The organism is Mycobacterium sp. (assembly GCF_035314665.1).
Classification (GTDB): domain Bacteria; phylum Actinomycetota; class Actinomycetes; order Mycobacteriales; family Mycobacteriaceae; genus Mycobacterium.
Window position 1 is genome coordinate 1 of record NZ_DATFZD010000272.1, and the last position, 43,936, is coordinate 43,936.

The following is a 43,936-nucleotide window of genomic DNA, read 5'->3' on the forward strand; positions in this document are numbered from 1 at the left end:
CCTCGTTCTATCGAAGAGCTCAAGGCTCGGGAACAACCATCGGGAAGTCAACCCCGCGGCGGGCTCGGGCAACGGCATCCCACCACCCACACAGGTGATCTGCCGCCAGGCGCGCCGCTCTCTCAAAAGGCGTCGAACGCCGGGAGACACCAGGCATCACCCTGGCGGCAGACCGCCAGGAACAGACCCGGTCAACACGACCAGTAACCCATTCCTACTAACCGATTAGGAGACCCGCATGGCGATCGACCCGAAGGCCGTCGGCGCAACGACCGACCCGATGTTGTTCGAATGGACCGACCGGGACACCCTGCTGTACGCGCTCGGTGTCGGCGCCGGAATCGAGGACTTGTCGTTCACCACGGAGAACAGCCACGGCATCGACCAGCAGGTGCTGCCCACCTACGCGGTGATCTGCTGCCCGGCGTTTGGCGCGGCCGGACAGGTCGGATCCTTCAACTGGGCCATGCTTTTACACGGTTCGCAGGGCATCCGGTTACACGCGCCGCTGCCGGCCGCGGGCAAGCTGTCAGTGGTCACCGAGGTGGCCGACATCCAGGACAAGGGCGAGGGCAAGAACGCGATCATCATGTTGCGTGGGCGCGGTAGTGACCCGGACACGGGGACGCTGATCGCCGAGACCTTCACGACGTTGGTGATCCGCGGCGAGGGCGGTTTCGGGGGAGAGCCCGGCCAGCGGCCGGCGGCGCCGGAAATCCCCGACCGCGAGCCCGACGCCCGTGTCGCGCTGACCACCCGGGAGGATCAGCCGCTGATCTACCGGCTCTCCGGCGACCGCAATCCACTGCACAGCGACCCGTGGTTCGCCAAGGAACTCGCGGGCTTCCCGAGGCCGATCATGCACGGGCTGTGCACCTACGGCTTCTCCGGCCGAGCGTTGATCGCCGAACTCGGCAACGGCAACGCCAGCGCCATCACGTCAATCGATGCGCGGTTCACCAAGCCGGTCTTTCCGGGCGAGACGCTGACCACCTTGATCTGGCGCACCGAACCCGGCAAGGCGGTATTTCGGACCGAAGCCTCTGCGCCCGACGGCAGCGAGGCACGGCTGGTCCTCGAGGACGGCGCGGTGGAATACACCGAGGTTTAACGGGGCCGCCATGGTGGCAGCCTGCGTCATGGCATTCAAACTCACGTACAACGACGGGCAAGAGACGGATTACGACGACAGCACCAAGTGGGAAGTCGAAAACGGTGTCGTCAAGATGGGCCGCGAGGCCGGGAAGTGGACGGTCTTCATCTCTCCAAGCCACTGGGCGACCCTCGAGCTGACGGCCGGCAAAGATCGAGACAAAGAAGACAAGGACCGCGACAAGGGCAAGCACGAAGCGGACAAGGAAGACGACCAAGGCGACAAAGACGATAAAGGCGAAGAAAAGGACGACTGACCGCGCGCTGTCGATTACCCAGCAGGTAATCGTGAGTACGCCCCCACCGACACTGTTTACGCTGGTAGGGGCATTTTTTGGGGTGAACAGGCGTGCGATTAACCCCGCTCTGCCCACATTTTGCCCACAGATGCCGCGACCGTATCTAAGTCGCTGTCGAACAGATCGGCGTACACGTCGAGCGTCATGGCCGCGCTGGCGTGCCCGAGCATCCGCTGCACCACCTTGGGGTGTGCCCCCGCGTGGATCGCCAGGGACGCCGCCGTGTGGCGCAAGTCGTGGGCCGTGATCCGCGGGAAGGTTGGATCGCTGGCCTGGGAGCGCGCTACTGCGCCGGCCAGCCATGACCCCCCTCCCGGCGGCGCGAGGTAGCCGCCCGCTGCGGTTGACCAGATCAGTTCGTCGCGACCCTTGCCCTTGCCGTGGCAGCTCTCGGCAATCGCGTCGATCACAAACGCCGGTAGCACCACCGTGCGATCCTTACCGCCCTTGAGCGTGCCAACTACGGTCGTCCCGTTGACCTTGACCGCATTGCGGGCCCTGGTCGACCCCTACAGCCTGTCTGGCAACCTGGCGCTGCGCGTGACGCTGGACGAGCGAATTGCGATGATCTGCCGTTATCCGTCTGGTGTCGCTTCGATTACCGGCTTCACGCTGGCGTCTGGTTACGGCAGCTAATGCCGTGGCAGGGAACCAACGTCGTCGACCCGTACCGTCCCCCGGTGCGTTGGTGGGAAGACCTCGGCCTCGGCCTCGACGAGTTCGACGCCGACGACGCGGATAACTAAATAGACCCGGCGGCGCCGGTCGAGGGACGGGAAGTGCCCCGCGGATGCGGATCTCGATTCTCTCCCGCGCCGTCGCTAGGTGGGCCGGCCCCAGTCCTCCATCGGGAGCTGCGGGCCGGTCCACCACCCCAAACACGTTGAAAGGTAAAGCAATTGCCACGGATGAATAGGCGTCGCCGGGTGTCGCGCGGACAGGCCGATATGCAGTCGTTGAGGCAGCGGGTCCAGCAGGTAACCACCGACGATCTGCGGATTGCACCGGACGCCGTTACCGGAGAGAACCCACCCGATGACAGGCGAGCCGAATAGCTTTGGCCTTAAAGGCCCTGGGTGACTTTCAGCCACGCGCCCTCGGCGCTCATCGCTGCACCTCGCCGAGAAGATCTCGGATCTCCTCCAACACCTCACGGATCGCGCCGAGTTCCTGACTGACTTTCCACATGTCCGCCCTCGTTGCGGGTTGCTCCTCTGGTGGTTTGGGGGCGAGCGGTGGCGTCACCGGGGGGATGCTGGGCGGTTCGTAAAATGGAAATTCGCTCACCCGCCCATTAAACGCCGGATCGGCCCGCCACATGGAGAGGTTGTGGCGGGCCGATAACTGTTCAGACGCGGGTTGGGTCTAGCCGGTTCCCGGCGGCGCGTCCCAAGCCCCAGTGTTCGGGTTCCAGTTGAGATTGCAGGCCCTCGGCTGCGCCGCGCAGATCGGCGGAAGGGTGTCCGCAAACCCCCGACCGTCGGCCCTCCGGGCGTGACGATCACATACGGCGGCGCTGGGGCAGGTGTCGGGTCGGCGCCGGCCGTACCGGCCGCAGCGAGCATGGCAGCGATGACCCCGGTATCAATCTGGTAGACGTGATCCCCGGCCTCTGACGATGGTCGACCGTCCCGACGGGGGCCGAACAAATGCGCGACTCCGCTGACAGCAGCTGCTTCTGCAGTATCGTCCGAGGGCATAAAGGAGGACACACCATGCAGATCTCAAAATTCCGTCTCGCGGTCGCGGGCGTTGTTACCGCGGCCAGCTTCAGCCTCGCGGGCGCCGGCGCGGCCTATGCCTTTCAGCCCCACATGATCAATGCTCGAGACCACCTGAACCAGGCCATGTTCGAGTTGCAGACGGCCGACCCGGACAAAGGTGGTCACCGTGACCAGGCGATGATGCTGGTCCGACAGGCGATCGATCAAGTCAACGCGGGCATCGAATTCGCCGATCTCCATCCCTGAGGCGCGCTACCCCCTCTTCAGCACTTCAACCGTGGTGATGTACTGCAACAGCCTCATCGCTCGATACTCCCATCGGGGTCCGACAAATCGTTGGTCAACTGGTCATTGCGCCATGGTCCTTGTTTGCCGGCCGACTGGACCGCTTGGCAGTTCGCTGCACCCCGCTTTCGGGTGTTCGTAACCGGGTCGTGCCCACGCCGTGGCCACAATCTGCCCACAATCGAGTGATCGCTTGTCATCTCTGTAACGCTGTTTCCACAGCTCGCACGCGGTTTAGGCCCCTGACCAGCATCGCTGAAATTACCCAGCAGGTAATCGTGGTCGTGAGCCCACGTGGCTAGCATCGTGACGGTGACGACTCTGGCCCCGCGGGCCCCGGCGAAACCCCCGGTCGGTCAGCTGCTGCGCGAATGGCGCGAGCGGCGTCGAATAAGCCAGCTCGACTTGTCAATTCAGGCCGACATCTCGGCTCGGCATCTGAGCTTCGTGGAGACCGGCCGGTCCCGCCCGACCCCGGGAATGATCCTGCGCCTCAGCGAGCAACTCGACGTGCCGCTGCGTGAACGCAACGCGCTGCTACTGGCCGGCGGGTACGCGCCCGCTTATCCCGAACACTCGCTCGACGAGCCGGAACTGACCCGGCTGCGGGTGGCATTGCGTCAGATCCTCGCCGGCCACGAGCCGTATCCCGCGCTGGTCGTCAACCGGTGGTGGGAAATGCTCGACGGCAACGCTGCCGTCGCGGTGCTCACCGAAGGATGCGATCCGGCACTGCTGACGCCGCCGGTGAACGCATTGCGGGTGTCGCTGCACCCGGACGGCATGGCGCCACGGATCGCCAACCTCGCCGAGTGGCGCGCGCATATCCTCGAACGGCTGCACCGCCAGGTCCGGGCCACGCGTGACCCGCGGCTGGACGAGCTGCACGCCGAGTTGTCGGCCTATCCGGGTGGCGTGGCCGAGCGTCCCGGGCTCACCGACGTCGCGGTGCCGCTGCGCCTCCGCTACGGCGACCAGGAGTTGGCATTCTTCAGCATGACCGCCGTCGTGGGTGCGCCGCTGGATGTCACGGTCGCCGAAGTGGCGATCGAGTCGTTCTATCCCGCTGACGCGGAAACCGCCGAGACGCTGCAGGCTGTTCGGGCACAGGAGGGGTCATGATCGACAGCGCCGCCACCGAATTCATCCAGACGCAACTCTCGCTGTGCGCAACGCTGGGCATCACCGCCGACGCCGCCCGTCCCGACGAGGTGGTGCTGAGTCTGGATTGGGCACCGAACTTATGCACCGGTAACGACGTGCTGCACGGCGGGATGGTCATGACCCTGGCCGACTCGGCGGGCGGGGTATGTGCGTTCCTGAATCTGCCCGACGGGGCGGGAGGAACCGCAACCGTCGAATCCAAAACCAATTTTCTGGCTGCCACCCGCTCAGGAACGATCAAGGCGCACTGTCGCCCGCTGCACATCGGAAAGCGCGTCATCGTGCTCGAGACGGAGGTTCGCGGCGACGACGGCAAGCTGGTCGCCAAAGTGCTGCAAAGCCAAGCGATCTTGTGATCAGCGAGCGAGCTGACGGGCCAGCTGCTCAGTGAACTCGCGTGCTCGTTCGGGACTGTCCAGCGCGTAGCTGGCTGCGGTGGCGCGATCGCCATCGTCGTAATGCCGTACCACGATCGCGATACCGTCGTCGCGCACTGCATCGAACGCGTCCTCGTCGGTGATGTCGTCGCCGAGGTAGATCGGTGACAGCGGGCCGGCCCGTTCGTCGTCGCGGACATAGTCGAGCACCCAGCGCAGGGTCTTGCCCTTGTCCCAGTCGACATCTGGACGTAGCTCGATGACTTCGCGACCCGTGGTGACGCGAAGCGCAGCGCGTTGACCGGCGCGTCGTACCGCCGCGGCCACCTCGCCGATTCGGTCCCGCTCGGCGTTGCGGTAGTGCACGGCGACACCAAACCGCTTGTGCTCCACGACGACACCCGCGATGTCACCGAGCTGATCGGCCAGTTCGGCGGCGGCACGCTCGAGCACCGGGATACTCGCCGCCGCCTCGGCGTTTTCGTGGTGTGCGCCGTCGGGTCCGGTCAGCTCGAAACCATGACTGCCCGCGTACCAGATGCCGGGCAAGCCGATCCGCTGCCGCACGTCGGCGAGGTCGCGGCCGCTCAGGATCGCGACGGAGCATTGCGCGGTCAGCGATTTCAGCGCCTCGGCCGCCCCCTCGACCAGCTGCGCGGCATCGGGGTTCTCGACGATCTCGGAGAGCGTCCCGTCGAAGTCGAAGAACACCGCGGGGCGCCGGCCGGTGATGACGTCGAGGGCGTGGCGCCCGTCGGGCAGTTCGGACATCCGGCGGTCCCCGGTGCGCACGTTGATGTCGTGCAGGTCGGTGATCACCGCGTCGGCGCCGCGGCCGAGCAGCTCGTCGCCGTCTCCCGCCGCGTCGATCGCGATCACCAGCGCGAACCCGCCGGCCCGGGCGGCGGCGACACCGTTGCCGGTCGCGGTGACGACGGCGCATCGGTCCGGCCGCACCGACAACCGGTTTGCCGTCTCGAGAAAGGGTTGGCGATGGTCGTCGGTGACCACGCCGGCGTCGCGCAAGTGCCTTACCAGCGATTCGTCGGTGGCCAGGTCACCGAGGTCGAAGAGCACCGCGTCATGGCGGCGCGGGTCGATAGTGACCGACATCCGCCTGCCCTGCCTTCCCGGCATGCCATTGCGATGCCGGTAGCCAGGTTAGTCAGTCAGACCGATTTGTTAGCGAACAGCAAGATCGAGTCCTGGCTGAGCATTTCCAGGCGCGCCACGGCGATCTTGATGCCGTCGGCCAGTTCGTCGACGTCGGCTCCGGCGTCGTAATCGGCGGTGATGCCGAATACCAGGTCATCGGCATAGCTCAGCACCGCGACACCCGTGCGCAACCGTAATGCGATCGGCGGAATCGGCAGCAGGCGCGCAACCTTGCGGCCCATCATCTCCAACTGGCGACGGGGTCCGGGGACATTGGTCGCCAGCGTCACGATGCCGCGTTGCGGCAGACGCGTCAGGAACCGAATTGCCCACGAGGAGAACATGAACGGGACGTAGTTGGACAGCGACACCGCCATGTTCCCGACCTGCCGCTGACCGCCTTGTTTGGCCCGGTTGAGCCGGCTGTGAACGATGCGCAGCTGCTGGATCGGGTCGTCCTGCTCGACGGGAAGATACGGCAGCATGACCGAGAAGCGATTGCCCGGCTTGTCGACCGCGTCGGCGGAGCGCAACGATACCGGCACCAGGGTGCGCAACGAGTCCGCACGAGGCTCCTCGCCGCGATGCAGCAAAAGCGAGCGAAACCCCTCGGTGATCGCCGTGAGTGCGACATCGTTGACGGTCACGTCGAACTTTCGGCATACCTGCTCGACTTCGGCGAGCGGGACCCGAATTGCGCGATAGCACCGCATCGCGGTGACGGGTCCTACCAGCGACGAGCCGGCCGACGGGCGGAGCAGGCCGGCGGCAATTTCTGCGGCGCCGCTGACTGTCCGGGTGGCCGCATTGGTGATGCTGGTGGCCGCGCGCCAGAGGTTGTCCAGCGGGTTGCTCAGCGGTTTGGGGTCCGGCACCGGCTGCAGATGTGGGTGGGCGGCGGCGGCCCGTTTGGCGGGCGCGGGGCGCGCGAAAGCATCCCCGTCGATGTGATCGCACAGGCGGGTGAGAATACGAGTGGCCGAGATTCCATCGGCCACGCAGTGGTGGATCTTCATCAACATCGCCCAGCGATTGCCTTTCAGGCCCTCGATAACCCAGCACTCCCATAGCGGACGGTCCCGGTCGAGGCGGCGTTCCAGCACATCGGCGACAACCCGGAACAGTTCGGCGTCATCGCCCGGCCGCGGAACCGCTATCCGGCGCACGTGGCGGCTCAAGTCGAATCCCGGATCCTCGACCCACTGCGGGGCGCCGACGTCGAAGGGTTGGGTGCGCAGCATCTGCGTGCACCGCGGTATTGCGCGGATCCGTTCTGCCAGAGTGTCTTTGAACTCGTCGTGGTCGGGAACGGAACCGTCGACGATCGCAATCCCGCCGATCGCCAGACTGACGTTTCGGTCCGAATCCTCCGCCATCAGAAAACCCGCATCGAGCGCGTTCAGTTGCTCCACGATTCGGCACCGCCGTTCACCCCTGGGACTTTGTACGAGTATTCGCGGGCGTCCTCGACGGGAGGTGGCCTTCACATTAAATCGTGTAAACAAATGGAGTCGATTGTGTGGCAACGTGGTTCACAAAAGTTCACGAGTGACCATGGGTCACAACATAGTCATGGGGAGTGGGCTGGCTATGAGACGCGTTCTGCGCCTTGCATTCTGAGAATTCTGTCGGGCGTCTGAGAATTCCGTCCCAGCCGTCTGAGAATTTTTAAGAGTCAACGCGGACTGACAACCGCGGGAACGAACGGCCTACCTAGTCGAACATATATTCGATAGACTGGCGGCGTGGGTTGGAGCAATGGCCCGCCGGGCTGGGCGGAGATGGAGCGGGTGCTCGCCGGTAAGCCGCGCCGTCCCGGCACGCCATCTGTGTGGGGACCGGCCGATGACGTCCCACTGTCGCGCAAGCGGGTGAGCTACCAGCCGCCGGACGATAACCGGACGGTTCGCTCGTCCGTCCCGTACGCCGAGTTGCACACGCATTCGGCGTTCAGCTTCCTGGACGGGGCAAGCACGCCGGAGGAGCTGGTCGAGGAGGCGGTGCAGCTGGATCTGCGCGCCATCGCGCTGACCGACCACAACGGCCTGTATGGGGCGGTGCGGTTCGCGGAAGCGGCCGCGGAATTGGACATGCGTACCGTATTCGGGGCCGAACTCTCGTTAGGGCCCGGCGCCCGGACCGACGACCCGGATCCGGCGGGTCCGCATTTACTGGTGCTGGCTCGCGGCCCGGAGGGTTATCGACGATTATCGCGGCAGCTGGCCGCGGCCCATCTGGCCGGCGGCGAGAAGGGCAAGCTGCGCTTCGATTTCGATGCGCTCGGCGACGTGGCGGGTGGGCACTGGCACATCTTGACTGGCTGTCGTAAGGGCCATGTCCGCGCCGCGCTGGCCACCGGCGGGCAGGACGCGGCTTCGGCGGCGTTGGGCGACCTGGTGGACCGGTTCGGCGCAGACCGGGTCAGCGTTGAGCTGACCCAGCACGGCCATCCGCTCGACGACGAAATCAATGCCGAATTGGCCGAACTGGCAATCCGATTCGGCCTTAGATGTGTCGCCACCACCGGCGCGCATTGCGCCGCGCCGTCGCGTCGTCGGCTGGCGATGGCCATGGGCGCGATACGGGCCAGGCAGTCGCTGGACGAGGCGGCCGGCTGGCTGGCCGCACTGGGCGGTTCGCATCTGCGGTCGGGTGAGGAGATGACGCGGCTGTTCGCGCAGCGGCCCGACGCGGTGACCGCCGCGGCCGAACTCGGCGAGCAGTGCGCCTTCGGCCTGGCGCTCATTGCCCCGCAGCTGCCACCGTTCGACGTCCCGCCCGGCCATACCGAAGACAGCTGGTTGCGGGAACTGGCGATGGCGGGTGCGGAGCGCCGCTACGGGCCGCGATCGCGGGCACGGCAGGCGTATGCCCAGATCGAGCACGAGTTGGAAATCATTGCGCGGCTGACATTTCCGGGCTACTTCCTGGTGGTCTACGACATCACCCGATTCTGCCGGGAGAACAACATTCTGTGCCAGGGCAGGGGATCGGCGGCCAACTCGGCGGTCTGTTATGCCCTCGGTGTCACCGCGGTCGATCCGATTGCCAACGAGTTGCTGTTCGAGCGTTTCCTGTCGCCGGCCCGTGACGGTCCGCCCGATATCGACATCGACATCGAGTCGGATCAGCGCGAAAAGGTCATCCAGTACGTCTATGACAAGTACGGCCGCGACTATGCCGCTCAGGTCGCCAATGTGATCACCTACCGCAGCCGAATCGCGGTGCGCGACATGGCCCGCGCCCTGGGCTTCTCGCAGGGGCAGCAAGACGCGTGGAGCAAGCAGATCAGCCACTGGAGTGGACAGCCGTCGGACATCGAAGACATCCCCGAGCAGGTAATCGACCTGGCCACCCAGATCCAGAATCTGCCGCGGCACATGGGCATCCACTCCGGCGGTATGGTGATCTGCGACCGCCCGATCGCCGACGTCTGCCCGGTGGAATGGGCACGAATGGAAAATCGCAGCGTATTGCAGTGGGACAAAGACGACTGCGCAGCAATCGGTTTGGTGAAATTCGACCTGCTCGGGCTGGGCATGCTCTCGGCGTTGCACTACGCCATCGACCTGCTGGCCGAACACAAAGGCATCGAGGTCGACCTGGCCAAGTTGGACCTGTCCGAATCGGCGGTGTACGAAATGCTGTGCCGCGCCGATTCCGTCGGCGTGTTCCAGGTGGAGTCCCGCGCGCAGATGGCCACCCTGCCGCGACTGCGGCCAAGGGTGTTCTACGACCTGGTAGTCGAGGTCGCGTTGATCCGTCCCGGGCCCATCCAGGGCGGCTCGGTGCACCCGTACATCCGGCGGCGCAACGGCCTCGACCCGGTGGTTTACGACCATCCGTCGATGGAGTCGGCGTTACGGAAAACGCTGGGGGTGCCGTTGTTTCAGGAACAGCTGATGCAGCTCGCGGTGGACTGTGCAGGCTTTTCCGCCGCCGAGGCCGATCAGCTGCGGCGCGCCATGGGGTCCAAGCGGTCGGCGGAACGTATGCAACGGCTGCGCGGCCGATTCTACGACGGCATGCGCGCGCTACACGGTGCCACCGACGAGGTGATCGACCGCACTTACGAAAAGCTAGAAGCTTTCGCTAATTTCGGCTTTCCGGAAAGCCACGCGCTGAGCTTCGCATCGCTGGTGTTCTACTCGTCGTGGTTCAAGCTGCATCATCCGGCGGCGTTCTGCGCGGCGCTGCTGCGCGCGCAGCCGATGGGCTTCTACTCGCCACAGTCGCTGGTGGCCGACGCGCGGCGGCACGGGGTGACGGTGCACGGCCCGGATGTCAATGCCAGCCTGGCGCACGCCACTCTGGAGAACGCCGGTATAGAAGTCCGGCTGGGGCTGGGCGGCGTCCGCCATATCGGCGATGACCTGGCAGAAAAGATGGTTGAGGAACGAAAAGCCCACGGGTCCTTCGCTTCTCTGCTGGATTTGACGTCCCGGGTGCAGCTTTCGGTGCCGCAGACCGAAGCACTGGCCACCGCAGGAGCGCTGAGCTGCTTCGGGATATCGCGGCGCGAGGCGCTATGGGCGGCCGGGGCGGCTGCCACGGGGCGGCCGGACCGCTTGCCGGGGGTGGGCTCGTCGTCGCACATCCCGGCGTTACCGGGGATGAGCGAACTAGAATTGGCCGCCGCCGACGTGTGGGCCACCGGTATCTCCCCGGACAGCTATCCGACCCAGTTCCTGCGGTCGGATCTCGATGAGATGGGGGTGCTGCCCGCCGACGCCCTGCTGTCGGTGCCCGACGGCGACCGCGTGCTGATCGCCGGGGCTGTCACCCATCGGCAGCGACCGGCCACGGCCCAGGGAGTGACGTTTATCAACCTCGAAGACGAAACCGGGATGGTCAACGTGCTGTGCACACCGGGGGTATGGGCGCGACACCGCAAGCTGGCGCAGACAGCGTCGGCGCTGCTGATCCGGGGTCAGGTCCAAAATGCCAGTGGCGCAGTCACAGTCGTGGCCGAGCGGTTAGCCAAGCTCACGCTGAAGGTCGGATCGAAATCGCGCGATTTTCGCTGACACCAGCAGCCCCTTGCGTCGCTCGCTCAGGGGTTAGTGGCTTATTCAATACGAGGTCATATGCAATATCACTGGGCGCTGCCACGGCGGTGATATCGCATGCGCATGCGGCTGGCGTGACTCCTCGCGGTGGGAAGGATCGCGGCGAAGCCACTGTTAGGTTCAGGCATGACCTTGAACTTGTCCGTCGACGAAGTCCTCACCACCACCCGATCGGTGCGCAAGCGCCTCGATTTCGACAAGCCGGTATCCCGCGAAGTGCTGATGGAATGCCTCGAATTGGCGCTGCAGGCGCCCACCGGTTCCAACTCGCAGGGCTGGCAGTGGGTGTTCGTCGAGGACCCCGACAAGAAGAAGGCGATCGGCGAGATCTACCTGGCCAATGCCCGGGACTACCTCAGCTCGCCGGGAGCGGAGTACGCGGAGGGCGACACCCGCGGTGAGCGCATGGGCGCGGTCCGGGACTCCGCGACCTATCTTGCCGAGCACATGCACGAGGCGCCGGTGCTGATGATCCCGTGCATCGAAGGGCGCGAGGACTCCTCCCCGCTGGGCGGCGTCTCGTTCTGGTCGTCGCTGTTCCCGGCGGTCTGGAGCTACTGTCTTGCGCTGCGCTCCCGTGGGTTGGGATCGTGCTGGACGACGCTGCACCTGCTTCGCGACGGTGAGCAGAAAGTCGCCGAGGTGCTGGGCATTCCCTACGAGAAATACAGCCAGGGCGGGCTGTTTCCGATCGCCTACACCAAGGGCACGGATTTCCGGCCGGCCAAGCGTTTGCCCGCCGAGAGCCTCACGCATTGGAACGCCTGGTAACGGTTACACGGCACCGCTGAACCCCTGCTGTCGCCATGCCTCGTAGACGGCGACCGCGGCAGCGTTCGACAAATTGAGGGAGCGTCGTCCAGTCAGCATCGGGATGCGGACTCGCTCGGTGATGTGACCGTCGGCCAGCGTCGTCGAGTCCAGTCCGGTGGGTTCCGGGCCGAACATCAATACGTCGCCGGCCTGATAGCTGACGTCGGTGAACAACGATGTCGCGTGCGCGGTAAAGGCGAACACCCGCTGCGGCGAGAGCGCCTTCCAGGCGGCCGCCAGTGACGCGTGCACGGTGACCGAGGCCAGGTCGTGATAGTCCAGCCCCGCTCGGCGCAGCTTGGGTTCGGACAGGTCGAAGCCGAGCGGCTCGACGAGATGCAGTTCGGTGCCGGTGGCCGCCGCAGTCCGGATTGCATTGCCGGTATTGGGCGCGATACGCGGCGAGTAAAACAGCAGCCGGAACATCCGTCGATCATGACAGTTGTCGTCGCAGAATTTGCTCGGCTATGCTTCGCGGTGTCTGGCACAAGTCGGCGAACTCTGTCTGTTCAGTAAGAATTGTGGTTTCCATAGCCGCAGGCTGGCATACTCGCAGAATTGCCAGGCGTATATCGCCTGCCCGTCACTAGGGGCGGGTGTCATCAGCAGGAAGTCTCATGAATCACGCGCCAACACTGCATATCAGCGGAGCGGTGGCCCGCATGGACGTAGTCCGGTGACTATGTTTGCCCGCGCTACGCGGGCGATTCTGCCGGCCAAAAATCACCCCGCAGACAGCAACGGCGCCGAGTCCTCATCGGTTAAACGGCCGGCGTCATGGTCGCTGCGAAATTGGCCGGTTCGGTGGAAAGTCGTGGCCATTGTCGTTGTGCCTTTGGTGCTGGCGATGGTTTTCGGGGGATTCCGTATCGCGAGCGCGCTGACCGACGCGCGCAACCTCCGGTTGGCGGCTGATCGCGCCGAGATGGTTCCGGCCATTACCAAATACATGTCGGCGCTCGATGTCGCATTGTTGGCGAGCTCGACCGGTGGCGACGTCGAGGGCGTGAAGAAGAATTTCGACGCCCGCAAACACGAGCTGCAGGCCAGGCTGGCGGAAACAAACGTCGCCGCCGATGTCCGGGCAGGGGTCACCGCCATGCTGAACGGCGGACAGTCGTTGCTGGACGCGGTCGCGTCGAATGCCATCGGATTGCGAGAGCGAGTGACCACCTACGCCCCGATCTTGTTGACGGCCGAGAACGCGGTCGACGGATCGGTGCGCGTCGACAACGTGAAAATCCGGGCTGCGGCTCAGGGGCTGAGCCGCGCGATCGGGGCCCGCGGGCAGATGATGATGCAGCAGCTGCTAATCACCCGCGGCGCCGACCTGCCCGAGCCTGAGCTGCGCACGTCGATGATCACCCTAGCCGGCACCGAGCCATCGACGCTGTTCGCGTTGGCTCAAGTGGTTGGTGTCGGCTCTGGGGAGGCCAAGACGCTGCAGCAGCAGATGGTCACCCGGATGGCAATCATGTCCGATCCGACCAGCCTGCTGGTCAACAATCCAGCGCTGCTTCGCTCGGTACAGACCACCGACGGGATCGCCGCACAGGTGATCAAAGACTCCACCGCGTTGGTCACGAAATCCGTGGAGGACGAGGCGCGCCAACGGCGCGATGCCGCGATCCGGGACACCGTTGTCGTGCTGGCAGCCATCGTCGCCGCACTCGGCATCGTGCTGCTGGTGGCGCGTTCGCTGGTCCAGCCGCTGCGCGTGCTGCGGGACAGCGCTTTGAAGGTCGCTCACGAAGATCTTGAGCGTGAGATCACTCGCGCTCGGGCCGGCGACGAGCAGCCTCCCGAGCCACTGCCGCTGCACACCACCGAAGAAATCGGCCAGGTCGCGCACGCGGTCGACGAATTGCACACCCAGGCGCTGCTACTGGCCGGTGACGAGGCCCGGCTGCGGCGGTTGGTCAACGACATGTTCGAGACCATGTCACGGCGAAACCGTTCACTGGTCGACCAGCAGCTCTCACTCATCGATCGGCTGGAGCGCAACGAGGAGGATCCCGATCGCCTCGACAGCCTGTTCCGTCTCGACCACCTGGCCGCGCGGATGCGGCGCAACGGTGCCAACCTGCTGGTCCTGGCCGGAGCACCGGGCTCGCGGGGCGACCAGCGCGCCCCGGTGCCGCTGTCGTCGGTCATCAACGCCGCCACCTCCGAGGTCGAGGACTACCGCCGCGTGGAAACGTCGATGGTGCCCGACTGCACGATCAACGGCGCCGCCGCCGGCGATCTCGTCCATCTGCTCGCGGAGTTGATCGACAACGCGTTGCGCTACTCACCGCCCGCGTCGCCGGTGCGGGTCTCGGCCTCACAGCGCAGCGATGCCGCGGTGCTGCTCGAGGTCCTCGACGTCGGGCTGGGTATGACCGACGGCGACCGGCGCATCGCCAACATGCGGTTGCGCGCCGGTGGTGAGGTCACCCCTGACAGCGCCCGCCACATGGGTCTTTTCGTGGTCGGCCGGCTGGCCGATCAACACGGTATCCGGGTGCGGCTGCGCGGTTTGTCGACCGAGCAAGCACGGTCGGGTACGACGGCCGAGGTCTATCTGCCGGCGACCTTGTTGGTCGGTGCGGACGTCGGCGGTGCCGCGCCGCGCGAAACGGCGGCGGTGCGCCCAGAGGCCCCGGTCGATCGCTCGCCCGCGCCGGACGATGGCGATACCGCTGGCCTCGCTGCGCTGGTAGATACTCCCGAGCGCAACGGCTCACATTCGACAGAATCACCGATCACCTTGTTGCCACGGCGGCGGCCCGGATCCAGCGGCATCACCGCTGCCCCGGCCGACCAACCGGATCGGCCGTCACGGCGCGTTCCGCAGCTGCGCCGGTGGGAGAAGGTCGTCGAGCCGACTACAGAAATCCCGGAAACCCCTGCGGCTCAACCGGTGTCGAAGACGTCGTCGTTCTTCGGCTCACGGGTGCGCTTCACCCGCCAGCAGCCTGCTGAAGCCGAGCCGGTCGCGCCGGAGCCGGTGGCGCCCGAGCCGGCGGCGCAGTCGGAACCGCAGGAGATCGACGACGCCTGGCCCGCCGAAGCCCCCGCGCCGACGACCGAGCCGCCGGATTCGGACGATCTGATCTACCAGCGGATGCTTTCGGAGTTTCTGGTTGACCCAACCGATTTGGGACGTAGCACCGACCTGGATTGGAAGTCGGTTTGGGACCACGGTTGGTCGGCGGCCGCCGAGGTCGAAAACGTGCCCGTGCAAGCTCACACCGACCATGGCCTACCGGTGCGTGACCCCGGCGCCCGGCTGGTGCCGGGCGGCGCCGGCCCCGAGCACAACGGCATCGCACATCACCGCGCCGACGAGGAGAACGGGTCGGCATCGAACGGCGGACTCCGGTCCGGCCGCAAACCCGCCCATGCGCGAGACCCGGAGGCGATCCGCGCCTCGATGAGTAGCCATTTCGGCGGCGTTCGCGCAGGACGATCGCACGCCCGCGACACAGATCAAGGATCCGATCACGAATGACTTCTGCTTCCGATGCCGACGATTCAGCCCGCTCGGACAATTCCCTGGACTGGCTGGTGTCGAATTTCGCCCGCGAGGTTCCCGGGGTGTCGCACGCGGTGCTGGTATCCGTGGACGGGCTGCTGATCGCGGCCAGCGAGCACCTGCCGCAGGAGCGGGCGGATCAGCTCGCCGCGGTGTCGTCGGGTCTGGCGAGCTTGGCCAACGGCGCGGCCCAGCTGTTTGACGGCGGCCAGGTGCTGCAGTCGGTGGTGGAGATGGAAAACGGCTACTTGTTGTTGATGCGGGTCGGCGACGGCTCGCATCTGGCAACGCTGGCCACGACATCGTGTGATATCGGTCAGATCGGTTACGAGATGGCCGTCCTTGTCGAGCGGGTGGGCAACGTCGTGCAGTCGACACGACGTGCTCCGACACACTCGTGAGCCGCGATGGACAGTCGCGAGTCATTAGGGCCACTGGGAGCTCAGCCACCCGCAGCTGAGGCGAGCCTGGTCCGTCCTTACACTCTGACCGCCGGGCGGACCAAGGCGAGCGTCGAGCTTCCCCTCGAAGCGCCGGTGCAGACGTTGCAGTCGGCGCTCTATCACCGATGGCCACCCAACGACATACGAGGCAGGATCGTCCACCTGTGTGTCAAGAGCCCATCGGTTGCCGAGATCTCGGCCCGGCTAGATTTACCGCTCGGCGTCACGCGCGTGTTGGTCGGCGATCTTGTGACTTCGGGCTACCTTCGAGTTAACCGGACGTTGACCGATCACTCGACCCGTGATGAACGCCGCGAATTGATAGGAAGGACGCTCCGTGGCCTACGAGCGCTCTGAGCGAAAGGCCCGACCCCATCCGAAGGCGCGAGATACCGCGTCGACGAAGATCGTCATCGCGGGCGGGTTCGGTGTCGGCAAGACGACTTTCGTCGGCGCGGTGTCGGAGATCATGCCACTGCGAACCGAGGCGATGGTCACCGACGCCTCCGCGGGTGTCGACATGGTGGAGGCCACCCCGAACAAGCGGACCACCACGGTAGCGATGGACTTCGGCCGGATCACGTTGGAAGAAGATCTGGTCCTTTACCTGTTCGGCACTCCGGGGCAGCGCCGATTCTGGTTCATGTGGGACGACCTGGTGCGCGGCGCAATCGGCGCGGTCGTCCTGGTTGACTGTCGGCGCCTGCAGGACAGCTTCGCCGCGGTCGACTTCTTCGAACACCGCAACATGCCATTTCTCATCGCGGTCAACGAGTTCGACGGCGCCCCAACGTATCCGGTTGCCGAGGTGCGCAAGGCGCTGACGCTGGCCGACCACGTTCCAGTCATCAACATCGATGCGCGCGACCGTAGGTCGGCGACCGATGCACTGATCGCGGTCAGCGAGTACGCCTTGTCGAGCTTGACAGCTAGCGCTTGAGCCGGATGTTCCAGCGCACGTAGCTCGCGTAAAACAGCGACAGCAGCGCCAACATCGCCATATCGAAGAGGTAGATGTGCTTCGAGTGCTGCCATATCGGGTCGTTCGTCGGAATCTGCTTGACTTTGACCAGGTTCGGGAAGTCGATCGACGACGCTCCCGCGGCATAACCCCATCGTCCGGGCGTCACCCAGGACAGCTGATTGAGACCGGCCCGGCCGGTCACCGGGATCATCCCGCCGGCGAGCACCAGCTGCGACATGATCGACACCACCAGCAGCGGCATGATCTGTTCATTGGACTGCGCCACCGCCGACAGCATCAGGCCCAGAATGGCCGACGCGACGCAGGTGCCCGCGACGGTGACGAATAGCGAGAACGTGGAGTTGTCGAAGAACGGCGGATGTGCGGTGGGCGCACCTTTGCCGAGCCGGACGATGACGGTCGCGATGGCCGCCTGGGTGGTCGCGAAAACAAAGAAGACGAAGACCTTGGCCAGCAGATAGGCGGTGGTGGACAGACCGACCGCCTGTTCCCTGCGGAAGATGGGACGTTCGCCGATCAGGTCGCGAATCGTCAACGCGGTGCCCATGAAGACGGCGCCGATGTTGAGCAGGACCATGATGTACTGCGGCTGGGTCGGTGCGAGGCCCAGTGGGTCGGCGGGACCGAGCCCCGGTTTGGGCCCTTTCACGGTCAGCGACAGTGCACCGATCAGGAACGGCAATATCGCCAGGAACACCGAGTAGCCGCGATCGGAGATGACGAGCCGGACCTGACGGCGCGCAATCGTGGAGAACTGGCGCAGCAGGTCGGTGTGGACTGGTTCGCCCAAGTCCGCCGGGCTCTCGAGCGCCGGGGCTGCCGATTGTCTTCTGCCGTCGCGTTCCACGAAGCGGCGATTGGCTTCGTCGGGATCGGCGCCCACATTGGCGAAGATGTCCGCCCAGTTGGTGGTCCCCAACGCCGCGCCGACCTGGCTGGGCGGCCCGTTGAAGGCGGTCTTACCACCTGGGGCCACCAGCAGAATCTGGTCGCAGACGTCGAGGTAGGACACCGAGTGCGTGACCACCAGCACCACGCGACCGGCGTCGGCGAGCTGCCGCAACATCAGCATGACCTGGCGGTCCAGCGCCGGGTCCAGACCAGACGTCGGCTCGTCGAGGAGCAGCAGCGACGGCTGGGTGAGCAGCTCGAGAGCCACCGAGGCGCGTTTGCGCTGGCCGCCGGAGAGCTTGTCCACCCGGGTGTCGGCGTGCTTGGTCAGGTCGAGTTCCTCGAGCACCTGCGCGACCACCTGGGCGCGCTCTTGTTTGCTGGTGTCGGGCGGTAGTCGCAGCTCCGCGGCGTAGCCGAGTGCCTGGTTCACCGTCAGCTGGCGGTGAACCACATCGTCCTGCGGGACCATCCCGATCCTGCTGCGCATGGTCGCGTACTCGGCGTGGATGTTGTGACCCTCGAAGGTGACCGAGCCGGCGCTGGGGCGGGTGTATCCGGCGATCAGCCGCGACAGTGTGGTCTTGCCCGCACCGGACCCCCCGATGATCGCGGTCAGTGTGCCCGGCCGGGCGGTCAGGGAGATGTTGTCCAGCAGTTCCTTGCCGTCGATCTTGAAGTGGACGCCGTTGACCTCGAGGCCACCGCTGCGGGTGGCGGCTTCGGTGCGGCGGATCAGGTTGCCGTCGGTGAAGACCAGGTCGATGTTGCCGATCGTGACCACGTCGCCGTCGTTGAGCACCGCCGAACCGACGCGCACGCCGTTGACGAACGTGCCGTTGACGCTATGGGCGTCGCGGATCTCGGTGCCGAGCGGCGACTGCACGAGGAACGCGTGATGGCGCGACGCGAGCACATCCTGGATGACGATGTCGTTGTCGTTGGCACGACCGATCGTGGCCGATCCCGGCGGCCTCTCCGGGGCGCCGACCCCGGGGAGAAACGCCTGGATCATCTTGGTGGCGAGGTTGCCCGTCTCGGGCTTGCCGGTCGGCCGGACCATCTGAGGTTTCGGCGGGAGGTTCGGCGGCGGCGCCGGCGGAGCTTGCCGGTTCGGCGGTGGTTGGTAGCCCGGCGGCCGTTGGCCTCCGGCGCCCTGATACATCGGCTGTGGAGGGGCGCCCGGATGCGGTCGCGATGCTGCTGCCGGTGGCCGGTGTGCGCCCGGCCGCAGCCCGGCCGCGGGGCGTGCGGGCTGCGGCCGCGCTGCCGCTGACTGTTGGACGGCGCGCATCGACGCGGTTTGCGGCGGCCGGCCGGCCGCGCCGGCGTGGTGGCCGACCTCGAAAGCGAGCTTCGGCCCGTCGGGATTGCCGATGTTGATGCTCTGGCCGTCGTGGATGTCGACGACCGGCACCCGACGGCCGTTGACGTAGGTCCCGTTCAACGAGCCGTTGTCGATGGCGAGCCAACGCCCCTGGTCGAAACGCAGTAGGAGATGTGCACGCGAGATGAGCGGATGCGTGATGCGCATGTCGGCGCGCAGATCGCGCCCGACGACTACGTCATGGCCTGCGGCGAATGTGCGTTGAGAACCGTCGTACCGGACGGTCAGCACGGGCGGTGCTGCTTGACTCATCGCCCCAACCTTAGCTGCTTGGCTGACTGCGCCGACCGCGACACGGGCGGCGGAGCCCATCGTTAGCCGAGGGCGTCGGGAGCGCCGGTGACCACGCAACGGGTGCGGGTGTAGATGGTCGGCATGCACCGGTTGCAGTGCGTACACGCCGAATGGACGGTGCCGTCGGCGGCGATCCGGTTGATCAGATCGGGCTCGGCCAGCAGAGCCCGGCCCATCGCCACGAAGTCGAATCCCTCCGCCATGGCCAGGTCCATCGTCTCTCGGTTGGTGATGCCGCCAAGCAGGATCAGCGGCATCGTCAGCTCGGCGCGGAACATCTTGGCATCGCGCAGCAGATAGGCCTCCCGGTAGGGGTATTCGCGCAGAAACTTCTTGCCCGTCATGCGCATGCCCCAGCGCAGCGGCGGTTTGAAGGCCCCGGCGAACTCCTTGAGCGGTGCGTCGCCGCGGAACAGATACATCGGATTGACCAGTGAGCTGCCCGCGGTCAGCTCGATCGCGTCCAGCCCGCCGTCGTCTTCCAACCACTTGGCCGTGGTCAGCGCCTCCTCGACGCTGATTCCGCCGCGCACCCCATCGGCCATGTTGAGCTTGGCGGTGACCGCGATCGGCGTTCCCTCGTTTTCCACCGCGCGCCGAACGGCCAGCACCATCCCGCGGGCGACCTTGGCCCGGTTCTCCAGCGATCCGCCGAACTCGTCGTCGCGCCGATTGATCAACGGAGAGAGAAAGGCGCTCGCCAAATAGTTGTGGCCCAAATGGATTTCGACGGCGTCGAAGCCTGCTTGAATGGCGAATCGGGCGGCGTTGGCGTGGGCGGCGATAACGTCATCGATGTCGTCGCGAGTCGCCTTCTTGGCGAATCGCATGCCAATGGGATTGAAGAACCGCACCGGCGCCAGGGCCTTGGCCTTGTTGGATTTGGCATTGGCCACCGGGCCGGCGTGGCCGATCTGCGCGCTGACCGCCGCGCCCTCGGCGTGAATCGCATCGGTGAGCCGGCGGAACCCGGGCACGGCCTCCGGGCGCATCCAGATCCCGTTGCCTTCGGTGCGGCCACCCCGGGAGACCGCGCAGTAGGCGACCGTGGTCATCCCGACGCCGCCGGCGGCCGGCAATCGGTGGTACTCGATCAGGTCGTCGCTCACCAGTGCGTTGGGCGTTCGGGCTTCGAAGGTCGCCGACTTGATGGTGCGATTGCGCAGCGTGATCGGACCCAGCTTAGCGGGGCTCAACACGTCCGGAGGGCTAGACATACGGGGAGCGTACGCGGGCATGGAAGACTGTTAGGCGTGGGTGCGATCACGTTGGACGGCAAAGTCACGCGCGACGAAATCTTCGTCGATCTGAAGCAACGGGTGGCGGCGTTGACCGCTTCGGGGCGGACGCCCGGCCTGGGCACGATCCTGGTCGGCGACGACCCGGGCTCGCAAGCCTACGTCCGCGGAAAGCATTCCGACTGCGCCAAGGTCGGAATCACCTCGCTGCGCCGCGACCTGCCCGCCGATATCAGCCAGGCGAAGCTCAACGAAACCATCGACGAACTCAACGCCAACCCCGAGTGCACCGGTTACATCGTGCAGTTGCCGCTGCCGAAACACCTGGACGAGAACGCCGCGCTGGAGCGCGTCGATCCGGACAAGGATGCCGACGGACTGCACCCGACGAACCTGGGTCGGCTGGTGCTGGGTACTCCGGCGCCGCTGCCGTGCACCGCGCGCGGCATCGTGCACCTGTTGCGGCGCTTCGGCGTCGAGATCGCCGGCGCGCACGCCGTGGTCCTCGGCCGCGGTGTCACGGTCGGTCGTCCGCTGGGGCTGATACTGACCCGCCGCTCAGAAAACGCCACTGTGACGTTGTGTCACACCGGAACTCGTGATCTGCCTGCGCTGACCAGGAAGGCCGACATCATCGTGGCGGCGGCGGGCGTCCCGCATCTACTCACCGCGGACATGGTGCGTCCCGGCGCCGCCGTCGTCGACGTCGGCCTCAGCCATACCGAGAACGGGCTGGTCGGCGACGTGCACCCGGACGTGTGGGAGGTCGCCGGTCACGTGTCGCCGACTCCCGGCGGCGTCGGCCCGCTGACCCGCGCATTCCTGTTGACGAACGTCGTCGAATTGGCCGAACAGCAATGACTTTGCGTTCGCTGGTTCGCGCGCAGTGGCCGATCGTGACGGTCGTGCTGATCTTTGCGGTGGCGTTCGCACTGGCGGCGGCGAACTTCTGGCGCCGCGGCTCGCTGTTGATCGGCATCGGGGTAGGAGTGGCCGCCGTGCTGCGGCTAGCACTCACCGAAGAACGGGCGGGGCTGCTGGTGGTGCGTAGCAAGGGAATTGACTTCACCATGATGTCGCTGGTCGCGGCGAGCATGGTCTATATCGCCTGGACAATCGACCCGCTGGGTACTCGCTAGATCCCGGGGATCATCCCCGGCATACCTGGCACGCCTGGCATGCCGGGTGTACCCGCCATGCCTGGCAGCTGTTGCAAACCAGATACGTTGCCGCCCATTATGTTTGCCATCTCTTCCGGGCAGTAGGTCTGGATCGCGATCGTGGTGAACATCTGGGCCAACTGCGGTGACATGCCCCGGTGTGCGACGCCCGATGCGGCGGCAGCAAAACTACCGCCCGGTTGGGCGATCATCGGGCAGATGGACTGACCCACGGCCATCGCGTTTCCTGGTTCGCCGTACTCGATGCCGGCATGGCTCAGCGCGTCGATGAAGTCGTCGTCGTGCGGATCTGCCTCCACCGGAGCCGAAAACAGTGCGGACGCGGTGATCAGGCAACCGGCGCCCCACAGCAAACGAACGGCCAGTGGTTGGTTGTTCAAGCGCCAAATCCAGTTGCGGGTGACCTCAAGCGTCGCCATGTCCTGCTCCTCACGTGGTGGGAGTGCAACCGCGGCACTCAAGAGTCCCGGTTAGAAACCCTCGTTTATCGCGGTCACGTTCACAACACGGCGCGGTTAAGGTTCGCGCACGTTTTGGTTTTCCCGCGACACGTCATGCGGCACCGCGGTTCTGGTGGTTGACAATGCGGGACGTGACGCAATCGCGGGAGGCGTGAGTTGACGCGTGAGATCTCGCGCCAGACGTTTCTGCGGGGTGCCGTCGGAGCGTTGGCCGCCGGCGCGATCCTCGGACCGGGGCGAGCCGGATCGGGCCGGGCTGTTGCCGATCCGATTGCCTCCGGCTGGGGCCCGCTTTCCTCTGCCATCGGCGGGCAGGTCATACAACCGGGCGGTCCGCAATTCGCCACTGCCAAGCAGGTTTTCAACACCAACTACAATGGCTTGACGCCGGCGGTGGTCGTTGTCCCGACATCTCCGGCGGACGTGCAAAAGGCGATGGCGTTCGCCGCCGCCAAAAACCTCAAGGTTGCTCCACGCAGCGGTGGACACTCCTATATCGGGGCATCCACCGCGAACGGAACCATGGTGCTCGACCTGCGCCAGTTGCCCGGCGGGATCAATTACGACGCCTCCACCGGCCTGGTCACCGTCACGCCAGCGACCAGTTTGTATGCGATGCACCAAATGCTGGCCGCGGCAGGCCGGGGAATCCCGACGGGTACCTGCCCATCGGTCGGTGCCTCCGGCCACGCCCTCGGCGGCGGTCTGGGCGCCCATTCCCGGCACGCCGGCCTGATGTGTGACGCGTTGAGATCGGCAACGGTGGTGCTGCCCAGCGGTCAGACGGTGACCGCATCTGCCAACAGCAACCCGGACCTGTTCTGGGCGTTGCGCGGTGGCGGTGGCGGCAACTTCGGGGTGACCACCTCGCTGACCTTCGCCACGTTCCCAACCGGTGACGTCGACGCGGTGAACCTCAACTTCCCGCCGCAGTCATTCGCGCAGGTCCTCGTCGGTTGGCAGAACTGGCTGCGGACCGCCGACCGAAGCAGCTGGGCGCTGGCCGACGCCACGGTCGACGCGATGGGCACGCACTGTCGTATCCTCGCGACCTGCCCGGCCGGGTCGGGTGGCAGCGTGTCGAACGCCATCGTTTCGGCCGTCGGTATGCAACCGACCGGCACCGAGAACCACACGTTCAACTACTTGGACCTGGTGAACTATCTGGCCGTCGGCAACCTCAACCCGTCGCCGCTCGGATATGTCGGCGGATCCGACGTCTTTACGACGATCAGCCCCGCCGCCGCACAGGGGATCGCCGCGGCGGTCGACGCTTTTCCCCGCAACGCCGGCCGCATGTTGGCGATCATGCACGCCCTCGACGGCGCCCTCGCCAGCATCCCGCCGGGCGGCACGGCGTTCCCGTGGCGCCAGCAGTCCGCGCTGGTGCAGTGGTACGTCGAAACCGGTGATCCTTCGGCAGCGACCGGCTGGCTCAACACGGCCCACCAAGCGGTGCGACCGTATTCGGTCGGGGGCTACGTGAACTATGTCGAGGCAAACCAGCCGCCGTCGCGCTACTTTGGTCCGAACACGTCGCAGCTGAGTGCCGTACGGCAGAAATACGATCCCGGCCGAGTCATGTTCTCCGGTCTCAACTTCTGACGCCGAGTGTGGGCTTCTGTTCGCGGTGCGGGCGGAAAACCTTGTAACAACCACACATTCGACGCGAGTGCTAAAGCGAATCTCTAGCGCTCTGTTCAAGCGCCCGCGCTACTCGCTTCCCCTTGTCGGTCAGCTCCATCCAGGCGAACCAAACCCACGCAGGCTTATCGTCGTAATGGGTGACATAGACATCGGAAATCTTCTGTATCGACTCATCGAAGACTGGCAGTAAGCAGCGCCTCACGGACTTTTTCGCGTGCGGTGGTCATCGCTTAATCCTGCCTCTAAGTGTGCTGCTACCCGCTTGCCCTCGTCGGTCAGCTTCATCCACGCGAAAAATACCCAGGCTGGTGGATCGTCATAGTGAGTGACGTACACATCGCAGATTTTTTGGATGGAGTTGTCTAGCGGCCCGTCCCAAGTCTCCCAACGTCCTTCATCACCGGACATGGCTCCCAATACAATCAGTCCGTCGTCGGCCAAGGAGCGAATCGTCGCTAAGGTCTCGTTTTGTACGTCCAGCACCGATGCCGACGGATACTGCTGCTTCACGTAGTAGTCAACCTGGGTAATCGGCAATTCGCCGCCCGCCGCTATATCGAGAATTAGCTCTGTGCGCACTTTTTCGCGTGCGGTAGTCATCGCTTAATCCTGCCTCTGAAGTGCTCGCGCTAACCGCTTGCCCGCGTCGGTGAGCTCCATCCAAACGAACCAGACCCATTCGGGACGGTCGTCATACTTGGCCACATAGACGTCCGAAATTTTCTCAATTGACTCATCGAGCGGCTCGCTCCATGGAACTAAACGCCCAGTCTCGCCAGACAGGTCGCCTAGTACGAACAGGCCGTCGCCGACCAGGGAACGAATCGTAGCTAGGGTTTCACGCTGTACCTCGGTCATGGACGCTGTCCGGTTTTGTTGGGTCACGCATGAAACAACAGCAGCAAGCGGCAAAGCGCCCTCTAAAGCGCCGAGGAGTAGCTCTGCATGTACTTTTTCACGTGCGGTGGTCATTCGATCAGTCCTTGGTCTCGTCACTATGGTTCGTATTCGGGCAGGTCGGCCAAGTCGTCTTTGCCGAGTATCGGCGGGGCGTGGTGACTGTGGGGTGGAGGAACGAAGTGCGGGAATGAGTTCGGATCGATCGGCCCCATGGGAACAAACGGTTCCGGCTCGGCTGGTGCGGGTCGTGGCGCTGGCGCCTCCACGGGCGCACGCTCGACCGGCGAAGACTCAACCGGCGCACGCGGCCCGGGCTCAGAACCTTCAGGTGCACTCGGTTCCGCGCGCGGGATATTCGGAACGCCGCCTGTAGCAGCGTTGACATGAACCTTCTCGTACGGGCCGTTTGGGGGGTTGAAGTCCAGTGTCAGGCCATTGTCGCCGGATCGCAGACCGATGATCGTCCCATCACGCAAGACTTTCTCGGTGCCTTTGTATGTAGTTGGTGGTGTGCGGTCCGGTGCGCCTTCGGTCGCCCAGTCCCAGAGCCTTCGGAGGTCCTCTTCACTGCGGATCTCGTCAAAGGTCGGACGAGTGCCCTTCGGAAGCCCCTTGATCGCATCGCGGACATCTTGGCCCGTATGCCCGGGGCTAGGTGTTGGGGTTGGTGCTTGTTTCCAGTCGACAAGCTGAATCGTCCCGTTCCGCGGATCGGCACCGACGCGAGTGGGTTTGCCGTTGTAGTTGATCGGCTTCTCGTCGAAGGTGAGGCTGCCGACATCGCCAGCGGCGGCGGTGAGCCTCGTGCCGACTTCACTATCGGTAGCGACGAGCTGGGCGGCGCGGCTACTAATCTCAGCGGAAAATGCCTGTGCCTGTGCCTGTGCCCGGCGCGGGGCCAGCTCTGCAGCGTTGCTTGATGTTTGGGTGTCGAGGACCGAAAGATCCTCGCCCACAACAAAACCGGCCTGCCGAGCGTCATCTACTTTGTAGAGCACCGAGCGCTGGACCCTGCTGATATCACCCGCACCTTCGCGGGCTATCCGCGCTGCCTCACGTAACCGGTCAGATTTCCGGGCGACCATCGCCTTATCGGCGGTGCTCCGCTCGACCAGCGCATCGCGTGCTCGACCTTCCCAATCCATCCCGAGCGACTGCTGCCAAACCTGTCCATACACGTCATCCCAACGGTTCGCGGTGGAATCCCAATGGTCAGCCGCTTCGCTCAGATGATCGACATCCCAGCCATAGATCTGTCGGAGCGTCGGCAATCCGATCGTCAACATCTCTGCCTCATAGGGATTCGGTCAGCGCGTTGAGCAAATCCGCCGAGCTTGCCTCGCTTTCGGTGTACGCGGTGGCCGCTGCGGTGGTCTTGACTGCGGTGACCTGGGTGCGCGCGGTGAGAGCCTCGCTCGCTGCGGCTACCCCGGCGTGAATCGCGGTGACCGCTGCGGCACTGGGTTGAAATGACAGGCGGGGCGCCGTGGGCCCAGCCGCGCTAAGCTCGCCGGCCAGGGTATGCCACCCGCTGGCCGTGGAGTGCAGCTCGTCGGTAGCTGCCCGGAAAATTCCCATTCTGCGAAGCTTAACCAGCGCACCGGTGGTATCAAGTCAGTCGCTACCAGAGGCAACTACGCCGACAGCGTCGCCCGCACACACACCGTGACGTAGGGCAGCGCAAGGCCTCCCGCGTTCGCCAATGCCGGATGGGTTGCCAGCAATTCGCGTACCTGGTCCAGCGTCTTGGTGCGCACTTCGGTAGGCGAGGTGATGCAGTAGCTGCGAGAAGCGACTAAGTCGATCAATGCTTGTGGCGTAAGGTAATTCGTCCACTCGACCTGATGGCGCTCTACGCCGGTGAACGGCTGCGGCAGCGTCACCTTGTCGCGGACGGGGTCCCCATCGTGGCCGATGATGCGACCCAGCTCCCGCACCCAGCCGAGCCGCGCGTCGCGGGTGTTCCAAACCAGACCCAGTCGTCCGCCCGGCCGCAGCACCCGTGCCACTTCGGGAATCGCCCGCGCCGGGTTGACCCAATGCCAGGCCTGCGCGACGAGCACCGCATCAACACTGTTGTCCCCCAACGGAATTTCTTCCGCCGTGCCGAGCAGTGCCGGCGTGTCCGGCAGCGACTTGCCCAGCATCTCCAGCATCTCGGCGATCGGATCGACGGCGACCACGTCCAGTCCCCGCTCCACTAGCCGGGTGGTCAGCTTTCCGGTCCCGGCGCCGAGGTCCAGCACGTCTTTAGCCCCAGCCGGTAACAGCCAATCGATCGCCTCCGGCGGGTACGACGGACGGCCGCGCTCATACGCGGCCGCTTCAGCGCCAAACGACAATGAGCGGGCCGGCGATGATTGGGTCACCGTGGACACGCGCCTTCACCGCTGGCCAAGTCGAGGGTCTGCCGCACCAGCTCACCGACCGCCTCGGATTCCACCAGGAATCCGTCGTGGCCGTAAATCGAGTCGACAATCTGCAGCCCGTGACATCCGGGCAACAGTTCGGCGAGTTCGGATTGCAGGCGCAGCGGGTAGAGCCGGTCGGAGGTGATCCCGCCGACCACCACCGGCACTGGGCAGTTGCGCAACGCGGCGGCGACACCGCCGCGGCCATGGCCGACATCGTGACGGGACAGTGCCTCGGTGAGCACCACATAGCTGCCGGCGTCGAATCGGGACACCAGCTTGCTGCCCTGGTGCTCCAGATAGCTCTGCACCGCGTAGCGGCCGTCTTCGCCCTGCGCGTCGTTGGCGAACCGGGTGTCCAGCTCGACCTCGCCGCGGTACGTCAGATGCGCGAAGCGGCGGGCAATATCCAGGCCGGCGTCGGGGCTGCGCCCGGTGCGGTAGTAGTCACCGCCCTGCCAGTCGGGGTCGGCTTTGATCGCCGCGATCTGGGTGCACTGGGTGCCGATCTGGTCGGCCGTCGCGCGCGCACCCACCGCCAGCAGCAGACCCGCGCGCACCCGGTCGGGGTGGCCGACGATCCATTCCAGCGCCCGGGCTCCACCCATCGACCCGCCGACCACCGCGGCGACCTCGCTGATGCCCAGCGCCGCCAGCGCGGCGACGTCGGCCTCGACCTGATCTCGCACAGAGATCAACGGAAACCTTGAACCCCAAGGCTTTCCATCGGGGGCGGTCGAACTCGGCCCGGTCGAGCCGCGGCAGCCGCCCAGCACATTGGTGGCCACCGCGCACCAGCGGTCGGTATCGATCGGCGCGCCCGGGCCCGCTATGCCGTCCCACCAGCCCGGCGTCGGATGTCCCGGCCCAGCAGGTCCCGTGATGTGCGAATCGCCGGTGAGCGCATGCAGCACCACCACGACGTTGTCGCGGGTAGGTGACAGTTCGCCCCAGCGCTGCACGGCGATGTCGACGTCGTCGATCACCGCACCGCTTTCCAGCATCAGCGAACCGATGTGAACGACGCCCACCTCGCCTTCGGCGGGCAGCGTCTGGGTGGGCACGTCAGAGATCGTCATCTCGGGCTCCTCAGAACGCCGCCACGGCGTGCGGGTCACCGCTGCCGGACTTCGCGCCGCCGTACTTTCGGGCGGCGGCGAAGCCCAGCTCGAGGTCGGCCAGGATGTCGTCGATGCCCTCGATGCCCACGGCCAGCCGCACCAACCCCGGGCTCACGCCGGTGGACAGCTGCTCGGCGGCGCTGAGCTGGGAATGCGTTGTCGACGCCGGGTGAATCACCAGCGATCGCACATCGCCGATATTGGCGACGTGGCTGTGCAACTTGAGCGCGTTGACGAACGCCTTGCCCGCCTCGACTCCGCCGGCCAACTCGAAGGACAACACCGCTCCGGTGCCCTTGGGCGCCAGCTTCTTGGCCCGCTCGTACCACGGCGAGCTCGGCAGGCCTGCGTAGTTGACCGAAAGCACGTCGTCGTGGCCGGCGAGGAATTCGGCGACTCGCTGGGCATTGGCGACATGACGCTCGACACGCAAGCTCAGAGTTTCCAGCCCCAGCGCGACCAGGAACGCATTGAACGGCGACGCAGCCGACCCGTAATCGCGCAGCAACTGCACGCGCGCTTTCAACGCGAACGCGGGCGGGCCCAGCTCCGCGTACACCACGCCGTGGTAGCTGGGGTCGGGGGTGGTGAAGCCCGGGAAGCGGTCCTGGGCCCAGTCGAAGGTACCGCCGTCGACGATCACACCGGCGATCGCTGCGCCGTGACCGCCCAGATACTTGGTGGCCGAGTGCACCACGATGTCGGCGCCCTGGCTGATCGGCTGAATCAGGTACGGGGTGGCGACGGTGTTGTCGACGATCAGCGGCACGCCATGCTCGTGGGCCACTCCGGAAACGCCGGGGGTGTCCAACACGTCGATCTGCGGGTTGGAAATGGTCTCGGCGAAGAAGGCCTTGGTGTTCGGGCGCGCCGCGGCCCGCCACGAGTCCAGGTCGTCGGGATCGTCGACGAAGCTGACGTCGACGCCCAGCTTGGGCAGCGAGTAGTGGAACAGGTTGTAGGTGCCGCCGTACAGACGCGGGCTGGACACGATGTGGTCGCCGGAGGCGGCCAGGTTCAAAATCGCGAACGTCTCGGCGGCTTGCCCGGAGGACAGGAACAGCGCCGCCACGCCGCCTTCCAGCGCGGCGATGCGCTGTTCGACGACGTCGGTGGTCGGGTTGCCGATCCGGGTGTAGATGTTGCCCGGGACTTCCAGACCGAACAGCGCCGCCGCGTGTGCGGTGTCGTCGAACACGTAGGACGTGGTCTGGTAGATCGGCAGCGCGCGGGCGTTGGTGGTCGGATCCGGCTGCTGGCCGGCGTGGATCTGCTTGGTCTCGAACGACCAGTGCGCGGTCGGATCGGTGTCGCTTTCAGGGTTGGTTTCGGAACTCACGTGGGTTGCTTTCTGGGAAGGAAGTCGGGTGGTCGAGTGCTCGTGGCTGCGCGGGACGCCATCTGGAGGCCCTAGATGACGACCGTCAGCCAGCGGTCAGCAACTGCGACGCACGATGGGCCAGCCCCAATAGGTGCGCATCAGGTTTCCCTGTCTACTCGGGGGGCCCGTCACCGCGGACCCGCGCTTGCCGACGTAGCCGGTTTGGCTACTCAACCTGGTCATCACCCGGGGCACCCCACCGCGGTTGGAGGGTTGCCGGCCAGCAAGCCGGGGCTTGACGCTGGCGCTCATGACCTGCCGGCAGCGTATCGCACGTTGCCGACTTTGTGCCACTGAGTCATTTGGAGGCGACCCGCTGCGCCCGGCTTCGCCGCGCTTGCGATCGCCACCGCCTGCCTGCCGAGCAGGGATTTGGCGGCGTACCCCTTGATGGCCGCCGATTCCCTGGTACGGGATACTGGCGGTCAGGGTACAACGCGAGGCACCTGAAGAAATCCGACCGAACAGCGACGCCGGGAGAAGAACTGTGTGCGCCGAACAGCCGACCATCATCTATACGCTGACCGACGAGGCGCCGTTGCTGGCGACTTATGCCTTCCTGCCGATCGTGCGCGCCTTCGCCGAGCCCGCGGGCATCCAGATCAAGACCAGCGACATCTCGGTGGCCGCACGGATCCTGGCCGAGTTCCCTGACTACCTGACCGACGAGCAGAAAGTCCCGGACAACCTCGGCGAGCTGGGCCGCCTGACGAAGCTGGCCGACACCAACATCATCAAGCTGCCGAACATCAGCGCCTCGGTGCCCCAGCTGGTCGCGGCCGTCAAGGAACTGCAGGGCAAGGGATTCAAAATTCCGGACTATCCGCAGAGTCCGAAAACCGACGAGGACAAGGAAATTCGCGACCGTTATGCCAAATGTCTTGGCAGTGCGGTGAATCCAGTTCTACGGCAGGGTAATTCGGACCGCCGTGCGCCCCATGCGGTCAAAGAGTATGCGCGCAAGCACCCGCACAGCATGGGGAAGTGGTCGCAGGCGTCGCGCACCCATGTCGCAACCATGCGGCACGGCGACTTCTACCACGGTGAGAAGTCGATGACGCTGGACCGGGCGCGCAACGTGAAGATGGAGTTGGAGACCAACAGCGGCAAGACGATCGTGCTCAAACCCATGGTGTCGCTGCGGAATGGCGACGTCATCGACAGCATGTTCATGAGCAGGAAGGCTCTGTGCGAGTTCTACGAGGCGCAGATGGAGGACGCCTACAAGACCGGCGTGATGTTCTCCCTGCATGTCAAGGCCACCATGATGAAGGTATCCCACCCGATCGTGTTCGGCCACGCCGTGAAGATCTTCTACAAGGAGGCATTCGCCAAGCACCAGGAGCTGTTCGACGAACTCGGCGTCAACGTCAACAACGGATTGGTCGACCTCTACAACAAGATTGAGTCGCTGCCCGCGTCGCAACACGACGAGATCATCCGCGACCTGCACGCCTGCCACGAGCACCGGCCCGAGCTGGCCATGGTCGACTCGGCCAAGGGAATTACCAATTTTCATTCGCCCAGCGACGTGATCGTGGATGCGTCGATGCCGGCGATGATCCGCGCGGGCGGCAAGATGTACGGCGCCGACGGGCGGCAGAAGGACACCAAGGCCGTCAACCCCGAGTCCACGTTTTCCCGTATCTACCAGGAGATCATCAACTTCTGTAAGACGCACGGCCAGTTTGATCCGGCGACGATGGGCACGGTCCCCAACGTCGGGCTGATGGCGCAGCAGGCCGAGGAGTATGGCTCGCACGACAAGACGTTCGAGATACCGGAGGACGGCGTCGCCAACATCGTCGACCTCGACACCGGGGAAGTCCTGCTGACGCAACACGTGGAAGACGGCGACATCTGGCGGATGCCGATCGTCCGGGACGAGCCGATCCGCGACTGGGTCAAGCTGGCGGTCGACCGGGCGAGAAACTCGGGCATGCCGGTGGTGTTCTGGCTGGACCAGGAGCGTCCGCACGAGAGCGAACTGCGCAAGAAGGTCAACACCTATCTGGCCGACTACGACACCGAGGGCCTCGACATCGCGACCATGTCGCAGGAACGAGCGATGCGGCACACGATCGAGCGCGCGATGCGCGGGCAGGACACCATCGCCGCGACCGGAAACATCCTGCGCGACTACCTCACCGACCTGTTCCCAATCCTGGAGTTGGGCACCAGCGCCAAGATGCTATCCATCGTGCCGCTGATGGCCGGTGGCGGAATGTACGAGACGGGAGCGGGCGGTTCAGCGCCTAAGCACGTGCACCAACTCGTCGAGGAGAACCACCTACGGTGGGATTCACTTGGTGAATTCCTCGCGCTGGGAGCGTGTTTCGAGGACATCGGGATCAAGACCGGTAACGAACGGGCCAAGATTCTGGGCAAGACGCTCGACGACGCGATCGGCAAACTGCTGGACAACAACAAGAGCCCGTCACGCAAGACCGGTGAACTCGACAACCGCGGCAGCCAGTTCTACCTGGCCATGTACTGGGCGCAGGAACTCGCCGCGCAGACCGATGATGACGAGTTGCGCAAACACTTTGCCGCACTGGCCGATACGTTGGCCAAGAACGAAGAAGCTATCGTCGCCGAACTCGCCGCGGTCCAGGGCGAGGCGGTGGACATCGGCGGCTACTACGCGCCTGATACCGCCATGACGACCGCGGTGATGCGGCCGAGCAAAACCCTCAACGCTGCTCTGGAGGATGCGCAGCGGTCCTAGTCGATCAGATTGCGGAGCGTCTCGATGAGCTTGACCCGGTCGGCGGGCGTTGCGGCGATCGGTGCCACGACCAAAGTAGTTACCCCAGCCTCGCGGAACGCCGCCACTCGCTCCTTGACGAACCCGGGTGCGCCGATGAGCGAGACATCTCGCACGAGTTCATCGGGCACAGCCTTTGCGGCGCCGTCCTTGTCGCCGGCCAGATAAAGCTCTTGGATGCGATCGGCCTGCGGGCCGTAGCCGTACTTGGTGGCCAACGTGTGGTAGAAGTTCTTGCCCTTGGCGCCCATGCCGCCGATGTAGAGAGCCAGGTGCGGTTTGACGAAGTCCCTTAGCGGCTCGACGTTTTCGCCGATGGCCAATGCCGGTCCGGCGAACACATCGAGGTTCCCCAAAGCGGGATCGCGCTTGGCCTGGCCGGCGGCCAGCGCGTCGCCCCACACGTCTTGCGCCTTCTCCGGCAGATAGAAGATCGGTTGCCAGCCCTCGGCGATCTCGGCGGCCAGCTCGACGTTCTTGGGCCCGAGCGCGGCGATGAGTATCGGAATACGTTCCCGGACAGGCTTATTGATTAGCTTGAGCGGCTTGCCCAGCCCGGTGCCCTGGTCAGCGGGCAGCGGGATCGTGTAGTGCTTGCCCTGGTGTTGCAGGGTCTCGCGACGCCAGACCTGGCGGCAGATGTCGACGACTTCGCGGGTGCGGCCTATCGGGGCGTCGTAGGGCACCCCGTGGAAGCCCTCGATGACCTGCGGGCCGGAGGCGCCGAGCCCGAGGGTGAACCGGCCGTCGGAGACATAGTCCAGGCCCGCCGCGGTCATCGCAGTCAATGTGGGCGTCCGGGTGTAGAGCTGCAGAATGCCCGAGGCCAGCTCCACCCGTTCTGTGCTGGCCGCGAGGTAGCCCAACCCGCTGACCGCGTCGAACGAATACGCCTCGGGGACAAAGACAATGTCGCACCCCGCGCGTTCGAGGTCGGCGACCTCGGCGGCCACCTCCTTGAAGCCGCCCGCGTAGTTGATGCCCAATCCGATCCGCATGTTCGACACCCCCTACACGCTAGTGAACTGCTCGGCCAGTTCCAGCGCCCCCTGCTGGATCCGACCGAATTGGGCGCCCATCGCCTCGGACAGGGCCGTCGCAGCCGACAGCGGCCGCACCATCACCATGAAGTCGTCGATCAGACCCTGGTCGTTGAAGTGCAAGAAATCGCAGCCGGTGAGGTTGACGCCCGGCACCCCGGAAATCTTGGTCTCGAACACAAACGCATGGTCGCGGCCGTTGCTGTCATGGATTTCGCGGACGTAATGGAAGTCCTCGAAGACTCGCAAGACGCCGCGCAGGATGGCCGCGGTGAGCGGCTTGCCGACATAGGGCTTGAACGCCACCGGGCTGGTGAACACCACGTCGTCGGCCAGCAGCGCTGCGATGCCCGCCTCGTCGCGCTGCTCGACCGCTTTGCGGAACGGATGCTTAGAACTCACCAGACACCTCGCATAGTCAATTTGTTGAGTAGGTGTGTCTGACGCTAAAGCGTGCAGCCGCGGAAGTCTAGAGTGCGATTAATCACTTTGTTGATTAGTCTGATGCTTTAGTATCGTCGTATGTCGGTGCGCGATGCGGTGTTGGCGGCCCTCCTGGAGGGCGAATCTTCGGGCTATGACCTGGCCAAGAGCTTCGACGCATCGGTCGCGAACTTCTGGATGGCCACCCCGCAGCAGTTGTACCGCGAACTCGACCGTCTGGCCGAGCAAGGTCTGATCCAGGCCCGCGTCGTCCACCAAGAACGCCGGCCCAACAAGCGGATGTACTCGCTGACCGAGGCGGGTTACGACGCTATCCAGCAGTTCACTTCCCGCGCGCCGAAGCCGTCGGCGATCCGCGACGAACTCGCCGTCAAGGTGATGGCCGTTGATGTCGGTAACGGGCAGGCCGTGCGCGACTTCACGATCGAACGACTGCAATGGGCGACGGCCAAACTGCAACGCTATGAACGGATGCGGGCTCGCATGCTCGACGGCCTCGACGAAGACGAATACCTGGCCCAGGCGAAGCGGGTGGGCCCGTACCTGACCCTGATGCGGGGAATCTCGTTCGAGCAAGAGAACATTCGATGGGCAGAACGCGTGCTGACGATCATCGAGCAGCGTCAGGGCGCCGGGTCTGCCAGGTAATGGGCCAGCACCGGCCGCAACCATTCGATGAGTAGCGCGTCGTCCATGCCGGCGAGTGGCGGGACGCCGAGCATGTAGCGAGCGACGGCCAGGCCCAGCAGCTGCGACCCCACCAGAGCGGCACGTTCGGCGGCGTGATCGGGAACGACCGCGGATAGCGCCGGCGCTACCTGGTCGACGAAAACCTCGAGCAGGGCATCCGCGGCGACGCGATTCGTCGCGGCCGCCCGCAGCAGCGGGACAAACGGTCCCTGCGGTCCCCAGACGGCGATAAACATCGGCAGTAACACGTCGGCAACACGGTCGGGCGCGACATCTGAGAGATCGGGAAACGTGATGTCGAACCGGGAGGCCGCGGCGAAAAGCTCTGCCTTGCTGCCGAAGTAGTGCATGACGAGCGCGGGATCGACGCCGGCCTCCGACGCGACCGATCGGATCGTCGTGCGTTCGAACCCGTGGTTGCCGAACTGCGATCGCGCGATCTCCAGGATCGCCGCCCGGGTGGTCTGTCCGTCGCGTCCGTCACGCGCCTTCGATGGCATGCCAACAGTGTATTCAACAACTGTTGACACGGGTGGTGTAAAAGCCTACCGTCGAGTTCAACAGTTGTTGAACTCCTGACGAGAGGTCGCCACCATGACCGTCACGGCCATCCAGATCGGACTCGACCCGGAGGTGATCGACTACTCCTCGCCCGACTTCGCCCAATTCCCGGGCCTGTCGAAGGAGAAGCTGCGCGCCGCCAACGCCGACAACGTGGCCGCCTTGCGCGCCGCCGGCTATCGCGTCGACAACTGCCTCATCGACTTCGGCGATGCGGGCGCCGACAAAGCCCTTCGGTGGCTGGAGGCCAAGCGCTACGACGCGGTGCTCATCGGCGCCGGCGTGCGATTGGTCGCCGCCAACACGCTGCTCTTCGAGTGCATCGTCAACGCCGCCCACGTCACCCAACCCGGATGCCGGTTCGTTTTCAATCGCGCAGCCGTGGCCACCCCCGACGACATTCGTCGCTGGTATCCCGACCCGGAGGCGGTGGCGTGATGGCCGTTCATGAGGTTGACGTCCTGGTCATCGGCGCCGGCCCGACGGGGCTGACCGCGGCCGGCGACCTCGCGCGAGCGGGTCGGTCGGTCGCCGTGCTCGAGCGCTGGCCCGCGATCAACCCGTCCAGCCGCGCGTTCGCCACCATGGCGCGCACGCTGGAGGTTCTCGACGCCCGGGGGCTCGCCGACGACCTGCTCGCGCACGCGCACAAGGCGCCGGGCGTCACGATTTTCGGCGGAGGCCGCATCGACCTCACCCACCTCGACTCGCCCTACCAGTTCGCGATGATCACTCCCCAGACCAATGTCGACCAGGCGCTGGCGGCCTACGCGGCCGCGCAAGGGGCCGAGATCGTGCGTGGCTTCGAGGTGGTCGGACTCGACCAGGACGCCGACGGCGTGACCGTCGACGCGCGGCCGCGCGGCGATCACGCCGGCAGCCGAACCTTGTGGCGGGCAAGGTATTTGATCGGTGCCGACGGGGCGCACAGTACGGTCCGCACGCTGGTCGGTGCGGACTTCCCGGGTAACACGATCTTGTCGTCGATCGTGCTTGCCGACGTCAAGCTGGCGCATGGCCCTGCCGACGGTGGCCTGACGCTCGGCAGCACCCGCGACGAGTTCGCGTTCCTGGCTCCCTACGGCGGTTCGTGGTACCGGGCGATGGTGTGGGACCGCAACCATCAGGTTCCCGACACTGAGTCGGTGGTTGCCGAAGAGATCGTCGGGGTGCTGAGCCGGGCGATGACCTCCGACCTCGGGGTGCTCGAGGTTGGGTGGAAGTCCCGATTCCATTGCGATGAAAGACAAGTCGCGCAATATCGGTATGGCAGGGTGTTCTTGGCCGGAGACGCGGCGCACGTCCACTCGCCGATGGGCGGTCAGGGCATGAACACCGGGATCCAGGACGCGGCGAACCTCGCGTGGAAGATCGACGCGGTGCTCGATGGTGCGGACGACACCGTGCTGGACAGCTATCAGGACGAGCGCCACCCGATCGGCAAACGAGTGCTGTTGCAATCGGGCATGATGGCGCGCGGCGTCACCCTGCACCCGCGGGTCGCTCGCGGATTACGAAACCTACTGGTGCCCAATCTTCTTCGTGTCCCACGGATACGTGACGAGGTGGCCGGGAGCTTCGCGGGCACGACACTGCGGTATCCTCACCGGGCAGACGAGAGCGCGTTGGTGGGCACCCGGGCAACGCAGATTCCGCTGATGCAAGACCGTCTCACCGAGCTGCAGCGCGAGCCCGGCTTCGTGCTGATTCGTGAGAGCGGCAGGTCTCCGGTCGACGTGATCGACCTGCACCAAGCGGAGCGGGCCGACCCCGGGCCGGCAGTGCTGGTGCGACCTGACGGCTACATCGCCTGGGCCGGCGACTCGGCCAGCCGATCCGAATGGCTTGACGTCGTTGCGCGCTGGACCGGGCTTGTAGTCTGGGCTGCATGTCCAGCGGTGGAAAGATCAAAGTCGAAGGCACGGTAGTAGAGCTCGACGGCGACGAGATGACGCGGGTGATCTGGAAGTGGATCAAGGACATGCTGATCCTTCCGCACCTCGACATCAAACTGGACTACTACGACCTGGGCATCGAGCACCGCGACGCCACCGACGATCAAGTGACGATCGACTCGGCGTACGCCATCAAGAAGCACGGCGTCGGCGTCAAGTGCGCCACGATCACCCCCGACGAGGCCCGGGTGAAGGAATTCGACCTCAAGACCATGTGGTCGTCGCCCAACGGGACGATCCGAAACATCCTGGGCGGCACGATTTTCCGTGAACCGATCATCATCTCGAATGTGCCGCGGCTGGTTCCGGGATGGAAGAAGCCGATTATCATCGGCCGCCACGCTTTTGGCGACCAGTACCGCGCCACGAACTTCAAGGTCGACCGGCCCGGGACCGTCACACTGACCTTCACCCCGGACGACGACAGCGTGCCGATTGTGCACAAGATGGTGACCATCCCCGAAGACGGCGGCGTCGTGATGGGGATGTACAACTTCAAGGATTCGATTCAGGATTTCGCCCGCACGTCGTTCGCCTATGGCCTCAAAGAGAACTACCCGGTCTATCTGTCGACAAAGAACACCATCCTGAAGTCCTACGACGGGATGTTCAAAGACGAGTTCCAGCGGATCTACGACGAGGAGTTCAAGGACAAGTTCGAGAAAGCCGGGTTGACCTACGAGCACCGGCTGATCGACGACATGGTGGCGTCTTGCCTCAAGTGGGAAGGCGGCTATGTGTGGGCGTGCAAGAACTATGACGGTGACGTCCAGTCCGACGCGGTCGCGCAGGGGTACGGCTCACTGGGCTTGATGACGTCGGTGCTGACGACCGCGGACGGCAAGACCGTGGAGGCCGAAGCCGCCCATGGCACGGTCACTCGCCACTTCCGCCAGTATCAGGAGGGCAAGCCCACCTCCACCAATCCGATCGCCTCGATCTACGCCTGGACGCGTGGGCTTGAGCACCGCGGCAAGCTGGACAACACACCAAAGGTGAGCGCGTTCGCCGAGAAGCTGGAAGACGTCGTCGTCGCGACGGTCGAAGGCGGTCAGATGACCAAAGACCTGGCCCTGCTGATCGGCCCGGATCAGGACTGGCAGACCAGCGAGGAGTTTCTCGGCGCGATCGCCGACAACCTCGAGAAGGCGCTCAGCTCGACTTAACCTCGCGGATCGGCGGAGTGTGCTCGTCGAGGAAGCCGGTGATGACTTCGGTGACCCGTCCCGGTGCCTCGAACATCGGAATGTGGCCGACGCCGGTGAGTGTTGTGAACTTGGTCTCGGGGGGCAGATGGTCGATGAAGTGCCCGCTGAACTTGCCCGGGGGCACGACCCGGTCTTTCTCGCAGAGCACAAGGTGGGTGGGAACGCCAGTTTGGGCCAACTCCGCCAGGCCAGGCAGTAGCAGCGACTTGACCAGCAGCTGAAAGTACGCCGGGCAATGCTTCAGGTCATCGATGACGCCGATCAGTTCGGCCTCGCTGATGCCCTCTGGAGATGCGCTAATTGGCAGGGTGCCTATTCGGCGGCTGAGCGGTAGGCGCAACAGGCGGGACCCGAGCAAATGGGCTAGCACCCAGACCGGCATACCACCGACGAACTTGGCGATCACCTCGAACTTTGTCGGGCTCCAGCGATGCCAGCCACCAGCCGGCGCGATGCCGGTGACGGTGCGTGCCCGCCCGCGGCGTTCCAGCTCGAAGGCCACCCAGCCGCCCAGTGAGTTGCCCACGATGTGGCAGGTGCTCCAGCCCAGCTGGTCGAGTTGCCGTTCGACATGGTCGGCCAGCACCGCCGAGCTCAGAAACCAGGTGCCGGCGCGCGGGCCGCCGTTGTGGCCGGCCATCGTCGGGGCGAACACTTCGTAGCGGCCGGTGCCGGCCAACTGCGGCGCCACCTTCTGCCAGACCAGCTGCGAAATCAGGAAGGGGTGCAGCAGCAGCACCGGTTCGCCGGACCCGAGATGGATCGGCGCGCGAGTCGTCATGCCGCCGACATTAAAGGTGATACCACCGGTACCGCAAGAAGCGCCGTTCGCGGACCGACACCAGTGTCGCGGCATCCAGACTTAGGATCCGGCCATGACGCCGGACATCTCACGCCAGGTCTTTGTGCGTGGCGGGCTCGGGACGGTTGCAGGTTTGCTCTTGGGATCATGCGGAGAAACGGCCGCGCCGCGGCCGCGGGCAGCGGCAGACGCACCGGACTGGGGTGCCCTCGGCAAGAGCATCCAGGGCCAAGTCACGCTGCCGTCAAGCGCTGACTACGCCGGTGCGAAGAACCTCTTCAACTCCCGCTTCGACAACTCGACACCCGCGGCCGTCGTCACGGTGCAATCCACTGGCGACGTGCAGCAGGCTGTTGTGTTCGCTGCGCAGAACGGCGTCCAGGTTGCCGCTCGTAGCGGCGGACATTCCTACATCGGTGCCTCTTCGGCAAATGGCGTCATGGTCGTCGACCTGCGTCAGCTGCCGGGCGGGATCACCTACGACGACCAAAGCGGTCTCGCGACGATTCCGGCAGCGGCAGAACTGGATTCGGTGCAGACCACACTGGCCGGACAAGGACGATTGATCCCGAGCGGCAGCTGCCCGACGGTCGGAGTCGCCGGTTTGACCCTGGGTGGCGGGCTGGGTTCTGATGCCCGACAGTGGGGTCTGACGTGTGACGCGCTGGTGTCAGCGTCCGTCGTCTTGCCCAGCGGCGACGCGATCACCGCAACAGCAACCGACAATGCCGATCTGTATTGGGCGTTGCGGGGCGGCGGAGGCGGCAATTTCGGAGTGGTTACCTCGTTTACGTTGCGCACATTCGCCACCACCGACCGTGATGTCGTTTACCTGGTATTCCCTGCGGGTTCGGCTGAGCAAGTCATTCTCGGTTGGAATCAGTGGCTGAGCAACGCGGACCGGGCAATCTGGGGCATGGTCAACGTCACGGCGGGCCAGGCTTCGCCGGGGTGCAGCATTACGTTGGCGACGCCCCCGGGAGATGGGCCGGGCCGAGCAGGCGACATCATCGCCGCTATCGGTGTGCAGCCCACCAGCAACACAAACCAAACGTTGAGCCGTATGGACTTCGTCCATTACTTCGAAGGTGGCGACCAGGCATGGCATCCGCGCGTTTTCGTTGCGGGCTCGGACATTGTCGGGGAGATGACGCCATCCGCTGCGCAAGCCATCGTTGCCGCGGCAACAGCGTGGCCTCAGGATGCGGGCCCGGCGGCGGCGGTGATCGAGTCGCTGTCTGGAGCGGTGAATGACGTAGACCCCGGGGGCACCGCGTTCCCGTGGCGGCGGCAGGCGGCGTCTATTCAGTGGTACTCAGAGCCGTCGCCGCCGAACACGGTGGAGGTCGGGGATGCGTGGCTGGTAGCGGCGCACCAGGCGATGGGGGCCAATTCCGTTGGCGGCTACGTCAACTACGTGGAGCTGGGCAGTACGGCGTCGCGGTATTTCGGCGGAAATCTGTCGCGGCTCAACGCCGTTCGTCAACAGTACGACCCGAGCGGTTTGATGTACTCCGGCATCCGGCCGGTTTGATGATGGCCGTGTCCTGTGGCGCGGTGTCGGCGTGGAAAGATTGAGTCACCATGAGCACCACGCAAGCGACGATGCAGAGCAGGAGAGCGATGTGGGGGCACCTCCCGCTTGCGGGGGAGAGGAGCGGCGTCAATGAGTAACGCCGGATCCCGCCGGGTCTTCTCCGGCGTACAGCCCACCTCCGACTCTCTGCACCTCGGAAATGCGCTGGGCGCCATCACACAGTGGGCCCAGCTGCAAGACGACTACGACGCATTCTTCTGTGTCGTTGACCTGCACGCCATCACCATCCCGCAGGATCCCGACGTGTTGCGGCGTCGGACCCTGGTGACCGCCGCCCAGTATCTGGCGCTAGGTATCGACCCCGGCCGCAGCACCATCTTCGTGCAGAGCCACGTCGCTGCGCACACCCAGCTGGCATGGGTGCTGGGCTGTTTCACCGGTTTCGGTCAGGCTTCGCGCATGACGCAGTTCAAAGACAAATCGACGCGCCAGGGGAGCGATGCGACGACGGTCGGCCTGTTCACCTACCCGGTGCTGCAGGCCGCCGACGTGCTCGCCTACGACGCCGAACTGGTACCGGTCGGTGAAGACCAGCGTCAGCATCTGGAGCTGGCCCGCGATATCGCGCAGCGGTTCAACAGCCGGTTCCCGGACACGTTCGTGGTTCCCGAGCTACTCATTCCCAAGGTCACCGCGAAGATCTACGACCTGCAAGACCCGTCGTCTAAGATGAGTAAGTCGGCGGCCACCGATGCCGGTTTGATCAGTCTCCTCGACACTCCTTCCGTGTCCGCCAAAAAGATTCGCTCCGCTGTGACAGACAGCGAACGCGAGATCCGATACGACCCGGATGCCAAAGCCGGCGTGTCGAACCTGCTGAGCATCCAGTCCGCGGTTACCGGGGTCGAGATCGACGCGTTGGTGCGACAGTATGCCGGCCGCGGCTACGGCGATCTGAAGAAGGACACCGCCGAGGCCGTCGTCGAGTTCGTGACACCGATCAAGGCACGGGTCGACGAGTTACTCACGGATCCAGCTGAATTGGAGGCAATCCTGGCCGCCGGGGCGGCACGGGCCGACGACGTGGCCGCAAAAACGGTCGACCGGGTCTATGACCGGCTAGGGTTCTTGCCAAAACGTCCCTAGCGGGTGGTGATGAGCGAACCGGCCAAACCAGGCATCCTGGATCGGCTGCGGGCGCGGTTCGGCTGGTTCGACCACGCGATGCGGGCCAACGACCGATACGAAGAGTCCAAGGGCAATTTCTTCGCGGCCGGGCTGAGCTACTACACGATTTTCGCGTTGTTCCCCTTGCTGATGGTCAGTTTCAGCGTCGGCGGATTCCTGCTGTCGCGTCGGCCCGATGTACTGACCGGGATCGACAGCAAGGTCAAGGCCGCGGTGCCGGGCGCGCTGGGACAACAAGTGGTCGAGATCATGAATTCGGCGATCGCTTCGCGGGCGTCGGTCGGCGTCATCGGTTTGGCCGTCGCGGCATGGGTCGGCCTGAACTGGATCGGCAACCTGCGGGTGGCGCTGAGCGAAATGTGGAGACAGGGCGAGGGGTCGCGGGGATACATCCGGACCAAGTTCTCCGATCTTGCGACGATGGTTTCGTCGTTCGTGGCGATCCTCGCCACCCTCGCGCTCAGTACGCTCGCTACCGCGGCGCCGATGGACAAGGTGTTGGGGTCGCTGGGTATTCACAACGCGCCGGTCCTGGATGCGATTCTGCGCGGGGGGTCGCTGCTGGTATCAGTGTTGTTGTCGTGGTTGGTATTCACCTGGATGATCGCCCGATTGCCCAGAGAGCCAGTCAGATTCGCCAGCGCGATCCGCGCGGCTCTGCTCGCGGCGATCGGCTTCGAATTGTTCAAGCTGGTCGCGTCGATCTACCTGAAGTCTGTGTTGCGTAGCCCGGCGGGTGCCACCTTCGGGCCGGTGCTGGGTCTGATGGTGTTTGCGTACATCACTGCGCGGCTGCTGCTGTACGCGACCGCGTGGGCGGCGACGTCGACGGAGAACCTGGCGGCGGCGCCCGTGGAGCCGCCCGCGCCAGCGGTGATCACGACCAGGGTGCATCTTCGCGAGGATCTCAATGCGCGGCAGGCCTTGACAGCTGCCGCAGTGGGTGCCATTGGGGCACTGGGTCTTTCCCGACTGGTCCGACGAAATAAAGGGTAGGTCACGCACTCACCGTCGCAGTTATCTATCGCGAAACGATTTGGACACGACAGGGCGCTTCGGCGCTCAATCGTGTCACCCTCATGGGCAGGAATAGTTGCTCTACGCGAAGGCGGGTCGGCGATGTCGGAACCGAATCTGTTCCACAAATTGGCAGCGGAAACGATCGGCACCTTTTGGCTGGTGCTCGGTGGCGTTGGCAGCGCGGTTTTTTCGGCGGAGGCCCACGCCGCCGATCTATACCCACTAGGTATCGGCTACCTTGGCGTGTCCCTGGCCTTCGGTCTGACTGTGCTGACAGGCGTGTACGCATTCGGGGCCATCTCCGGTGGGCATTTCAACCCCGCCGTCACGCTGGGTGCGGCATTGGCCCGCCGGGTGGAATGGAAAGTCCTGCCGGCCTACTGGATAGTTCAGGTAATCGGCGGCTTGCTCGCCGGACTGGTGATCTACTACATCGCCTTTGGCAAGCCCGGTTTCATCGCTACTGGGCACTTGGGGGCCAACGGCTATGGCCAAAACTCGCCCGGTGGCTATTCACTGGGTGCAGTCATCCTCGCCGAGATCGTCCTGACGGCGATGTTCCTGTTCGTCATCCTCGGCTCGACCGACGCGCGGGCGCCGAAGGGCTTCGCCGGCTTGGCCATTGGGTTCGCATTGGCGCTGACCAACCTGGTGGCGATCCCGATCTCCAACGCGTCGATCAACCCGGCCCGGTCCACCGCTGTCGCGTTCTTCAACGGCAACGGCGCACCGCAACAGCTGTGGGTGTTCTGGCTGGCGCCGCTGATCGGCGGGGCGATCGCCGGTATCGCTTATCCGTTCCTGTTCGGGCGGGCCGAGGAGACCGAGG

At 65.1% G+C, this 43,936-nt stretch carries 43 protein-coding genes and 1 riboswitch; of the genes, 24 read left to right on the top strand and 19 right to left on the bottom strand.

Going from position 1 to position 43,936, the window contains the following annotated elements:
* Nucleotides 1-238: 238 nt before the first annotated feature.
* Together VKI00_RS19285 and VKI00_RS19290 are read left to right on the top strand one after the other, a co-directional pair.
* Nucleotides 239-1,111, top strand: a complete 873-nt coding sequence (locus VKI00_RS19285) for a MaoC/PaaZ C-terminal domain-containing protein (protein ID WP_324440207.1) — start codon at nt 239-241, stop codon at nt 1,109-1,111.
* A gap of 28 nt (nt 1,112-1,139) precedes the next feature.
* Complete coding sequence (locus VKI00_RS19290) at nt 1,140-1,409, top strand: hypothetical protein (protein WP_324440209.1); 270 nt, start codon at nt 1,140-1,142, stop codon at nt 1,407-1,409.
* A 98-nt stretch (nt 1,410-1,507) separates the two neighbouring features.
* Here VKI00_RS19290 and VKI00_RS19295 read toward each other — a convergent pair whose 3' ends face one another.
* Nucleotides 1,508-1,879: a tyrosine-type recombinase/integrase gene (locus tag VKI00_RS19295; protein WP_324440211.1), complete on the bottom strand. Its 372-nt coding sequence runs from the start codon at nt 1,877-1,879 to the stop codon at nt 1,508-1,510.
* A 46-nt stretch (nt 1,880-1,925) separates the two neighbouring features.
* On the opposite strand from VKI00_RS19295, the gene VKI00_RS19300 reads away from it, so the two are divergent.
* Nucleotides 1,926-2,087, top strand: coding sequence for a hypothetical protein (locus tag VKI00_RS19300; RefSeq protein ID WP_324440213.1), 162 nt, complete (start codon nt 1,926-1,928; stop codon nt 2,085-2,087).
* A 468-nt stretch (nt 2,088-2,555) separates the two neighbouring features.
* On the opposite strand, the gene VKI00_RS19305 is transcribed toward VKI00_RS19300, so the two are convergent.
* Nucleotides 2,556-2,738 (bottom strand): hypothetical protein, encoded by a 183-nt coding sequence (locus tag VKI00_RS19305; RefSeq protein WP_324440215.1) that lies wholly within the window; start codon nt 2,736-2,738, stop codon nt 2,556-2,558.
* Between the two features lie 428 nt (nt 2,739-3,166).
* Here VKI00_RS19305 and VKI00_RS19310 point away from each other — a divergent pair, with 428 nt between their 5' ends.
* The 3 genes from VKI00_RS19310 (at nt 3,167) to VKI00_RS19320 (ending at nt 4,980) form a co-directional block, all read left to right on the top strand.
* Nucleotides 3,167-3,421 (top strand): hypothetical protein, encoded by a 255-nt coding sequence (locus VKI00_RS19310; RefSeq protein ID WP_324440217.1) that lies wholly within the window; start codon nt 3,167-3,169, stop codon nt 3,419-3,421.
* A 351-nt stretch (nt 3,422-3,772) separates the two neighbouring features.
* Nucleotides 3,773-4,582 carry a helix-turn-helix transcriptional regulator gene (locus VKI00_RS19315; protein WP_324440219.1) on the top strand — a complete coding sequence of 270 codons (810 nt, stop codon included), beginning with the start codon at nt 3,773-3,775 and terminating at the stop codon, nt 4,580-4,582.
* The gene (locus tag VKI00_RS19320) at nt 4,579-4,980 is read left to right on the top strand and encodes a PaaI family thioesterase (protein WP_324440221.1); all 402 of its coding nucleotides are present in this window, start codon (nt 4,579-4,581) and stop codon (nt 4,978-4,980) included. The genes VKI00_RS19315 and VKI00_RS19320 overlap by 4 nt, the downstream gene beginning before the upstream one ends.
* Here VKI00_RS19320 and otsB read toward each other — a convergent pair whose 3' ends face one another.
* Both otsB and VKI00_RS19330 read right to left on the bottom strand, forming a co-directional pair.
* Nucleotides 4,981-6,114, bottom strand: a complete 1,134-nt coding sequence (gene otsB, locus VKI00_RS19325; RefSeq protein ID WP_324440223.1) for a trehalose-phosphatase — start codon at nt 6,112-6,114, stop codon at nt 4,981-4,983.
* A gap of 56 nt (nt 6,115-6,170) precedes the next feature.
* Nucleotides 6,171-7,568 carry a wax ester/triacylglycerol synthase family O-acyltransferase gene (locus tag VKI00_RS19330; RefSeq protein WP_324440225.1) on the bottom strand — a complete coding sequence of 466 codons (1,398 nt, stop codon included), beginning with the start codon at nt 7,566-7,568 and terminating at the stop codon, nt 6,171-6,173.
* A 333-nt stretch (nt 7,569-7,901) separates the two neighbouring features.
* Here VKI00_RS19330 and VKI00_RS19335 point away from each other — a divergent pair, with 333 nt between their 5' ends.
* Both VKI00_RS19335 and VKI00_RS19340 read left to right on the top strand, forming a co-directional pair.
* Nucleotides 7,902-11,183, top strand: coding sequence for an error-prone DNA polymerase (locus VKI00_RS19335; protein WP_324440227.1), 3,282 nt, complete (start codon nt 7,902-7,904; stop codon nt 11,181-11,183).
* Nucleotides 11,184-11,351: 168 nt separating this feature from the next.
* Entirely contained in the window at nt 11,352-11,996 is a 645-nt protein-coding gene (locus VKI00_RS19340; RefSeq protein ID WP_324440229.1) for a nitroreductase family protein, read from the top strand.
* Nucleotides 11,997-11,999: 3 nt separating this feature from the next.
* Here VKI00_RS19340 and VKI00_RS19345 read toward each other — a convergent pair whose 3' ends face one another.
* Nucleotides 12,000-12,464, bottom strand: a complete 465-nt coding sequence (locus tag VKI00_RS19345) for a tRNA (cytidine(34)-2'-O)-methyltransferase (RefSeq protein WP_324440231.1) — start codon at nt 12,462-12,464, stop codon at nt 12,000-12,002.
* 256 nt (nt 12,465-12,720) lie between these two features.
* Between VKI00_RS19345 and VKI00_RS19350 the strand changes: the two genes are divergently transcribed.
* The 4 genes from VKI00_RS19350 to VKI00_RS19365 are packed head-to-tail and all read left to right on the top strand — an operon-like array spanning nt 12,721 to nt 16,938.
* The gene (locus VKI00_RS19350; RefSeq protein WP_324440293.1) at nt 12,721-15,531 is read left to right on the top strand and encodes an ATP-binding protein; all 2,811 of its coding nucleotides are present in this window, start codon (nt 12,721-12,723) and stop codon (nt 15,529-15,531) included.
* Complete coding sequence (locus VKI00_RS19355; RefSeq protein WP_324440233.1) at nt 15,528-15,956, top strand: roadblock/LC7 domain-containing protein; 429 nt, start codon at nt 15,528-15,530, stop codon at nt 15,954-15,956. The genes VKI00_RS19350 and VKI00_RS19355 overlap by 4 nt, the downstream gene beginning before the upstream one ends.
* Nucleotides 15,957-15,962: 6 nt before the next feature.
* Nucleotides 15,963-16,355 (top strand): DUF742 domain-containing protein, encoded by a 393-nt coding sequence (locus tag VKI00_RS19360; RefSeq protein ID WP_324440235.1) that lies wholly within the window; start codon nt 15,963-15,965, stop codon nt 16,353-16,355.
* Entirely contained in the window at nt 16,336-16,938 is a 603-nt protein-coding gene (locus VKI00_RS19365) for an ATP/GTP-binding protein (protein ID WP_324440237.1), read from the top strand. Before VKI00_RS19360 ends, VKI00_RS19365 begins: the two co-directional genes overlap by 20 nt.
* On the opposite strand, the gene VKI00_RS19370 is transcribed toward VKI00_RS19365, so the two are convergent.
* Together VKI00_RS19370 and VKI00_RS19375 are read right to left on the bottom strand one after the other, a co-directional pair.
* Nucleotides 16,928-19,513: an ATP-binding cassette domain-containing protein gene (locus tag VKI00_RS19370; protein WP_324440239.1), complete on the bottom strand. Its 2,586-nt coding sequence runs from the start codon at nt 19,511-19,513 to the stop codon at nt 16,928-16,930. The two genes, VKI00_RS19365 and VKI00_RS19370, sit on opposite strands and share 11 nt — an antisense overlap.
* 62 nt (nt 19,514-19,575) lie before the next feature.
* Nucleotides 19,576-20,772, bottom strand: coding sequence for an NADH:flavin oxidoreductase (locus VKI00_RS19375; protein ID WP_324440241.1), 1,197 nt, complete (start codon nt 20,770-20,772; stop codon nt 19,576-19,578).
* A gap of 36 nt (nt 20,773-20,808) precedes the next feature.
* Between VKI00_RS19375 and VKI00_RS19380 the strand changes: the two genes are divergently transcribed.
* Nucleotides 20,809-21,654, top strand: coding sequence for a bifunctional methylenetetrahydrofolate dehydrogenase/methenyltetrahydrofolate cyclohydrolase (locus VKI00_RS19380; RefSeq protein WP_324440244.1), 846 nt, complete (start codon nt 20,809-20,811; stop codon nt 21,652-21,654).
* Complete coding sequence (locus VKI00_RS19385) at nt 21,651-21,932, top strand: DUF3017 domain-containing protein (protein ID WP_324440246.1); 282 nt, start codon at nt 21,651-21,653, stop codon at nt 21,930-21,932. The genes VKI00_RS19380 and VKI00_RS19385 overlap by 4 nt, the downstream gene beginning before the upstream one ends.
* Here the strand turns inward: VKI00_RS19385 and VKI00_RS19390 are convergent.
* A complete protein-coding gene (locus tag VKI00_RS19390) occupies nt 21,929-22,393 on the bottom strand; it encodes a DUF732 domain-containing protein (protein WP_324440248.1) in 465 nt (154 codons plus the stop codon). The two genes, VKI00_RS19385 and VKI00_RS19390, sit on opposite strands and share 4 nt — an antisense overlap.
* Nucleotides 22,394-22,591: 198 nt before the next feature.
* Here VKI00_RS19390 and VKI00_RS19395 point away from each other — a divergent pair, with 198 nt between their 5' ends.
* Entirely contained in the window at nt 22,592-24,040 is a 1,449-nt protein-coding gene (locus VKI00_RS19395) for an FAD-binding oxidoreductase (RefSeq protein ID WP_324440250.1), read from the top strand.
* Nucleotides 24,041-24,280: 240 nt separating this feature from the next.
* Here the strand turns inward: VKI00_RS19395 and VKI00_RS19400 are convergent, their stop codons facing one another.
* Genes VKI00_RS19400 through VKI00_RS19430 form a run of 7 tightly spaced genes read right to left on the bottom strand, consistent with a single transcriptional unit; the run spans nt 24,281 to nt 29,853 of the window.
* On the bottom strand, nt 24,281-24,682 hold the full coding sequence (locus tag VKI00_RS19400; RefSeq protein ID WP_324440252.1) for a hypothetical protein: 402 nt from the start codon (nt 24,680-24,682) through the stop codon (nt 24,281-24,283).
* Between the two features lie 3 nt (nt 24,683-24,685).
* The gene (locus tag VKI00_RS19405; RefSeq protein WP_324440254.1) at nt 24,686-25,054 is read right to left on the bottom strand and encodes a hypothetical protein; all 369 of its coding nucleotides are present in this window, start codon (nt 25,052-25,054) and stop codon (nt 24,686-24,688) included.
* A 23-nt stretch (nt 25,055-25,077) separates the two neighbouring features.
* The gene (locus tag VKI00_RS19410; protein WP_324440256.1) at nt 25,078-26,268 is read right to left on the bottom strand and encodes a hypothetical protein; all 1,191 of its coding nucleotides are present in this window, start codon (nt 26,266-26,268) and stop codon (nt 25,078-25,080) included.
* 7 nt (nt 26,269-26,275) lie between these two features.
* Nucleotides 26,276-26,560: a hypothetical protein gene (locus tag VKI00_RS19415; protein ID WP_324440258.1), complete on the bottom strand. Its 285-nt coding sequence runs from the start codon at nt 26,558-26,560 to the stop codon at nt 26,276-26,278.
* Between the two features lie 56 nt (nt 26,561-26,616).
* On the bottom strand, nt 26,617-27,351 hold the full coding sequence (locus VKI00_RS19420) for a class I SAM-dependent methyltransferase (protein WP_324440260.1): 735 nt from the start codon (nt 27,349-27,351) through the stop codon (nt 26,617-26,619).
* Nucleotides 27,348-28,472: a homoserine O-acetyltransferase MetX gene (metX, locus tag VKI00_RS19425; protein ID WP_324440262.1), complete on the bottom strand. Its 1,125-nt coding sequence runs from the start codon at nt 28,470-28,472 to the stop codon at nt 27,348-27,350. Before metX ends, VKI00_RS19420 begins: the two co-directional genes overlap by 4 nt.
* A 10-nt stretch (nt 28,473-28,482) precedes the next feature.
* The gene (locus tag VKI00_RS19430) at nt 28,483-29,853 is read right to left on the bottom strand and encodes a bifunctional o-acetylhomoserine/o-acetylserine sulfhydrylase (protein WP_324440264.1); all 1,371 of its coding nucleotides are present in this window, start codon (nt 29,851-29,853) and stop codon (nt 28,483-28,485) included.
* 178 nt (nt 29,854-30,031) lie between these two features.
* Nucleotides 30,032-30,151, bottom strand: a riboswitch (SAM riboswitch).
* A 231-nt stretch (nt 30,152-30,382) separates the two neighbouring features.
* Between VKI00_RS19430 and VKI00_RS19435 the strand changes: the two genes are divergently transcribed.
* A complete protein-coding gene (locus VKI00_RS19435) occupies nt 30,383-32,623 on the top strand; it encodes an NADP-dependent isocitrate dehydrogenase (RefSeq protein WP_324440266.1) in 2,241 nt (746 codons plus the stop codon).
* Here the strand turns inward: VKI00_RS19435 and VKI00_RS19440 are convergent.
* Both VKI00_RS19440 and VKI00_RS19445 read right to left on the bottom strand, forming a co-directional pair.
* On the bottom strand, nt 32,620-33,660 hold the full coding sequence (locus VKI00_RS19440) for an LLM class F420-dependent oxidoreductase (RefSeq protein ID WP_324440268.1): 1,041 nt from the start codon (nt 33,658-33,660) through the stop codon (nt 32,620-32,622). The two genes, VKI00_RS19435 and VKI00_RS19440, sit on opposite strands and share 4 nt — an antisense overlap.
* Nucleotides 33,661-33,672: 12 nt before the next feature.
* Nucleotides 33,673-34,104: a nuclear transport factor 2 family protein gene (locus tag VKI00_RS19445; RefSeq protein WP_324440271.1), complete on the bottom strand. Its 432-nt coding sequence runs from the start codon at nt 34,102-34,104 to the stop codon at nt 33,673-33,675.
* Between the two features lie 120 nt (nt 34,105-34,224).
* Here VKI00_RS19445 and VKI00_RS19450 point away from each other — a divergent pair, with 120 nt between their 5' ends.
* Nucleotides 34,225-34,794, top strand: a complete 570-nt coding sequence (locus tag VKI00_RS19450) for a PadR family transcriptional regulator (RefSeq protein WP_324440273.1) — start codon at nt 34,225-34,227, stop codon at nt 34,792-34,794.
* Here the strand turns inward: VKI00_RS19450 and VKI00_RS19455 are convergent.
* Complete coding sequence (locus VKI00_RS19455; RefSeq protein ID WP_324440275.1) at nt 34,770-35,336, bottom strand: TetR family transcriptional regulator; 567 nt, start codon at nt 35,334-35,336, stop codon at nt 34,770-34,772. The genes VKI00_RS19450 and VKI00_RS19455 overlap by 25 nt on opposite strands.
* 94 nt (nt 35,337-35,430) lie before the next feature.
* Between VKI00_RS19455 and VKI00_RS19460 the strand changes: the two genes are divergently transcribed.
* The 3 genes from VKI00_RS19460 to VKI00_RS19470 are packed head-to-tail and all read left to right on the top strand — an operon-like array spanning nt 35,431 to nt 38,518.
* Nucleotides 35,431-35,835, top strand: a complete 405-nt coding sequence (locus VKI00_RS19460; RefSeq protein WP_324440277.1) for a hypothetical protein — start codon at nt 35,431-35,433, stop codon at nt 35,833-35,835.
* On the top strand, nt 35,835-37,325 hold the full coding sequence (locus tag VKI00_RS19465) for an FAD-dependent oxidoreductase (RefSeq protein WP_324440279.1): 1,491 nt from the start codon (nt 35,835-35,837) through the stop codon (nt 37,323-37,325). The genes VKI00_RS19460 and VKI00_RS19465 overlap by 1 nt, the downstream gene beginning before the upstream one ends.
* Nucleotides 37,286-38,518 (top strand): NADP-dependent isocitrate dehydrogenase, encoded by a 1,233-nt coding sequence (locus tag VKI00_RS19470; RefSeq protein WP_324440281.1) that lies wholly within the window; start codon nt 37,286-37,288, stop codon nt 38,516-38,518. The genes VKI00_RS19465 and VKI00_RS19470 overlap by 40 nt, the downstream gene beginning before the upstream one ends.
* Here VKI00_RS19470 and VKI00_RS19475 read toward each other — a convergent pair.
* Nucleotides 38,505-39,296 (bottom strand): alpha/beta hydrolase, encoded by a 792-nt coding sequence (locus VKI00_RS19475; RefSeq protein WP_324440295.1) that lies wholly within the window; start codon nt 39,294-39,296, stop codon nt 38,505-38,507. The genes VKI00_RS19470 and VKI00_RS19475 overlap by 14 nt on opposite strands.
* Nucleotides 39,297-39,435: 139 nt before the next feature.
* On the opposite strand from VKI00_RS19475, the gene VKI00_RS19480 reads away from it, so the two are divergent.
* From VKI00_RS19480 to aqpZ, 4 genes are all read left to right on the top strand, one after another.
* Nucleotides 39,436-40,896 carry an FAD-binding oxidoreductase gene (locus VKI00_RS19480; protein ID WP_324440283.1) on the top strand — a complete coding sequence of 487 codons (1,461 nt, stop codon included), beginning with the start codon at nt 39,436-39,438 and terminating at the stop codon, nt 40,894-40,896.
* A gap of 132 nt (nt 40,897-41,028) precedes the next feature.
* Nucleotides 41,029-42,045, top strand: a complete 1,017-nt coding sequence (trpS, locus tag VKI00_RS19485) for a tryptophan--tRNA ligase (RefSeq protein ID WP_324440286.1) — start codon at nt 41,029-41,031, stop codon at nt 42,043-42,045.
* Nucleotides 42,046-42,054: 9 nt separating this feature from the next.
* The gene (gene yhjD / locus VKI00_RS19490) at nt 42,055-43,083 is read left to right on the top strand and encodes an inner membrane protein YhjD (protein ID WP_324440289.1); all 1,029 of its coding nucleotides are present in this window, start codon (nt 42,055-42,057) and stop codon (nt 43,081-43,083) included.
* A gap of 123 nt (nt 43,084-43,206) precedes the next feature.
* Nucleotides 43,207-43,936: aquaporin Z (gene aqpZ / locus VKI00_RS19495; protein ID WP_324440291.1), on the top strand; the 730-nt coding region annotated here is incomplete at its 3' end.

What these genes read in the sequence shown, in the direction of transcription:
- VKI00_RS19285 (WP_324440207.1), top strand. Translation starts at nt 239, where the DNA reads ATGGCGATCGACCCGAAGGCCGTCGGCGCAACGACCGACCCGATGTTG.
- VKI00_RS19290 (WP_324440209.1), top strand. Translation starts at nt 1,140, where the DNA reads ATGGCATTCAAACTCACGTACAACGACGGGCAAGAGACGGATTACGAC.
- VKI00_RS19310 (WP_324440217.1), top strand. Translation starts at nt 3,167, where the DNA reads ATGCAGATCTCAAAATTCCGTCTCGCGGTCGCGGGCGTTGTTACCGCG.
- VKI00_RS19320 (WP_324440221.1), top strand. Translation starts at nt 4,579, where the DNA reads ATGATCGACAGCGCCGCCACCGAATTCATCCAGACGCAACTCTCGCTG.
- otsB (WP_324440223.1), bottom strand. Translation starts at nt 6,114, where the DNA reads ATGTCGGTCACTATCGACCCGCGCCGCCATGACGCGGTGCTCTTCGAC.
- VKI00_RS19340 (WP_324440229.1), top strand. Translation starts at nt 11,352, where the DNA reads ATGACCTTGAACTTGTCCGTCGACGAAGTCCTCACCACCACCCGATCG.
- VKI00_RS19345 (WP_324440231.1), bottom strand. Translation starts at nt 12,464, where the DNA reads ATGTTCCGGCTGCTGTTTTACTCGCCGCGTATCGCGCCCAATACCGGC.
- VKI00_RS19350 (WP_324440293.1), top strand. Translation starts at nt 12,721, where the DNA reads ATGTTTGCCCGCGCTACGCGGGCGATTCTGCCGGCCAAAAATCACCCC.
- VKI00_RS19355 (WP_324440233.1), top strand. Translation starts at nt 15,528, where the DNA reads ATGACTTCTGCTTCCGATGCCGACGATTCAGCCCGCTCGGACAATTCC.
- VKI00_RS19360 (WP_324440235.1), top strand. Translation starts at nt 15,963, where the DNA reads ATGGACAGTCGCGAGTCATTAGGGCCACTGGGAGCTCAGCCACCCGCA.
- VKI00_RS19370 (WP_324440239.1), bottom strand. Translation starts at nt 19,513, where the DNA reads ATGAGTCAAGCAGCACCGCCCGTGCTGACCGTCCGGTACGACGGTTCT.
- VKI00_RS19375 (WP_324440241.1), bottom strand. Translation starts at nt 20,772, where the DNA reads ATGTCTAGCCCTCCGGACGTGTTGAGCCCCGCTAAGCTGGGTCCGATC.
- VKI00_RS19385 (WP_324440246.1), top strand. Translation starts at nt 21,651, where the DNA reads ATGACTTTGCGTTCGCTGGTTCGCGCGCAGTGGCCGATCGTGACGGTC.
- VKI00_RS19390 (WP_324440248.1), bottom strand. Translation starts at nt 22,393, where the DNA reads ATGGCGACGCTTGAGGTCACCCGCAACTGGATTTGGCGCTTGAACAAC.
- VKI00_RS19400 (WP_324440252.1), bottom strand. Translation starts at nt 24,682, where the DNA reads ATGACTACCGCACGCGAAAAAGTGCGCACAGAGCTAATTCTCGATATA.
- VKI00_RS19405 (WP_324440254.1), bottom strand. Translation starts at nt 25,054, where the DNA reads ATGACCACCGCACGTGAAAAAGTACATGCAGAGCTACTCCTCGGCGCT.
- VKI00_RS19410 (WP_324440256.1), bottom strand. Translation starts at nt 26,268, where the DNA reads ATGTTGACGATCGGATTGCCGACGCTCCGACAGATCTATGGCTGGGAT.
- VKI00_RS19415 (WP_324440258.1), bottom strand. Translation starts at nt 26,560, where the DNA reads ATGGGAATTTTCCGGGCAGCTACCGACGAGCTGCACTCCACGGCCAGC.
- metX (WP_324440262.1), bottom strand. Translation starts at nt 28,472, where the DNA reads ATGACGATCTCTGACGTGCCCACCCAGACGCTGCCCGCCGAAGGCGAG.
- VKI00_RS19440 (WP_324440268.1), bottom strand. Translation starts at nt 33,660, where the DNA reads ATGCGGATCGGATTGGGCATCAACTACGCGGGCGGCTTCAAGGAGGTG.
- VKI00_RS19450 (WP_324440273.1), top strand. Translation starts at nt 34,225, where the DNA reads ATGTCGGTGCGCGATGCGGTGTTGGCGGCCCTCCTGGAGGGCGAATCT.
- VKI00_RS19455 (WP_324440275.1), bottom strand. Translation starts at nt 35,336, where the DNA reads ATGCCATCGAAGGCGCGTGACGGACGCGACGGACAGACCACCCGGGCG.
- VKI00_RS19460 (WP_324440277.1), top strand. Translation starts at nt 35,431, where the DNA reads ATGACCGTCACGGCCATCCAGATCGGACTCGACCCGGAGGTGATCGAC.
- VKI00_RS19465 (WP_324440279.1), top strand. Translation starts at nt 35,835, where the DNA reads ATGGCCGTTCATGAGGTTGACGTCCTGGTCATCGGCGCCGGCCCGACG.
- VKI00_RS19470 (WP_324440281.1), top strand. Translation starts at nt 37,286, where the DNA reads ATGTCCAGCGGTGGAAAGATCAAAGTCGAAGGCACGGTAGTAGAGCTC.
- VKI00_RS19480 (WP_324440283.1), top strand. Translation starts at nt 39,436, where the DNA reads ATGACGCCGGACATCTCACGCCAGGTCTTTGTGCGTGGCGGGCTCGGG.
- trpS (WP_324440286.1), top strand. Translation starts at nt 41,029, where the DNA reads ATGAGTAACGCCGGATCCCGCCGGGTCTTCTCCGGCGTACAGCCCACC.
- yhjD (WP_324440289.1), top strand. Translation starts at nt 42,055, where the DNA reads ATGAGCGAACCGGCCAAACCAGGCATCCTGGATCGGCTGCGGGCGCGG.